Source organism: Sulfitobacter sp. SK012 (assembly GCF_003352085.1).
Classification (GTDB): Bacteria; Pseudomonadota; Alphaproteobacteria; order Rhodobacterales; family Rhodobacteraceae; genus Sulfitobacter.
The window spans coordinates 4,582,421-4,639,351 of the sequence record NZ_CP025804.1 but is presented as its reverse complement, the minus strand read 5'-3'; the positions used below and the strand labels follow the sequence as shown (position 1 = coordinate 4,639,351).

General features: G+C 53.7%; 56 protein-coding genes, 2 tRNA genes and 1 pseudogene (2 of these 59 only partly in view). 27 read left to right on the top strand and 32 right to left on the bottom strand.

Annotation, left to right across the window (positions count from 1 at the left end; all coding sequences use genetic code 11):
* The 11 genes in view from C1J03_RS22580 to C1J03_RS22530 are tightly spaced (at most 13 nt apart) and all read left to right on the top strand, a layout consistent with a single transcriptional unit that may run on beyond the window.
* Positions 1–170 carry the final stretch of a carbohydrate ABC transporter permease gene (locus C1J03_RS22580; RefSeq protein ID WP_114888630.1) on the top strand. It extends 688 nt beyond the left edge of the window, so only the last 170 of its 858 coding nucleotides appear in the window; the start codon falls outside the window, past its left edge; it ends in the stop codon at positions 168–170.
* A gap of 3 nt (positions 171–173) precedes the next feature.
* Complete coding sequence (locus tag C1J03_RS22575) at positions 174–1,268, top strand: ABC transporter ATP-binding protein (protein WP_114888629.1); 1,095 nt, start codon at positions 174–176, stop codon at positions 1,266–1,268.
* Positions 1,268–2,383, top strand: a complete 1,116-nt coding sequence (locus tag C1J03_RS22570; protein ID WP_114888628.1) for a mandelate racemase/muconate lactonizing enzyme family protein — start codon at positions 1,268–1,270, stop codon at positions 2,381–2,383. Before C1J03_RS22575 ends, C1J03_RS22570 begins: the two co-directional genes overlap by 1 nt.
* A complete protein-coding gene (locus C1J03_RS22565; RefSeq protein WP_114888627.1) occupies positions 2,383–2,712 on the top strand; it encodes an L-rhamnose mutarotase in 330 nt (109 codons plus the stop codon). The genes C1J03_RS22570 and C1J03_RS22565 overlap by 1 nt, the downstream gene beginning before the upstream one ends.
* On the top strand, positions 2,705–3,355 hold the full coding sequence (locus C1J03_RS22560) for an RraA family protein (RefSeq protein WP_114888626.1): 651 nt from the start codon (positions 2,705–2,707) through the stop codon (positions 3,353–3,355). Before C1J03_RS22565 ends, C1J03_RS22560 begins: the two co-directional genes overlap by 8 nt.
* A gap of 3 nt (positions 3,356–3,358) precedes the next feature.
* Positions 3,359–4,471 carry an enolase C-terminal domain-like protein gene (locus C1J03_RS22555; protein WP_114888625.1) on the top strand — a complete coding sequence of 371 codons (1,113 nt, stop codon included), beginning with the start codon at positions 3,359–3,361 and terminating at the stop codon, positions 4,469–4,471.
* Positions 4,472–4,474: 3 nt separating this feature from the next.
* Positions 4,475–4,777 (top strand): UxaA family hydrolase, encoded by a 303-nt coding sequence (locus C1J03_RS22550; protein ID WP_114888624.1) that lies wholly within the window; start codon positions 4,475–4,477, stop codon positions 4,775–4,777.
* Positions 4,774–5,964: a UxaA family hydrolase gene (locus C1J03_RS22545; RefSeq protein WP_216825882.1), complete on the top strand. Its 1,191-nt coding sequence runs from the start codon at positions 4,774–4,776 to the stop codon at positions 5,962–5,964. The genes C1J03_RS22550 and C1J03_RS22545 overlap by 4 nt, the downstream gene beginning before the upstream one ends.
* Before the next feature lie 13 nt (positions 5,965–5,977).
* A complete protein-coding gene (locus C1J03_RS22540) occupies positions 5,978–6,715 on the top strand; it encodes an SDR family oxidoreductase (RefSeq protein WP_114888622.1) in 738 nt (245 codons plus the stop codon).
* 11 nt (positions 6,716–6,726) lie between these two features.
* Positions 6,727–7,575: a fumarylacetoacetate hydrolase family protein gene (locus C1J03_RS22535; RefSeq protein WP_114888621.1), complete on the top strand. Its 849-nt coding sequence runs from the start codon at positions 6,727–6,729 to the stop codon at positions 7,573–7,575.
* 10 nt (positions 7,576–7,585) lie between these two features.
* Positions 7,586–8,434 carry an amidohydrolase family protein gene (locus tag C1J03_RS22530; RefSeq protein ID WP_114888620.1) on the top strand — a complete coding sequence of 283 codons (849 nt, stop codon included), beginning with the start codon at positions 7,586–7,588 and terminating at the stop codon, positions 8,432–8,434.
* 235 nt (positions 8,435–8,669) lie between these two features.
* Here the strand turns inward: C1J03_RS22530 and C1J03_RS22525 are convergent, their stop codons facing one another.
* A complete protein-coding gene (locus C1J03_RS22525) occupies positions 8,670–9,485 on the bottom strand; it encodes a siderophore-interacting protein (RefSeq protein WP_114888619.1) in 816 nt (271 codons plus the stop codon).
* A 113-nt stretch (positions 9,486–9,598) separates the two neighbouring features.
* Positions 9,599–10,474, bottom strand: coding sequence for an MBL fold metallo-hydrolase (locus tag C1J03_RS22520; RefSeq protein ID WP_114888618.1), 876 nt, complete (start codon positions 10,472–10,474; stop codon positions 9,599–9,601).
* Between the two features lie 98 nt (positions 10,475–10,572).
* Here C1J03_RS22520 and C1J03_RS22515 point away from each other — a divergent pair, with 98 nt between their 5' ends.
* The 4 genes from C1J03_RS22515 (at position 10,573) to C1J03_RS22500 (ending at position 15,275) form a co-directional block, all read left to right on the top strand.
* Complete coding sequence (locus tag C1J03_RS22515; protein WP_368073934.1) at positions 10,573–11,478, top strand: LysR family transcriptional regulator; 906 nt, start codon at positions 10,573–10,575, stop codon at positions 11,476–11,478.
* A gap of 408 nt (positions 11,479–11,886) precedes the next feature.
* Positions 11,887–12,993, top strand: coding sequence for an alcohol dehydrogenase family protein (locus tag C1J03_RS22510; protein WP_254694135.1), 1,107 nt, complete (start codon positions 11,887–11,889; stop codon positions 12,991–12,993).
* 483 nt (positions 12,994–13,476) lie between these two features.
* The gene (locus C1J03_RS22505; protein ID WP_254694134.1) at positions 13,477–14,742 is read left to right on the top strand and encodes a multicopper oxidase family protein; all 1,266 of its coding nucleotides are present in this window, start codon (positions 13,477–13,479) and stop codon (positions 14,740–14,742) included.
* 8 nt (positions 14,743–14,750) lie between these two features.
* The gene (locus C1J03_RS22500) at positions 14,751–15,275 is read left to right on the top strand and encodes a plastocyanin/azurin family copper-binding protein (protein WP_114888616.1); all 525 of its coding nucleotides are present in this window, start codon (positions 14,751–14,753) and stop codon (positions 15,273–15,275) included.
* Positions 15,276–15,430: 155 nt separating this feature from the next.
* Here the strand turns inward: C1J03_RS22500 and C1J03_RS22495 are convergent, their stop codons facing one another.
* From C1J03_RS22495 to C1J03_RS22480, 4 genes are all read right to left on the bottom strand, one after another.
* Positions 15,431–15,808, bottom strand: coding sequence for a DUF1761 domain-containing protein (locus C1J03_RS22495; protein ID WP_114888615.1), 378 nt, complete (start codon positions 15,806–15,808; stop codon positions 15,431–15,433).
* A gap of 12 nt (positions 15,809–15,820) precedes the next feature.
* A complete protein-coding gene (locus tag C1J03_RS22490; RefSeq protein ID WP_114888614.1) occupies positions 15,821–16,246 on the bottom strand; it encodes an SRPBCC family protein in 426 nt (141 codons plus the stop codon).
* Positions 16,239–16,586: an ArsR/SmtB family transcription factor gene (locus C1J03_RS22485; protein WP_174234487.1), complete on the bottom strand. Its 348-nt coding sequence runs from the start codon at positions 16,584–16,586 to the stop codon at positions 16,239–16,241. Before C1J03_RS22485 ends, C1J03_RS22490 begins: the two co-directional genes overlap by 8 nt.
* Before the next feature lie 358 nt (positions 16,587–16,944).
* Positions 16,945–17,388, bottom strand: a complete 444-nt coding sequence (locus tag C1J03_RS22480; protein WP_162798641.1) for a MarR family winged helix-turn-helix transcriptional regulator — start codon at positions 17,386–17,388, stop codon at positions 16,945–16,947.
* 86 nt (positions 17,389–17,474) lie between these two features.
* Between C1J03_RS22480 and C1J03_RS22475 the strand changes: the two genes are divergently transcribed.
* The 5 genes from C1J03_RS22475 to C1J03_RS22455 all read left to right on the top strand — a co-directional run bounded on the left by C1J03_RS22475 (position 17,475) and on the right by C1J03_RS22455 (position 20,829).
* Positions 17,475–17,843 (top strand): hypothetical protein, encoded by a 369-nt coding sequence (locus C1J03_RS22475; RefSeq protein ID WP_114888612.1) that lies wholly within the window; start codon positions 17,475–17,477, stop codon positions 17,841–17,843.
* Positions 17,844–17,873: 30 nt separating this feature from the next.
* Positions 17,874–18,878: an AraC family transcriptional regulator gene (locus C1J03_RS22470; protein ID WP_114888611.1), complete on the top strand. Its 1,005-nt coding sequence runs from the start codon at positions 17,874–17,876 to the stop codon at positions 18,876–18,878.
* A 106-nt stretch (positions 18,879–18,984) separates the two neighbouring features.
* A complete protein-coding gene (locus tag C1J03_RS22465) occupies positions 18,985–19,812 on the top strand; it encodes an NmrA family NAD(P)-binding protein (RefSeq protein ID WP_114888610.1) in 828 nt (275 codons plus the stop codon).
* A gap of 35 nt (positions 19,813–19,847) precedes the next feature.
* Entirely contained in the window at positions 19,848–20,267 is a 420-nt protein-coding gene (locus tag C1J03_RS22460) for a DUF4345 domain-containing protein (protein ID WP_114888609.1), read from the top strand.
* A gap of 67 nt (positions 20,268–20,334) precedes the next feature.
* A complete protein-coding gene (locus C1J03_RS22455; protein ID WP_114888608.1) occupies positions 20,335–20,829 on the top strand; it encodes an anthrone oxygenase family protein in 495 nt (164 codons plus the stop codon).
* A gap of 179 nt (positions 20,830–21,008) precedes the next feature.
* On the opposite strand, the gene C1J03_RS22450 is transcribed toward C1J03_RS22455, so the two are convergent.
* The 4 genes from C1J03_RS22450 to dapF all read right to left on the bottom strand — a co-directional run bounded on the left by C1J03_RS22450 (position 21,009) and on the right by dapF (position 25,577).
* A complete protein-coding gene (locus C1J03_RS22450; RefSeq protein WP_162798640.1) occupies positions 21,009–21,926 on the bottom strand; it encodes an aminoglycoside phosphotransferase family protein in 918 nt (305 codons plus the stop codon).
* Between the two features lie 847 nt (positions 21,927–22,773).
* Positions 22,774–23,382 carry a Crp/Fnr family transcriptional regulator gene (locus C1J03_RS22445; RefSeq protein WP_114888606.1) on the bottom strand — a complete coding sequence of 203 codons (609 nt, stop codon included), beginning with the start codon at positions 23,380–23,382 and terminating at the stop codon, positions 22,774–22,776.
* 102 nt (positions 23,383–23,484) lie between these two features.
* Entirely contained in the window at positions 23,485–24,738 is a 1,254-nt protein-coding gene (mtaB, locus tag C1J03_RS22440) for a tRNA (N(6)-L-threonylcarbamoyladenosine(37)-C(2))-methylthiotransferase MtaB (RefSeq protein ID WP_114888605.1), read from the bottom strand.
* On the bottom strand, positions 24,735–25,577 hold the full coding sequence (gene dapF / locus C1J03_RS22435; protein ID WP_114888604.1) for a diaminopimelate epimerase: 843 nt from the start codon (positions 25,575–25,577) through the stop codon (positions 24,735–24,737). Before dapF ends, mtaB begins: the two co-directional genes overlap by 4 nt.
* 98 nt (positions 25,578–25,675) lie before the next feature.
* Between dapF and C1J03_RS22430 the strand changes: the two genes are divergently transcribed.
* Positions 25,676–25,751, top strand: a tRNA-Lys gene (locus C1J03_RS22430).
* A 366-nt stretch (positions 25,752–26,117) separates the two neighbouring features.
* Here C1J03_RS22430 and C1J03_RS22425 read toward each other — a convergent pair.
* A complete protein-coding gene (locus C1J03_RS22425) occupies positions 26,118–26,438 on the bottom strand; it encodes a hypothetical protein (protein WP_114888603.1) in 321 nt (106 codons plus the stop codon).
* Positions 26,439–26,506: 68 nt separating this feature from the next.
* On the opposite strand from C1J03_RS22425, the pseudogene C1J03_RS22420 reads away from it, so the two are divergent.
* A pseudogene (locus C1J03_RS22420) lies at positions 26,507–26,704 on the top strand (transposase domain-containing protein); the annotation flags it as partial.
* Positions 26,705–26,958: 254 nt separating this feature from the next.
* Here C1J03_RS22420 and C1J03_RS22415 read toward each other — a convergent pair.
* The 5 genes from C1J03_RS22415 to C1J03_RS22400 all read right to left on the bottom strand — a co-directional run bounded on the left by C1J03_RS22415 (position 26,959) and on the right by C1J03_RS22400 (position 33,270).
* Complete coding sequence (locus C1J03_RS22415; RefSeq protein ID WP_162798639.1) at positions 26,959–28,008, bottom strand: hypothetical protein; 1,050 nt, start codon at positions 28,006–28,008, stop codon at positions 26,959–26,961.
* A gap of 148 nt (positions 28,009–28,156) precedes the next feature.
* Positions 28,157–29,305, bottom strand: coding sequence for an MBOAT family O-acyltransferase (locus tag C1J03_RS22410; RefSeq protein WP_114888601.1), 1,149 nt, complete (start codon positions 29,303–29,305; stop codon positions 28,157–28,159).
* Positions 29,306–29,319: 14 nt separating this feature from the next.
* Complete coding sequence (locus C1J03_RS25505; RefSeq protein ID WP_162798638.1) at positions 29,320–29,463, bottom strand: hypothetical protein; 144 nt, start codon at positions 29,461–29,463, stop codon at positions 29,320–29,322.
* Positions 29,450–31,225 (bottom strand): AMP-binding protein, encoded by a 1,776-nt coding sequence (locus C1J03_RS22405; protein ID WP_254694292.1) that lies wholly within the window; start codon positions 31,223–31,225, stop codon positions 29,450–29,452. The genes C1J03_RS25505 and C1J03_RS22405 overlap by 14 nt, the downstream gene beginning before the upstream one ends.
* A 110-nt stretch (positions 31,226–31,335) precedes the next feature.
* Positions 31,336–33,270: a class I adenylate-forming enzyme family protein gene (locus tag C1J03_RS22400; RefSeq protein WP_114888599.1), complete on the bottom strand. Its 1,935-nt coding sequence runs from the start codon at positions 33,268–33,270 to the stop codon at positions 31,336–31,338.
* 317 nt (positions 33,271–33,587) lie between these two features.
* On the opposite strand from C1J03_RS22400, the gene C1J03_RS22395 reads away from it, so the two are divergent.
* Entirely contained in the window at positions 33,588–34,025 is a 438-nt protein-coding gene (locus tag C1J03_RS22395) for a hypothetical protein (protein WP_162798637.1), read from the top strand.
* A 228-nt stretch (positions 34,026–34,253) separates the two neighbouring features.
* Here C1J03_RS22395 and C1J03_RS22390 read toward each other — a convergent pair whose 3' ends face one another.
* Together C1J03_RS22390 and C1J03_RS22385 are read right to left on the bottom strand one after the other, a co-directional pair.
* A complete protein-coding gene (locus C1J03_RS22390) occupies positions 34,254–34,808 on the bottom strand; it encodes a hypothetical protein (protein WP_114888597.1) in 555 nt (184 codons plus the stop codon).
* Complete coding sequence (locus C1J03_RS22385; protein ID WP_162798636.1) at positions 34,795–36,108, bottom strand: tyrosine-type recombinase/integrase; 1,314 nt, start codon at positions 36,106–36,108, stop codon at positions 34,795–34,797. The genes C1J03_RS22390 and C1J03_RS22385 overlap by 14 nt, the downstream gene beginning before the upstream one ends.
* 116 nt (positions 36,109–36,224) lie before the next feature.
* On the opposite strand from C1J03_RS22385, the gene C1J03_RS25500 reads away from it, so the two are divergent.
* Positions 36,225–36,295 (top strand) — tRNA-Lys (locus tag C1J03_RS25500).
* A gap of 225 nt (positions 36,296–36,520) precedes the next feature.
* On the opposite strand, the gene C1J03_RS22380 is transcribed toward C1J03_RS25500, so the two are convergent.
* Positions 36,521–37,015: a DUF2306 domain-containing protein gene (locus C1J03_RS22380; protein ID WP_114888595.1), complete on the bottom strand. Its 495-nt coding sequence runs from the start codon at positions 37,013–37,015 to the stop codon at positions 36,521–36,523.
* 102 nt (positions 37,016–37,117) lie between these two features.
* On the opposite strand from C1J03_RS22380, the gene C1J03_RS22375 reads away from it, so the two are divergent.
* Positions 37,118–37,894: a LytTR family DNA-binding domain-containing protein gene (locus C1J03_RS22375; protein ID WP_162798635.1), complete on the top strand. Its 777-nt coding sequence runs from the start codon at positions 37,118–37,120 to the stop codon at positions 37,892–37,894.
* Positions 37,895–37,914: 20 nt separating this feature from the next.
* On the opposite strand, the gene C1J03_RS22370 is transcribed toward C1J03_RS22375, so the two are convergent.
* Positions 37,915–38,541: a LysE family translocator gene (locus C1J03_RS22370; protein ID WP_114888593.1), complete on the bottom strand. Its 627-nt coding sequence runs from the start codon at positions 38,539–38,541 to the stop codon at positions 37,915–37,917.
* Positions 38,542–38,801: 260 nt separating this feature from the next.
* Here C1J03_RS22370 and C1J03_RS22365 point away from each other — a divergent pair, with 260 nt between their 5' ends.
* A complete protein-coding gene (locus C1J03_RS22365) occupies positions 38,802–40,418 on the top strand; it encodes an alpha-glucosidase (RefSeq protein WP_114888592.1) in 1,617 nt (538 codons plus the stop codon).
* Positions 40,419–40,542: 124 nt separating this feature from the next.
* Here the strand turns inward: C1J03_RS22365 and C1J03_RS22360 are convergent, their stop codons facing one another.
* Positions 40,543–40,761: a hypothetical protein gene (locus C1J03_RS22360; RefSeq protein ID WP_254694133.1), complete on the bottom strand. Its 219-nt coding sequence runs from the start codon at positions 40,759–40,761 to the stop codon at positions 40,543–40,545.
* 205 nt (positions 40,762–40,966) lie between these two features.
* Positions 40,967–42,172, bottom strand: a complete 1,206-nt coding sequence (locus C1J03_RS22355) for an MFS transporter (protein ID WP_114888590.1) — start codon at positions 42,170–42,172, stop codon at positions 40,967–40,969.
* Between the two features lie 95 nt (positions 42,173–42,267).
* Between C1J03_RS22355 and C1J03_RS22350 the strand changes: the two genes are divergently transcribed.
* Positions 42,268–43,215, top strand: coding sequence for a GlxA family transcriptional regulator (locus C1J03_RS22350; protein WP_114888589.1), 948 nt, complete (start codon positions 42,268–42,270; stop codon positions 43,213–43,215).
* Between the two features lie 67 nt (positions 43,216–43,282).
* Here the strand turns inward: C1J03_RS22350 and C1J03_RS22345 are convergent, their stop codons facing one another.
* From C1J03_RS22345 to C1J03_RS22305, 10 genes are all read right to left on the bottom strand, one after another.
* Positions 43,283–45,676, bottom strand: coding sequence for a glycogen/starch/alpha-glucan phosphorylase (locus C1J03_RS22345; RefSeq protein ID WP_114888588.1), 2,394 nt, complete (start codon positions 45,674–45,676; stop codon positions 43,283–43,285).
* Positions 45,660–45,878 carry a hypothetical protein gene (locus C1J03_RS26215; protein ID WP_441351146.1) on the bottom strand — a complete coding sequence of 73 codons (219 nt, stop codon included), beginning with the start codon at positions 45,876–45,878 and terminating at the stop codon, positions 45,660–45,662. The genes C1J03_RS22345 and C1J03_RS26215 overlap by 17 nt, the downstream gene beginning before the upstream one ends.
* Positions 45,879–45,907: 29 nt before the next feature.
* Entirely contained in the window at positions 45,908–47,539 is a 1,632-nt protein-coding gene (locus tag C1J03_RS22340) for an alpha-D-glucose phosphate-specific phosphoglucomutase (RefSeq protein ID WP_114888587.1), read from the bottom strand.
* Positions 47,540–47,558: 19 nt separating this feature from the next.
* Positions 47,559–49,646 carry a glycogen debranching protein GlgX gene (glgX, locus tag C1J03_RS22335; RefSeq protein WP_114888586.1) on the bottom strand — a complete coding sequence of 696 codons (2,088 nt, stop codon included), beginning with the start codon at positions 49,644–49,646 and terminating at the stop codon, positions 47,559–47,561.
* Positions 49,643–51,073: a glycogen synthase GlgA gene (gene glgA / locus C1J03_RS22330; RefSeq protein WP_114888585.1), complete on the bottom strand. Its 1,431-nt coding sequence runs from the start codon at positions 51,071–51,073 to the stop codon at positions 49,643–49,645. Before glgA ends, glgX begins: the two co-directional genes overlap by 4 nt.
* Entirely contained in the window at positions 51,070–52,326 is a 1,257-nt protein-coding gene (glgC, locus tag C1J03_RS22325; RefSeq protein ID WP_114888584.1) for a glucose-1-phosphate adenylyltransferase, read from the bottom strand. Before glgC ends, glgA begins: the two co-directional genes overlap by 4 nt.
* 33 nt (positions 52,327–52,359) lie before the next feature.
* Positions 52,360–54,564, bottom strand: a complete 2,205-nt coding sequence (glgB, locus tag C1J03_RS22320) for a 1,4-alpha-glucan branching protein GlgB (RefSeq protein ID WP_114888583.1) — start codon at positions 54,562–54,564, stop codon at positions 52,360–52,362.
* A 160-nt stretch (positions 54,565–54,724) separates the two neighbouring features.
* Complete coding sequence (locus C1J03_RS22315; protein ID WP_114888582.1) at positions 54,725–55,840, bottom strand: aminotransferase class V-fold PLP-dependent enzyme; 1,116 nt, start codon at positions 55,838–55,840, stop codon at positions 54,725–54,727.
* A gap of 164 nt (positions 55,841–56,004) precedes the next feature.
* The gene (locus C1J03_RS22310) at positions 56,005–56,799 is read right to left on the bottom strand and encodes an ATP-binding cassette domain-containing protein (RefSeq protein WP_114888581.1); all 795 of its coding nucleotides are present in this window, start codon (positions 56,797–56,799) and stop codon (positions 56,005–56,007) included.
* A protein-coding gene (locus C1J03_RS22305) for an ABC transporter ATP-binding protein (RefSeq protein WP_254694132.1) crosses the window boundary here: on the bottom strand, positions 56,796–56,931 show its end. Its footprint extends 659 nt past the window's final position; only the last 136 of its 795 coding nucleotides appear in the window; its start codon lies beyond the right edge, outside the window; it ends in the stop codon at positions 56,796–56,798. The genes C1J03_RS22310 and C1J03_RS22305 overlap by 4 nt, the downstream gene beginning before the upstream one ends.

Here is a 56,931-nt window from a genome sequence, read left to right as displayed (position 1 = left end):
ACAGCAAAACGCTGCCTGTGGGACTGATGGACTTCACCGCACAGTTCACGATTGACTGGGCCGGCATGTCAGCGATGGCGGTGATTATCATCGTACCTGCGCTGATCCTGACGTTCCTCGTGCAAAAACACCTCATCGCGGGTCTCACGTTTGGTGGGGTCAAAGGATAGAATATGGCTGAGATTAAGCTTCACAATGTCATCAAACGTTACGGCAAGACCGAGGTTGTGCACGGCATCAACCTTGATATCGCCCACAATGAATTTGTCGTGCTGGTGGGTCCTTCGGGATGTGGGAAATCAACGACTTTGCGGATGATTGCCGGGTTGGAAGATATCTCGGACGGGACGGTGTCAATCGGCCCTGACGTGGTCAATGATCTGCCGCCGCGCAAGCGCAATATCTCGATGGTCTTCCAGAACTACGCGCTTTATCCGCATATGTCGGTCCGCGAAAACCTAGGCTTCGGGCTAAAAATTGCTAAGCAGGACGAGGCGACGATCTTAAAGCGCGTTGACGAAGCTGCCGAGATTTTGGGCCTTGATGAGTTGATGGAACGCACACCTGCTGAACTCTCTGGAGGGCAACGCCAGCGTGTTGCAATGGGCCGTGCCATTGTACGCCATCCGCAAGCGTTCTTGTTTGATGAACCGCTGTCTAACCTTGATGCCAAGTTGCGCGTCCAGATGCGCACGGAGATCAAAAAGCTGCATCAAAAGGTGAAAACCACAGTTGTCTACGTCACGCACGATCAGGTCGAAGCGATGACGCTTGCTGACCGAATAGTCGTAATGAAAGACGGGCATATCGAACAGGTTGGCACACCGATGGATGTATTCAATCATCCAGTTAATACCTTTGTCGCCAGCTTTATCGGTTCGCCCCCGATGAATCTTGTGCCGGCGACGATCAAGTCCGGTCAAATCGTCTTCGCGGATGAACGGTCTCTGCCCGTTCCCGCTCGTTTGGCGGACCTTGTCAGCGATGGCCAAGAGGTTGTCTTTGGTTTGCGTCCCGATGACCTCACCCCTGTTGGGCACGGCATTGCTGAGAGTGGCGATAGTGCCAAAGTTACCTTGCCTATTATTTTGTCTGAACCGCTCGGCACGGAAACGATCCTTTATACGACCCTTGCCGGACAAGAGGCGCAGGGAAAGATGTTTGGACCTCGCAATGTAGCTCCCGGCGAGGTGCTGGAATTTGATGTTGCTATGGACAAGGCGCATTTGTTTGATGCCGGCACCGGCAAGTCAGTGCGGACTGACTGATGGCAACGATTGTCCAAGCTGATGTGTTGATGGTTGATCTGACCCCAAAAGTCATGCGCACTGATGCAATCCAATCCTTTGTATCTCAAGAAACGCCGATTGTGCGTTTGACAGATGCGGATGGACGGGTCGGCACTGGCTATAGCTATACTATCGGGTCGGGTGGCCCTGCGATTATCAGCTTGTTGCGCGAAACGTTGCTGCCCGCAGTAATCGGGCGCGAAGCCGAAGAGATCGAGGGCATTTGGCGCGATCTTTTGCTAACAACGCATGCGACTGCGGTTGGAGCGATTACGTCGCTGGCGCTTGCGGCGATTGATACGGCGCTGTGGGATTTGCGCTGTGTGCGGGCCGGTTTGCCTTTGTGGCGTCTTGCCGGCGGCGCAAAGCCAGAAGTCCCACTCTATTCGACCGAAGGCGGCTGGTTGCACATCGACACCGATGCGCTTGTTGCGGATGCGTTGGCGATGCAAGCACAAGGTTTTGCGGGCTCCAAGATCAAAATCGGTAAGCCTACATTGGCCGCTGATCGTGCACGCTTGCGGGCGGTCCGGGACGCGGTTGGCGACGACTATGAAATTCTTGTGGATGCCAATCAGTCGTTCACATTGTCTGAGGCCCGCCGCCGCGCTGACATGATGGCCGAATTTGACATCGGTTGGTTCGAGGAACCCATGCCAGCGGATGACATCGGCGCGCATGTCCAGTTAAATACAGTCTCGCCCGTGCCAATTGCGGTGGGCGAAAGCATGTACTCACTCTCACAGTTCAAAGACTATTTGGCATCCAATGCCTGCACCATTGTGCAGGCTGATGTCGCTCGTGTTGGGGGCATCACACCTTGGCTTAAGATTGCGCATATGGCCGAGGCGTTTAATGTCACCATTTGCCCGCATTTCTTGATGGAATTGCACGTGAGCCTGACTTGCGCGGTGCCGAATGCGCCCATGCTTGAATATATTCCGCAGCTAGATGAGATCACGACCGCCCCACTCAAAATTATTGGTGGTCGTGCCATCGCCCCTTCTGTCGCGGGTTTGGGAATTGCATGGGATTGGGACGCTATCGATGCCCGTTCAGTTGCGGGTCTGAGCGCAAAAATCGGAGGATCTTAATGGAACGTATGGCAATGGTAATCGGGATAAAACCAGAGAGCATTCCCGCCTACAAAAAGCTTCACGCTGAAACCTGGCCAGAGATCTTGGTACAGATCACGGCCTGCAATATTCGCAATTATTCAATTCATCTGCGTGAACCCGAAAACTTGCTGTTTGGGTACTGGGAATATCACGGGGCAGATTTTGCAGCTGATGCCGCAGCAATGGCAGTTGATCCAAAAACCCAAGAATGGTGGGACATATGTATGCCCATGCAAGACCCACTAAAGACCCGTGCCGAGGGCGAATGGTGGGCAATGATGGAAGAGGTTTTTTATCATGAGTGATCCACGGATTCTGACGTTCAAAAAATGCTACACTGGCGTTGTGCATGACGTTATGCGCGCGATGGGGTTGCGTAATTTTACACTACCTCCTCGGATTAGTCCGCTGCAGCCGGAAATGACGCTGTGCGGCCCTGCTTTCACGATTGAGGGTCGGCTGGACGAAGCCGCAGACCCGCACGAGACGCTTTTGGCTTGGACGGGTTTGCTATCCAAGTGCCCTGCAGACCATATTTGGACAGCACAACCGCACACCCATAGCCTTGCCCAAATGGGCGAACTGTCGGCAGAGACATTGCACCGCAAAGGTGTGCTGGGGTGCGTGTTGGATGGCGGCTTGCGCGACAGTCATTTCCTGCTGGATCTGGGGTTCCCCAGCTGGCGCACACATCACACGCCCAAAGACATCGTTGGGCAATGGCTGCCGACAGCGACCGAAATTGACATAAATATCGAAGATGTCCTCATTCGACCCGGTGACTGGCTGCATGGGGACCGTGACGGCATGGTGCGCATACCGATCGGTCTGCTTGATGAAATCATCGAAAAATCAACCGCAGCGATGCAGACCGAAAACAAGGTCCGCAATGCAATTCTTGACGGGATGGACCCGCAAGAAGCTTATTTGAAATGGGGGAAGTTCTAACCGATGAAGATCACGGCCCTCGATATCCGGTGCTGTCGCTATGACGGAGCCGTCATTGCCGGCGCTGAAATGCGTGACGGGCAAAAGATCGCGGGCCTTGAGTTTTTGGTTTACACGCTGCGCACGGATGACGGGCAGGCAGCGTCGATGTTTGGGTTTGCAGGGCGATCATCTTTGGGTGCAGGACATCTTGCTGCGGCCTCATTACGGCCGTTTGTTATGGGACGTCACGCGCTTGACCGCGAAGCGATGTGGCACGATTGGCGGGTTGCCGACCGGTGGTGGCATCACTTGCCGATCTACGCCTATGGCCCCGTTGATTGCTGTTTGTGGATTCTGGCGGCCCAAGACGCAAAGCAACCTTTGTGGCGCTACATCGGCGGCATGCATGCGCAGGTTCCAGTTTATGCGTCGTCTTTGGTTCTGGCGGACGCTACAGCCTATGCAAAAGAAGCCGTAGCTGTTCGCGACGCAGGCATGAAGGCCTATAAAATTCATCCGCCCGGGCGGGATTTAGAAGAGGATATCGCGATCCACGCAGCAGTGCGTGACGCGGTTGGCCCAGATTTTAAGCTGATGTCAGATCCGGTTGCACCCTATACGCTCGAACAAGCGACACGCTTTGGGCGTGCGTTGGAAGCATTGGGATATGCATGGTTGGAAGAACCCATGCCAGATGAGAATTTCTCGGCCATGCGTGAATTGACACGGGTTCTGGATATCCCGGTCGTTGGGACAGAAGTCCTGGCCAAGCACCCTTATTCCGTAGCCGAGTGCATTGCCGGGCGTGTCACCGATGCGGTGCGCGCAGATGTTTCTTGGTCAGGCGGGATCACAGGAGCGCTGAAAACTGCGCGGCTCGCCGAGGCATTTCATATGAATTGCGAATTGCACACGACCATTTTCCATCCTCTTGAGATGGTGAACCTGCATCTGTGTGCAGCGGTTAAAAACAACAGTTATTTTGAGGTGCTGTGGCCGATGGAGACATTCGATTTCGGACTTACTTCGGCCCTGCCCATTCAAAACGGGATTGCGACTTTGCCCCAAACGGCGGGGCTAGGGGTTGAGCTGGATTGGGATTTTATCGACAACTGCACAATAGCGGAGCTTTGAGGTATGACTGATAATCGTCTAATTATTTTAGCACCTCAGGACACTATTGCGGTCGCCCGCTGTGCCATTGCCCAAGACGAGACCCTCACTATTTGCGGCGATGAGATCGTTCTGAAAACCGCAGTCAGCATGGGTCACAAGCTGGCGCTTTGCCCTATGAATGTGGGAGACAGAGTTTTGAAATATGGGGTCTCGATTGGCTCTGCGACGCAACCAATCGCAATTGGCGACCATGTGCATTTGCACAATATGAAAAGCGATTACACGCCAACCTATGCGCTGTCCGAAGAAGGTGAAGTAATATGAGCATGCAAGGGTATCTGCGCAGTGATGGGCGCAAAGGCATTCGGAATGTCGTGGCCGTCGCATACCTAGTGGAGTGCGCGCATCATGTCGCACGCGAGATCACTCTAGTTGACCGCGAAAACGCCCATGTCATCGGTTTTCCGGGCTGTTTCCCGAATGAATACGCCCAAAAGATCATGGAAAAGCTTTGCACACATCCCAATGTCGGTGCTGTTTTATTGGTCTCGTTGGGCTGCGAAAGCTTTAACCGGGTCCAGCTTGAAAAAGTGGTTCGCGACAGTGGCCGGATGGTCGAAACGCTGGTTATTCAAAGAACGGGCGGGACGCGCAGTGCGATTGCCCAAGGTAAGGAATTTGTAATCAACGCGATTTCTGCCTTGTCTGATACACCACGCGTTCCGATGGACGTGTCGGACCTTGTCATCGGGACTGTATGTGGCGGATCAGATGGCACAAGCGGCATTTCTGGCAACCCGGCCACGGGGCGGGCCTTTGATAAACTTGTCGAGCAGGGAGCAACCTGTATCTTTGAGGAAACCGGCGAATTGATCGGCTGCGAAGACATCATGTCGAGCCGTGCAGCAACGCCAGAATTGGCCGTTGAATTGCGCGCATCTGTTGAAAAGGCTGCCATGTACTATGCCGAATTGGGATACGGCAGCTTTGCGTCCGGCAACGCAGATGGTGGTCTGACCACGATCGAAGAAAAATCGATGGGTGCCTATGCCAAATCTGGCGCGTCGCCAATATCGGGTTTGATTAAGCCGGGGGATATTCCGCCCAAAGGCGGGTTATATCTTATGGACGTTGTACCAGACGGGCCAGTCAAGTTCGGCTTTCCCAACATCTCCGACAATGCCGAGATCGTCGAGATGATGGCTTCTGGGGCGCATATGACGATCTTTGTCACCGGGCGTGGATCCGTCGTAGGGTCGGCCATTTCACCGGTTATTAAGGTCGCGGCGAACCCAGAAATGTACGAGCGTCTGCATGAGGACATGGACATCAACGCAGGACAAATCATCTCGGGGGAGGCATCACTCGATACCATCGGCAACGAGATTTTTGACCTCACACAATTGGTTGCTGCAGGCCAACGGACGAAATCAGAGGAACTCGGGCACCAGGAATTCATCCTGACCTACAAAAGCTTTGACCCCATCGGGCCGGCATGTTTGCCAGTTTAGAAAAGGAAACAAAATGGGACGACTAACAGGAAAAACATGCCTTGTGACGGCGGCTGGCCAAGGGATCGGGCGGGCTTCGGCGCTGGCGATGCAAGCCGAAGGGGCCACTGTGATTGCAACTGACATCAATGAGGATGCATTGTCAGAATTGGGATCCTTAGGGCTGCAAACAATGACCTTGGATGTCATGGATCCTGCTTCGATCAAGAGGGCGGTTGAGGTAACAGGGCCGGTGGATGTGTTGTTTAACTGCGCGGGCTTTGTCGCAAACGGTACCATCCTTGAATGCGATGAAGACCAATGGGCCTTTTCAACGGGCCTAAACGTCACTGCAATGTACCGCATGTGCCGGGCCTATTTGCCGATGATGATAACCAGCAATGGAGGATCAATCATCAATATGTCCTCCGCAGCGTCGTCGATTATCGCGGCCCCCAACAGGTTCGCATATGGCACGACAAAAGCGGCTGTGATCGGAATGACGAAGTCCATCGCTGCCGATTTTATTACGCAAGGCGTGCGGTGTAACGCGATCTGTCCGGGTACGGTTGAAAGCCCATCGCTGGAGCAACGCTTGCGCGACACGGGCGACTATGATGCTGCGCTCGCCGCCTTCATTTCACGTCAGCCGATTGGGCGGATTGGTAAGCCTGACGAGATCGCAGCTTTGGTCGTTTATCTTGCGTCTGATGAAAGTGCCTACACCACTGGTCAAGCCCACGTCATCGACGGCGGCTGGTCGAATACATAAGGAAGAACGAAATGAAACTACTTCGATTTGGCCCTGCTGGCGCAGAGAAACCTGGCATTCTTGATGTAGATGGTGTGATCCGCGATCTATCGGGTGTTGTGCCTGACATTTCAGGCGGCGCGCTGTCGGCTGAGGGGCTCGCGGCGATTGCGCAAACGGACCTTGGCGCATTGCCTGCGGTGTCCGCGGAAACGCGTCTCGGGCCTTGTGTGGCTGGCACAGGCAAGTTCATCTGTATTGGATTAAACTACGCTGATCATGCTGCCGAAGCTGGGATGGATGTGCCAAGTGAGCCAGTAATGTTCATGAAGGCCACAAGTGCCATTTGCGGGCCAAATGATCCGATCATCATACCGCGCGGTTCTGAAAAGACCGATTGGGAAGTCGAGTTAGCTGTCATCATCGGAAAACGCGCGAAATACGTCAGCGAAGCGGACGCGATGGACTACGTCGCTGGCTATGCAGTCACAAATGATGTGTCAGAGCGCGCATTCCAACTTGAGCGCCAAGGCCAATGGACCAAGGGCAAGAGCTGTGACAATTACGGCCAGATTGGCCCGTGGTTGGTGACCAAAGACGAGGTCGCCGACCCGCAAAACCTGTCAATGTGGCTGACCGTGAATGGTAAACCCATGCAGGACGGGTCGACCAAAACGATGGTCTATGGTGTTGCGCATCTTGTCAGTTACTTGAGCCAATTCATGTCTTTGCACCCGGGTGATGTGATTTCGACCGGCACACCACCAGGCGTGGGGATGGGCCAAAAGCCTCAGCAATACCTGCGCCCTGGAGATGTTGTCGCCTTGGGGATCGAAGGGCTGGGGGCTCAAGAACAGAAAGCAATCGCTGATCCAGAATAGGAGAGTTCAAATGGTCAATTTAATCGATACGCACCAGCATCTCGTCTACCCAGATGTTGCAGGATACAGCTGGACGGCAGATATCCCTCCGTTGGCTAGCCAAGCGTTTCCGCTGTCCCGATATATTGAATTGACCGCGAGCCATAATGTGATCGGCACCCTTTTTATGGAAACGGGTGTCGATGACGCAGATTATAAGGCCGAAGCACGATACGTTGCCGATCTGGCCAAACAAGATGGCAGCGGGATTGTCGGTGTGATTGCCTCATGTCGGCCAGAGGATGACGCAGGTTTCACCGATTGGCTGGATGAATGTGATGATCTTGGGGTGGCCGGGTTCCGGCGCATCTTGCACGTCATGCCAGATGACCTTTCGACGACATCGACGTTCCGGCGTAACGTTCAGGCCTTGGGCAAGCGTGGAAAGACATTCGATCTGTGCATGCTGCCTAAGCAACTTAAGAACGGCGTGGCCCTTGCAGCCGCTTGCCCTGATACAACGATCGTCCTCAATCACTGCGGCGTTCCCGATATCGCAGGCGGGAAAATGGACTTATGGCGTGCTGATATGATGGCATTAGCCGCACTTCCGAATGTTTATTGCAAGCTGTCAGGACTGTTGGCTTATTGTGCGCCTGGACATGCAACCCAAGAAGTGATCCAGCCGTATTTTGACCACGCGCTTGCGGCGTTCGGTGCGAACCGGATGGTTTGGGGCAGTGATTGGCCGGTGGTCGAACTTGCGAATGGGTTGCCTGATTGGCTGGCGGTGACCCAGTCAATGTTAGGTGCCCTGAGTGATGATGAGGCCGCTGAAATTGGCTCAGAGACGGCGCGCAAGATATTTGGCCTTCACTAGTGACTTGAGCCGATTCCATTGCGGATGCATTAGAGCTGTTGATGACGCTCGCGTATCCTGTGCTCTGGGTATGATCCATTTCCACATTGTGCCGCCTAAACACACCGGGTCTTTACCGGGTGTCGACAATCTCCACGACCGTCCCTAAGGGCGATCGGCATTGGCAAGAGCGAACCAAGGCGCAATTCTTGACCGTTTGCCGTCTAGACCCATTCGTCGCAATGGGCGTCTGGTTCTATCCTTCGGACCGCTTGGCCGCCTGATGCTCGTCTTCGACCAGACCGATTTTCCAATACCCCGAGATGTAGGTATCGCTGCGGGGCAGTTGCTTTTCCCGATGCAGAAAAGCGCGCAAATTGCGGATCACAGAGGACTCTCCGGCAATACAAGTTTGCACCTGTCCTTCCGGCCAATCCATATTGCGGATAAAATCCTCTTGCTGTGTTGACGGCATTGAGGGGTTCGCATGTACCAGCCAATGCATTTCCACGCCTTCAGGCGCATCGATATCTTGGGTATCTTCAAGGGAATTGACTTCAAAAACAGCAACTCCTTTGGCGTTTCTTGGCATCGCCTCAAGCGTCGCCGCAGCAATGGGCAGGGCAGACGGGTCCGCTGCGACAAGAAACCAATCTGCATGAAAAGCCGTCACTTTTGGTTGGCTTGGACCCGCGAAACCCAAGAAATCCCCCGGCTTGGCATGCGTGGCCCACCGAGACGCCGGCCCATTGTCACCATGGGCAACAAAGTCGATATCCAATTCTTGAACATCGCTCCGGTAGTGCCGAACCGTGTAAGTCCGTTTGACTAGGCTTGAACCCTCAGACAAACGTTTCTCGAAATCGTCATGTGTCTCGTCTGGTTCCGGTAACAATAGTTTGCAATTACCACCCTCGCGGCCTTCGGGAAAACCCGACAGCTCTGGCCCAGCAAACGTGACGCGGATCATATTCGGTGTAAGAAATCGTGCAGATTTAACCCTAAGAAGACGAGGCATTTGCCGCCCGGTAACCTTGCGAACGACGTCCTTTACTCCGGTGGCGAGGCTCATACGAAACTCCATTTTTAATCCTGACTATAATTATAAGATATAAGGAGCAGGTGGACATGTGCAAGTCCAAGTGCCCGCCTTGCTTTGATTGCATGGCGGGAGGAAGTTGAGCATCAGCCGTTAGGAAACAGATAGGGCAGGAAGAAGTCGATAGCGCCAGGCACGCCCAAATCGGGAAAGGCCTCGATCATGCCAGCGCGAAACTCAGGGCCCGTTTTTGCAGTGCCAAGCAGTTCACTAGCTTTTGTCAAATACGCGGTGTTCTCTGCAAACATATCTTGGTTGCCGGGCAAACCATGTCCGGGCAGAACGATATTGTAGCTGTCATCTGCACTAAGTTCCGCGATGGCCGGGATCCACGTTTCTGGCTTGCCAGCAAGAAACATGTGCATGCTATTCATGGCTGTATCACCAACTGAAATGACACCGTGTTCGGGTAGGCGGGTGATCAACATCGGTTCGTGCTCTCCGCCTTGCAAAGCAGAGAATTCATAAGTCACGCCGTCGATAACCTCGGACCCTGCTTCAAGTGTCTCGGACGGAACGACAACGCTGTCAGGAATGATATCACCCATCATTTCGCGACGCGCCACGCGGGTTGCTTCGCCTGTTTCAGCAATCTCTTCGATGGTCGATGCCAAGGCATACAAAGGCACATCTGCAAAGGCAACAAGCCCAAGATAGTGATCCGGGTGGCCATGTGTCAGCAAAAGCCGGTCGATCGGCTTTCCCAACCCATCCGCATAGGCGCGGTAATCATTGGCAAACGGGGTGAACATCTGTCCGTCAATAAGCACCAAAGCGTTGTCACTCTCGATGATATACGTGCTCATCGCGAACATCTCTTGAGGCGCAGTATAGGAATGGATCTTGATTTCCCCAAGATCTTGAACCTGGACAACGGCTCCGGTTGGTCGGGCCTCGTCAGCGAAAGCGGCCGTCGTAAGCAGCAATGCAGCTGCCAAAATGTTAGGTATTTTCTTAAACATTGCGATCTCTCCATCATGTGGACGATTGCAAAATAGGTGCTTTTCGATAGTCACATAATATGTGATTATTAGATTTCATAATTTCATAAAGTAACGCAATCATACTTGAATTTTTACGCCCCCTCGCTGTGTTTTCGACTGTCGCGGAATGCGGCTCTTTTCGCGCGGCTGCTGAACGTCTTGGTCTTTCGGCATCGGTGGTCAGTCATCATGTCTCCAAATTGGAAGACCGGTTTGATGTTGCCTTGCTGTATCGCAGCACCCGCAAGCTTACGTTGACAGATGCAGGTGCCAAAGTTCTTGAACATGCCAAGCATATAACTGACGCAGGATTTGAAGCGGTGGAGGCTCTTCAGACGGATCAGCTTCGACCTCAGGGTAAACTACGAATAGCTACACCAGCCATTCTCGAACACGGCAACTTCATGAATGATGTCGCGGGCTTTCTTGAAAAGTACCCTGAAGTCGAACTGGACTTAAATTTCAGCGACCAGCACGTTGATATCATAAGTGAAGGTTATGATCTGGCTTTGCGCGCTGGCAAACTGGAAGATAGCTCCCTGATGGCGCGACGTCTGGCCTCAGCAGAAGACGTGTTATGCGCGTCACCTGCATATTTGGCCAAGGTGGGTCGCATCGAAACGCCCGGTGATCTGAATAAATTCAAACTGATAGGCGTCCCTTCAAAATCAGACGTCCTGAGTTTTAGACATCGGAACGACATGAAGAGAAAACAACAGGTCAAAGTGCAGACATCCATTCGCGTCAACACGGGTGACGCGGCCTTGTCATTGGCAATGCGGGGGGTTGGTATCGCGCGCGTGCCCCGTCTTTTGATCGAAACCCTGCCATATGGGACCTTAAATGATGTGCTTCCAGATTGGGCTTTGCCAGACTTTGAGGTCTATGCAGTTTGGCCCAGAAATGTAGGGAAGCGCTCGCTGACACGCCTGTTTGTCGACCACATTATGTCAGAGATTAGATCTGGCAAGATCTCCAAATAAGCTAAGCATGTGAACTGACACAGAAGCACGGTCCAACTCGTTTGAGTTGGTGGGCCCGACATTGTTGAGGGTCTTTGATATGCGATCGTTCCGCGTGGGGTCAAAGTCCGCTCGGTGCTCTGGTAAATGCTTTGGTAACGCCAGATCCGATAAAACGTACAGTGCGGTGAAGGTGCTTCACAAAGACCTTTTGAAGGAGGGGACCGTCATTCAGCGGTATTCGCGATCTGCCAACAATCATATCAACCAAGCACTAGAGACGGGTAAGTGCCTCAAGCGATTGACGTGCACCCTGATCGTATGTGGCTTGATCAATAGGCCTTCACCTTTCAGAATGTTGGTTTGGAATACCAAAATGACACCAACCGGTTGGTTTGAATGCGAGTCACGCAGAGGGAAACAGTTACAATGACGAACAACGCCGCCACGATCCCCGCAGAAATGATGGCTGTCGTCACTACGGGCAACGGTGGCTATGACAAGCTAGTCTATCGCGCTGTTCCGACGCCACAACCGGGGCCGGGCGAGGTGTTACTGCGGGTTCTTGCCGCCGGGGTGAACAACACTGAAATCAACACAAGGTTGGGATGGTATTCATCGTCGGTGACAGCGGACACTGCTGGCACCGCCAATGAATCGAAGGGGAGTAGTACGCAAACTACCGACGGCGGTTGGAACGCAACAACGCCGTTTCCTTTGATCCAAGGCACGGATTGTTGCGGGCGCGTTCTTGCACTTGGGGCGGGGGTTGATCCGAACAAACTGGGATCCCGCGTTCTAGTGCGAGCATGCATGCGTCCGCATGGTTTTGCGAAAATGGATAACATCTGGATGGCCTCCGACTTTGACGGCGCATTTGCAGAGTATTTGGTCGTGCCCGCTAGCGAGGTGTTTGCGGTCCAATGTGACTGGACTGACGAAGAACTAGCCACCATTCCCTGCGCGTATGGAACGGCTGAGAACATGCTACATCGTGCCAATGTATCGGATGGTGAGTGTGTCTTGATCGCAGGTGCTTCAGGCGGCGTTGGCTCCGCTGCCTTACAGCTGGCTAAACGGCGCGGGGCCAAAGTTGTCGCGATCACCAGTCCGGATAAAGTAGCCCAGTTGAAAGATCTTGGTGCGGATGTTGTTCTAAGCCGTGATGCCAATCTGGTGGACGTATTGGGATCACAAAGCGTGGATGTCGTCGTGGACAATGTGGCCGGACCGAAATTTCCTGAAATGTTGAAGGTACTCAAGCGCGGCGGCCGGCTTGTGTCCTCTGGCGCAATTGCAGGGCCCATCGTGAATCTGGATATGCGCGACATGTACCTTAAAGACATTCTTCTGATAGGATGTACCGCTTGGGACGAGCCCGTATTCCCAAATGTGATCTCATATATCGAACGCAACGAAATCCGACCGCTATTGGCTGCGTCATACCCTTTGAGCGAAATCGTTGCCGCTCAAGAAGCATTCATGACCAAGAAGCACCTTGGTAATATGGTTCTCGTTCCCCCATGTGAAAAATGATGCGTAACTGCTCGAGTTTTTCACAATATCGCTGATCCATCGCCACCGCTTGTTTTGCGGCCTACTTCAACTCTGGTCGAAGTGTCATTTTGAGCTGCGACGGCTGTTCTTGGGCGTGATCTGTCACAGCCAAGGATTGTGTGAGAATAGCCCCGAACGTCTGGTGTCCCGTTGTGTGTCCGTGGCTACTTGGTCTTATCTTGTAGGCCATTTAGAAGCTGGAGAGGTTTCGTCAGCTGGGTGGTTTTGGAGCTCTATGCGATCCAAATGCTTTTTGACTTTCGGTTTTCACGTGGGATACCAATACTTGATTAAAACTATCAGGTAAAATTCAACTTTGGAGTGCGTAGCCTGTTCGAGACAGAGCGGTTGTTCAAGCGCAGAGAGATATTAGCGGGAGCCGGCGGGCTCGCGCTAGCTGGGACGGCAGGTGCAAAGGCTCTTTTTGCAGAGCCAGATCGACACTTTCGTCTTCGATCGCGGATGACATCCTATGCGTTTGGCGAAGTCGTCACCCGCGGCCTCGTGAGATCAGAAGACAATGCACTTCCGCGAGTCCTTCGTTTGAGACAAGGCAAGCCTGCGATTATTGACTATACGAATGGGCTTGAGGATTACTCGACGATGCACTGGCATGGAATCCGGCTGCCAAATGCGATGGATGGATTCCCTTACTTGACGCAGTTTCCAATCGGCCAAAACGAAACTTTCAGGTACGAATTCACGCCTCCGGATGCAGGGACCTATTGGTACCACCCACATTGCATGACCATGTCACAAATGGCCTTGGGTCTGACCGGTATTCTGATTGTCGAAGAAGCAGATGATCTGTCATTTGACGCTGATATTCCGCTCAATCTTAAAGATTTCCGCCTTACCGAGGATAGATCAGTTCTACCATATTTTACCGCGCGCGGCGCGTGGCGGTACCTTAGGCAATGTACAAACAGCAAACTGGCAACGGTAGCCTGTTTGCGATGTGCCCGCTGGCGGACTGATCCGATTGCGCTTCGCGGGACAGATACCACCCGGGTGCATAAGCTCGTATTCCCAGATGTGCCGGGGCAAATCATTGCTTGGGACGGGCATCCTATTGAAGAAGCCATTCTCTGGCCAACAATTGAAGCACCGCTTTTGCTGGGGCCGGGGCAACGTGTCGACGTTGCCTTTGTCGCACCGGCAAGGGAAGGGCAGGAAGTTGTGTTCACAGGGCTTTTGGGTCGGACCCCGTTTGTTGTCGCCAAAATGCGGGCAATTGGCCAAGATCTCCAACGCGCAAAGGATGATTTGCAGCCATTGCCACGTAACTCCTTTGAGAAGCCAGACATCGAAGCAGCAATAATTCAGGAGATTGTCGTTGGGCGGACACCAAAGGGCGACGGCACAAATAACGGTCTTTGTGGGACGTTCGATTATATCTTCTGGTCGATCAACCGGAACCCATGGCCCGGCGACGCTGTCGAAGGCACGGGCCCAGTTCTTACCATGCACCAAGGCCAAAGCTATATTTTGCGGATGCGAAATGAGTCCCCCAATCTACACCCCATTCACTTGCATGGATTGGTCTTTAAGCCCATCCGTTCAAACTTGCGGCACATACCGGCCTATTTTACTGACACGCTGCTTCTGTTGAAGGACGAGATCGTCGATATCGCTGTGCTGGCCGACAACCCCGGTGACTGGGCGTTCCATTGCCATGTGATTGAGCATCAAAAAACGGGGCTGTCAGGTTATATCCGGGTCGTTTGATCCGCAGAATGTCTGTTGATATGTGGAAAATGACGCCCAATGTTACTCATCGCCCAAGTCTAAGGCTTATCGTTGCAGGCGCTTTTGCGCCGGGAGCATTGCCCGTGGTTTCCAATGCCCAGGTGACACATGAAATCAAAATGCTGAACGACGATCCATCGCAAGAATATCGTTACATGGTGTTCAGTTCAAAAGTCGTTGTGACAAACTCCGGCGACACCGTCATTCTTCGTGCAGCGAACCGTGGTCACATTACAGCTTCATCTTGGAATATGCTTCCTGAAGGGGTCACAGAATGGGCCGTTGGCATCGACAAAGAAGTTGCATTGACCCTCACCGTTCCTAGTTTTTACGGATATACCTGCATCCCGCACGCCGATCTAGGCATGGCGGGGCTAATTGTTGTCCGAGGCGAGGGAAGGAACAACAATTTGGAGCGTGCCCAGTCCACTCCTCAATTCGAAGATAGCATCGTGATCTGGCAGGAAAATTGGAAGGAAGTGGCGGCATTAAGTCTGGATGGGCGATCATAGGTCCATCCCCGAATCCAGACCGTTTTTGTCGATTGCAATCGCGGTCGCTTTGTTTGGCATACTTGACAGAATATCTGCAAACCATGGGTCGTTGGATTCCGTCCCCCACCCCCCCAAGCAGGCTTTTCTGCAAATTGCCGCACTGGTCCAAGTCGCTAGATCAACCCCTGAGCAAGGATCATCAAGGCACCCGAAGCCACAACGTAGCCCGCATCAATCACAGTCGCTTTGCCTGATTTTTGACTAAACAAATCCATGCCGGCAACGACAAAAGTCACCGCCAAAATGGCACCGACCGCAGTCATGATCGCTTGATTGGTTTCTGTAATTCCCACAACCAGTGCCAGCAGAGCTGTGCCGACAAACTGTATGACCATTGCCATGATCGGCGGGGACGCAGGAGGCTGTATGTTATGGCTTCCTGCTGCCCAACTTTTGCCGAACATCATTGGGCTAAACCAAATCATGCCAAGGCCGAATGCTGCGATGGTACCGACGACGATTGCCGTCCAATTCATAAGTGCGATGTCCATTGTTTTTCCAATCTATGCAGCAAGTGTTGCGTCGAGTGCGTCGAGGATACTGACCCAGCCGCCTTTGTGATTGTCACGGGCTTCAGCATCGCTAAAGCGCACATGCGTGAGCGTCACATGGGTCCCCTCGTCAGCCGGGGTAAAGGTTAATGTGACTGTGCTATCGTCAACGGAAAAGGGGCTCTCCCATGTAAAGACGATGCGATCATGCGGGCTGATTTCGCGGTATGTCCCGGCGTGCGGAATTTCGTTTTCCCCAGCGAGCATAACAATTTCAAACCGCCCCCCTTCCTTTGGCTCATTGGATGCTTTTGGCACAGACATACCAGCCGCAGGCATCATAAATTGGCGCAACATTTCTGGGTTTAGCCATGCGTTGAACACGTCTGCTGGGGGGGCATTGATCGTGCGTTCTACTGTCAAATTTAGATCATTCATCTTTGCTGTTTCCTTTTGTTATCAATGTGTCGAGTGCTTCTAATCTAAGGTCCCAGATTGAGCGCAGGTCGGCGAACCACCTGTCGATCTCCGAAAGCGGAGCCATTTGAACTTCGATGAGATGCTCACGCCAATCGGTGCGCCGAATGACCAAACCCGCGCGTTCCAACATTTTGATGTGCTTGGAGATCGAGTTGAGGCTCATTTCAAACTGCGCATGAATGTCCGTTACGCGCATGGGGCCATTCTGGGCCAATAGCGTCAGAATAGCGCGGCGGGTTGGATCACTTGCAGCCTTAAGTAGTTCGCTAAGCGCGTTTGTTTTGATTCGTTCACCCATATGGGTGAATAACAAAATGAAACGCCATCAGTCAACTGTTTGGTAGATTGCTGCGAGGGCGCGCAGTGGCCATTGGAGTTAACTACAGCGCTGGCAAAGTGTATTTTTGCCGACTTCGCCAAGCCATCGATAAATGTGGATAAGAGCATGCCAAGACGACTACAGCTATGATGGGGTTCCCCACCGACCCCTCATGCACTGTCCTGCTCGTCAGGGTTTTTCAGGCGCTCTTTTAAAGACATGTCGCTGACGAGGCGTAGGCGCATTTTCGGCAAATGCTTGAGACAGCCTTGTCGAGCCGGAATTCGCTGTTTATCCGGTCCAGCTTCGATTTTGAGACTTCAAATCATTGATATTATTACGGCTTATTGGGGTCGAAACCCAATAGTCCCTGAAGCTCGAGCAGTTTGTCTTCGCCAAACTCCCGTTGCAACAGCGTGTCTAGTTCCGAAAAATGTGCCCGCGCACGAGACATCATCCGTTCACCTTCTTCGGTAAAAACGATGATGCGCTGATTGCCCAATTTTTCGTCGGGCCGTGTTGCCAGCCAACCCGCTGTTTCTAACTCTCGCACTGTTTTATGTACGGCCTGACGCGAAATCCTAAGTGTCCGTGCCAACTCAGCAGCGAAATTCGCCCCGCAATCCAAAGAGCCAAGAAAGGTCAGTTGGTTGGCCTTCAGCCCTTCAAAGCCATCATTCAATAGCTTTGACAGCAACCAAGTGATCATACGTTCCCGGAAAATTTCAGTAGCCTGGGTGAGCGCAAGTGCATGACTTTCGAGCAAATCGAATCCTGCCACCGGAGATTTTCTTGTTAACTCAGTTGACATAAAAATACCTCTCCACTATTTGTAAACTAGGTTAACAAGATGAGAGGAACCCTACAATGCTAAAGCTAGTTTTGAGGGCCAACGCCGTTTCCTGCGCATTCTTCGGCGCGCTCTTTGCCTTTGCTGGTCCAGCAACAGCAAATTTCACGGGCAACCCGCCCGTATTGCTGGTGCAGGTTTTGGGCGCGGGGCTCTTGATCAATGCCTTGATGCTGGTCTGGAAGAGCCTGAGCGCAGACCCAGACAGATTGAGCATTCTTGCCTTTGCGCTTGGTGATGCGATTTGGGTTGTTGCGACGGCATTGCTGCTCATCACCGGAGTATGGATCACAACAGCTGGAGGGATCATTTGGGCAGTAGGGATAGCAACCTTTGTTGGCGCATGTGGTGCGATGCAGTGGAAGCTGGCTCCGAATTGGGGGTGACATGAACGTGCCCGTCTCTAAAATCTTGCCATGGGAATGATCACCTCTCTTTTTGCCCGCAAGATGGTAGATGCGGCAGGGCCGGGTATTGATAATCGCGCACTTCTTGGGTTGGCAGGTCTTGATTACGACGCGCCTTGGGACCCAAAGGTCATGATTCACGACACAGTCTATTATGACGTGTTGGAGGGCATAAATCAGCAAACCGACGTTACTGAGTTGCCGCTTCGAGGTGGCGCTTCGATGCGCTGTGACGATTATGGGGCCTTAGGCCTCGCGTGGAAGGCCGCGCCCACCCTGATGGGGTCATATTCTCGGGTGGAGCGCTATGCCCGTCTTTGGACCAATGTCGTTGAGTACGAACTGCGCCAAACGGATCATGGGACGCTTTTTATCCTGCACCGTTCAGGCCCACGGCGTCTTGGCATGCGGCTTTCCAATGAAGCGAACTTGGCCAGTGCCGTTTCACTCAGCCGTCAGGTTTGTCCGGTTCCGTTCGCGCCCGATGAAGTCCATTTCAGGCACGCGCCGCCCGCGACACTGCAATATCATGAGGCGTATTTCGACTGCCCGGTCCACTTCAACTCAGATTTCGATGCGCTTCTTGTTTCGTCCGAAGCACTCTCGCAAACCAACATCCTGGGTGACGAAGGGATCACCCGTTTCTTGCTTTCGCATCTTGATGTGGAATTGGACAAAATCGGCAAATCGGAAACTCTGGAAGGCAAAACCAAAGACGCCATTGCACGTTCTCTAAGCGAAGGGCCACCTCGGATGACCAATATTGCTCGTGGTCTTGGCATGAGTGCTAGATCCTTTCATCGCCGCCTGTCTGAACATGGCTTAAGCTTCCAGTCCTTGACGGTCGCAACCCGGAGAGAACTGGCAGAGGGCCTGTTGCGCGACGCGCGATATTCATTGGCAGAGGTCGCCTTCCTTACCGGTTTCTCCGAACAGAGTTCTTTCACACGGGCGTTCAAAAGGTGGGTCGGATACACGCCCGCCAGTTTCCGCAAGGATAACTCCAAAACTTAGCTGCCTTTTGGCGATGACGGTCAAAAGAATGGCATCCCCGGTCAATACTGCAATGAACTGCATCCCCTACACCTTGGTCATCACATTTTACCAAGGAGTATGACCAATGACCGACAAGCCAATTCTCGTTATCGGTGCCACCGGAAAAACCGGGTCCCGCGTTGCCGCTCGCCTGCAAGCCAAGGGATTGGCGGTGCGGCTCGGCTCTCGCCGCGCGGCCATCTCGTTTGACTGGGATGCGCCGAAAACTTGGGAGGCCGCACTTGACGGTGTCTCATCTGTTTATGTGACCTATTTCCCCGATCTGGCCTTTCCCGGCGCCGTCGAAAAGATCGAAGCGCTTTGCAAAATCGCTAAAGAAGCGGCGGTTAAGCGGCTTGTGCTATTGTCAGGCCGAGGCGAACACCACGCAGGCATAGCAGAAGACGTGGTCCGAAATTCCGGCATCGGCTTCACACTCATACGCGCGTCTTGGTTCGCACAGAACTTCAGCGAAGGTTACTTGCGCGATCCAATCCTTTCAGGCGTTCTCCCCATGCCCGGAGGACTGATCAAGGAACCCATCATTGATATCGACGATATTGCCGATGTCGCGGTTGCTGCCCTCACGCAGGATCATCATTTCGGTGAACTCTACGAAGTCACGGGCCCCTGCCTCCTAAGTTTTGCGGACATGGCCGATATTCTGTCGCAAGCGATTGGTCGAAAAATTCAACATGTTCCCATCACGTTCGAGGACTTCCACGCCAACGTGGTGCAATCGGGCGGTGATTTTGTTGCCGATGTCTTTACAGGAATTGCACGCGAAACACTGGATGGTCGAAACGCCAACCTTTGTGATGGTGTGCAACGTGCGCTTGGGCGTCCGCCTCGTGATTTTGCCGAATTTGCTGCAACAGCAGCACGGGCAAATAAATGGCCTCTTGCCGCCTGACCTCACCCCCAATCCCAAAACCGAAAGGACATCCAATGCCTGTCACGCGATTTCAAAAAGTAACCCTATGCATTTCAGGAGTAACGGCACTTGGGATCGGCCTCTCCATATTGGGGGTGCCGAACGCATTTTACGCAAGCTACGGCATCTCGCTTGGCAATGACGTCAACTTGCTAAGCGAACTGCGCGCACCGGCGGCAGGTCTTGTCGCACTCGGAGCCATAATGCTGGTTGGCATAGTGCGCGAGGCTTGGAGCCAGATTTCCATGGTTGCCGCACTGACCGTTTTCCTCGCCTTTCCAGTGGGCAGGATTATTGGGCTGATTGTTGATGGCGCGCCTTCGGGCGGTATCATCGGCGCACTGTGTATCGAGCTCCTGATTGCAACACTGTGCCTTGCCGCTTTCGGTCGCCGAGCGACTGTCACTGCCGATGCCTCATACACCCAAGCATAAAGGCTCGCTCCCTCAGCGGAGGCCTGATCCTCCCGTCACATCACCCAACTTTACTGGAGACTTCGTAATGTCCTCGTTCTTATTTGTGCTTATGCAAATTGCTACTCTCGCCTATGCTCTAATCGGTGGCGTCTTCCTCGCGTTTTCCGATTTCATCATGCGCTCACTTGCGATTACTGGCGGCCCGGCCACCATGCAGGTCATCAACCGCGAGGTCTTTCATTGGATTTTTATGGCCCTGTTTCTCGGCATGGCTGGTGTATCGCTCCTCATCGTCGGCTATGCGGCGATCTCTCTGAGCGGCCCTGGCAGCACCTTGATCTTGCTCTCGGGCATCATTTACCTAATCGGCTGTTTCGGCGTCACGGTGTTTTTCAATGTACCGATGAACGAGGCGCTTGCAGGTATGGAACCAGACGCAGAAGCAACCCTACAATACTGGATCGCGACCTACGGGCCGCGTTGGGCATTCTGGAATTCCATTCGCTCCATCGCCTGCGCAATATCCGCGGCCTTCCTCCTCTTCGGTCTCATGAGAGTCGTTCAAAGCCAACAGGGATAAGCGCAGGACTGTGAGTACTCTCTGGCCCCGGTGAGTAAATTCTACGCAACTCTACTGGGTACTGCGAGGTGCGACAAACCGGAGGGACGCCGCCACACACATTTTGCTGACTAGAGAGTATTGGACGTTGTCTGCATATAATTGCGCCCGGTCGCGTTTTGCGTCGAGAGCCAAGGCAGTCACTGTGTGCCGAATATGATCTGCGAAAGGTCCGTTGTTCGCTTTTCCAATACGGCATCCGCTGTTTGTTTTAACCTTTTTTGCCGCCCACGATTTGCTTTGGTTAAGCTGGTAGGTGCGTTGAGTAGCATCTTCGTAACTTCAAATAGCAACATTATGCCGAATTCCGGTTGCTCCGCAGGATCCAGACCGTAGCCGGCGGCAAAGGCTAATCGATCATCATTGCTTAAGATGCCAGCATCTTTGCTGCCGTTTCCTGTTGAACTTTGTACAAGCTCCAGCCGAAGCAAATAAGAGGCCACATCACCCATCTGCCACCCTTGGTGTGCAAACTCAAAATCGATTATTCCAACACTGGACTCATCAATAAGAATATTGCCGACATTGACATCACCATGAACGAATCCGAATCGAGCAGTCGATCCTCGCACCTGATTGTGGAGCTGTTCAAGGAGGCCAACAATACGAGAGTATTCATCCTTAAACGGCGTCTCCTTTGTCGTGTTTTTCAAGAATGTTATCCGCGTGCTCATATTGAATGGAGCAACCTCACCACCGGAGATATCGTGCAACAGCCCGAGGCATCGGCCAGTGTTTCGAACGAATTCTTCGCGTTCGATATGCGACAGTGGCTCTTGGTTGGAGAGGATACTGAGGCCCTGCACCTCACTGGCTAGGACGTAGCCTTGCTGGACAGAGAAATCGATAAGTCGGGGCGAATTTAAGTCTTGATGCCCGGTAAGACGAGCCTGTGCCAAGGTTAATGCATGAACCTCCTTCTTGATGCGTTCCGCAGCGCCCGGACCTGTCAGTCTCCTTGAATATGCCACGCATCCGTTGGCATCCTTAAACCTCATGACGGTATTTGGGTTGGCCTTCACAGTCGGATTTGAGATTTCAGTTGCGCGGATTGGCAAACAAGCGTTTCCTTTCTCAACCAGCAACCGCGACATTTCATTGGAAATATCGGCTGCTTCAAGACGAGGACTTGATTGAAGCGCTTTTAAAATTCTCCTAAACACAAAGAAATATTACAGGTTTTTCAGCATATTTTCCACATAGTAATCGCTTTGAATGGCCCGAGAATGAACTCGACCAAGCCGACGGTGAAACCTGCGCTGGGCAGCCCGAGTTTCTCATTTAGTTTTGGCAACCATGATCCAACACGACTCCTGTTCGTGGCTCGAACGATTTCTGTTTTTGAGCTGATCTTGTGGACAGGTTTGATAAAAGTCGTTTGCGGATTAACTTGACGCAAGGGCCAACTGCACCGCCAGTATTGGGGATATGAAAACACCCCGTCTGGCCGCATCAATTACTGGGCAACAAAATGCATGCGGAGCCACGTCAAGCATTTGAGAAACCCGAAAGCCCCGCGCGGATCGTGAATGCGGAAACCGAATCAAATGAATATGAATTGGGTGTGCTGAACGCCAAAAATGCTTGGGTTGAAGTTTGCAAAAAATTAACCCCTTCAGATTTCGGGAACTGAAGGGGCTATAAATATGCCAAAAACCGGAAGAGGTAAAACTTACAGAATCAAGGCAACTAAAAAAATTGGGCGAGGAGGCATGTACCTTTCGGTAAAACCCCGGTTCCGAATGGCTTAGCCACCTTTCCCGCGTACCTAACCCTAGGCCGTTCTATGTTGCGCCGGGATCCGCAATCAATACTGCGTTTGGTAGTGCCCGGCGCCAGTTAGAAGTAATGTACTGACATTCGCCTATCCGGGCCATGCTGTCTGTGATCGAGATCACATAGCTACTAACTTTCTACAATATCTGCGATTTTTTCTAAAGATGGCCGATCTCGTAGAAGCAGGCCGCCGCGGCTGAGGTCTATAAGACCATCCGCTTTCCATGTGGCCAAAGTCTTTGACACGGCCTCGCGACTTGCCCCGACAAACTCAGCCAAATCTGATTGAGACATGGCAAGTTTCTCCGTCTGAACCAGCCCAGCATCTGTCAAATGCAGAATCTTGCGTGCAAGCCGTGCAGGTAGTGGTAGGAAAACCTGCTCGCTGAGCTGTGATCCCATCCACCGCAGGCGCTTGCCGGCGAGCTGGATCATGTCGATGTGCAAACTGGGAGTTTCATGCAGTGCCTGCAGCACGTCAGCATTGCGGATGGCCATCACTGACGTAGGCTCAAGTGCAGTTAACGTTGCGGTGCGGGGGCCGGGATCAAACAGGCAGATCTCGCCAAAAACGGCACCTTGGTGCAGTACGTGGAGGCTCAATTTGCGGCCGTCGGAGGAAATCACGCTGACTTCTAGCGTGCCTGAGACCATCGCATAGAGAGTCTCGCCCTGTTCGCCTTCTTCAAAAAGAACCTCGCCCTTTTTTAGGTCTTTTTGAACGGCGAGCTCGGTCATCAGGTTACGCAACGCCGATGATGCGCTGTCTAGAAAGCCAGTATCGCTTAGGGTGCATTTTCCGGTCACGTGTTCAGTTACTTTCGCGTTTCTGGGCCGGGTTCATCCGATAAGGGAATCGGTCCCAGCAGATAGAATGGTTACTGGAACAATCTGACCTTCAACTTGCGGTTGGTCAAATGTCACAGGCGTGAATTGTTCCGTGCGTCCCATGGTTGGGCTCTCCATCAAGACGGCGTGCGTGCGTCCCACTTGATTGGAGAGATGTTTCTTGACCTGCGCAGCACCCGCTTCACGGAGCCTGGCTGCGCGCTCTTTGATCAGAGTGCCATTCACTTGTGGCATCCGTGCGGCAGGTGTGCCGGTACGAATCGAATACGGAAAGACATGAAGCCAGGTGAGGTCACAGTCTTCGATCAACGCGAGAGCATTTTCAAACATCGCATCAGTCTCGGTTGGAAATCCGGCGATGATATCCGCACCAAAGACCATGTCTGGACGCAGACGCTGCGCCTCTCGGGCGAAGCGGATCGCATCATCGCGCAAGTGGCGGCGCTTCATCCGCTTAAGAATCATATCGTCGCCATGTTGCAGCGACAGGTGAAGATGCGGCATCAGACGCGGCTCTGTTGCAATGGCCGCCAGTAGGTTTTCGTCCACCTCAATGCTGTCGATGGAACTGATGCGCAGCCTAGGTAGGTCAGGCACCAGTCGAAGGATGCGCATCACCAGATCGCCTAATTTCGGCTCAGCGGGCAAGTCCGCACCCCAACTTGTGAGGTCCACACCTGTCAGCACAACTTCGTTATAGCCCTTATCCACCAGCCGTTTGATTTGATCCACGACAACGCCAGCCGGTACTGAGCGGGAATTGCCGCGCCCAAAGGGGATGATGCAGAAGGTGCACCGATGGTCACAGCCGTTTTGAACCTGCACATAGGCGCGGCTGCGGGTGCCAAAGCCATCGATTAGATGTCCTGCCGTCTCAGTGACGGACATGATGTCATCAACCTGCACCGCTTCGGTTTCACCAATGAAATCTGCTGCGAGGCCCTTCCACGTGGCACCCTGCATCTTTTCGGTGTTGCCAATAACCGCGTCGACTTCTGGCATGGAAGTAAAAGTGGTTGGTTCGGTTTGCGCAGCGCAGCCGGTAACGATCAAGCGTGCGTTTGGATTGGCCTTTCGCAGCTTGCGAATATCTTGACGGGCTTTGCGCACGGCCTCCGCTGTGACGGCGCAGGTGTTGACCACTACGGCGTCTTGCAGTCCTGCATCCGCCGCAAGTTCCTTCATTGCTTCAAGCTCGTAGGCATTCAAGCGGCAGCCATGGTTCGAGAATACAGGCGCGCTCATGTCAGGCTCTTGATAAATTCGGACGTCAGTACGCCGGATGCCACGTGCATTGTCGTTCCGGTCATCCAAACTCCGTCATCGCGCCAGTCAATCGTCAACGTGCCACCATCAAGGTCGAGCCGCACTTTGCGGCCCGTCAAGCCACGCCGCGCCGCTGCGACGGCCACCGCACAGGAAGAGGAGCCTGAAGCCAACGTAACGCCTACGCCACGCTCCCATACGCGCATGCGTATGTGGTCAGTGCCGAAGATCTGCGCCACCTGTACGTTTGTGCGCTGCGGATAAAAGACGTGGTGCTCATGGACGGGTCCAAAAACTGCAAGGTCGATAGAATTCACATCATCAACGAAGAAGGTGCAATGCGGATTGCCCATACCTGTCGCAACAGGGCTGCCATCCATAGGAAGGGAAAGGGTATCCATCTCGCGTGATAACGGTATGTCCGCCCACGCCAGCTGCGGTAGGCCCATGTTGATAGATGTCAGGCCATCCCCCGCATCCACTGCAGCCAGATCGCCTCGTTCAGTTGTCAGGAGTAGGTTCGTCTGTCCGGTTTCGTCCATCAAGTGCCGTGCGATGCAGCGGGTTGCATTGCCACAGGCAGCCGAGGTCGATCCATCGGCATTGTAGAACGTGAGGTGCGCGTCACCTGTTCCGTTTGAAATTACAGCAAGCTGGTCAAAACCGATACCAAACTGGCGGTGAGCGATTCCTTTTACCAGTGCGGCCGGCAGCGGCACGTTTTGAGCACGCGCATCCACGACGACAAAGTCGTTTCCAAGCCCATGCATCTTCATAAAGGGCAATTCGGTAGGTGCTGCAGTGTCCATTGGGGGCATATAACGCTGCTTTGCAGCGTTATCCAGCGGTTGGACACGAATTAAGCACGTTAAGGGCTTGACCCCCCTGCGGCACCTTTCTAAGTAGACCGCCTAGTGGGCCTGTAGCTCAGTTGGTAGAGCAACTGACTTTTAATCAGTAGGTCTCCGGTTCGAACCCGGACGGGCTCACCAGTTTTAACTTAAAATACAGCTATTTAAGCTGTGGTAGCGATTCGCCATAGCTTTAGTGGCACCTCTGGGGGACATATGGGGGACAGGGCCGTTGGTTTCGGTCGGTGCAGCGGTACTAAAGGCCCCAGTCTTTCCTCACCTGACAATATAACAATACCTGACAAAACCCCCTCTGGGTCCGCAGCCTCGATTCTCATGCTGTAGTCAGAAAGCAGTCTGGTGGTTGGAAAGATGAAGCTATGCTCGCATGCCCTTCGCGGCGCAGTCGTTTCATCATCCACATAGGCTTATGCCGCATGGCCGTGGTAATGTCTCAAGAGCCCTCCGAACTAGCCACCACCAGGGGCGGCTCGGCTGGAAACGACCTCACATCAAACCACTGGAACCTTGTCCCATCGCATTCGCCTGATCCTCCATGACAATCTGTTGTGCACTAGACCTAATAGGGAACAACCCTGCACGAAACGCGCGCAAGTCGATCAGCCACCACGCATCAAGGCCGGTCTGGGCTGCGTTGGAATGCCCGTAGAACATCCAATCGCCATTGCCGTTCACAATCTTAGACAGCTCGGTCTGACGTCCAGATGCGACCGCTGACCGTATCGTGAACTGATGGGGGTTCCTCTGCGCATAGCCAGGACGGCGGATCCGCGCTGCAACCCGCATATCGCGAGCCTCTAGCATCATCAGGTCAGTTGCTTGCAGGTGGTCATGGGGTGTTATTGCCGAACAGATTGACCAGTACGCGCACGCGTGGGGAGTCCGCCGCCATAGCCTATACCCTGATCGAGACATGCAAGCTCAACCGCGTAAATCCAGAAGCTTGGCTTGCTTGGGTCCTGGAACGCATCCAAGACTACCCCGTCAATCGTATTGGCGAGTTGATGCCATGGCAGTATCAGGCCATCGTCGAGGAACAGAAAGCTGAGATCGAAGCAAAAAACGTCGCTTGATCAGATGCAGCGTTGATGCTTACGACATTCCGATGTGAGAGCGAGAATCTGATGTACAGCCTTACCGTCAGGCGGATTATTCCGGGCTGGTTGTGAAATAGTGAAATGGAAAGCGTTTGGTCATCCTGTAGTGGCAGGCAGTCGCCCTCCCCGCCTCAAGCCAGTTTCTTCCGGCAGTGCTCACCAGAGTTGTCTCGGTCCAGAAATTCGTCAAAAGCACACTCAAGCACCCATCGCTTCCACTTGAAACCAGCCTATTCGCAGATTGAACCCGGTTCTGGAAACGCATCGAGAATTCGATTCGTGATCAGGGCTGCAGCCAGATCCGCCCCTTTTGGGTTGTAATGCGCGCGACTGTAAAAATAGTTTCGGGTGGGTCGCACAGCCTTAAGCACGTCCGGGAAAACTGTGAATCCGTCACCAGAGTAAGTCTCTATAGTTTCGCTTTTCCACCTTTGATCAGCTTCATGCTCATCGCCCCTGGCTAACCCGTGGAAATGGAAATGGTGAATATCAGCGTCCTGCGAAAACCGAACGATCTTGTCCAAAGCAACGCGTTCGGCTTCTATGATCGATGCGATCTCCTGGTCCGACATCGCATTGCGGAACCGGTCTGATCTATCTGGTTCCAGCCGGTTCCGCGGAACCCAGTATTTCCAGTAGATGCGAAATTTTTTTACCAGTTCAAGCACTTCGTCAGGATCGCTGTGCGATCTATCCTGCGTTTCTAGCGCAGGATTCGCCTCTTGATCGAGGTCAATTGCTGCATTCTGCTTCCTTTCCCGGAAATTGGGGCCGGGATCAAGGATAATCACATGATCGATTGCGGCGTCAGCAAGAACATTTTCGAGCAACCAGGCAAGATCTGTCTGCTGATATCTTGGCCCGGAGACGGACACATAGTCGAACGTGCAAGTCCGGTTCTGGTCTGACAGCCGTTCTACGATCAGGGCAGGAAGCGTCTGATCCTGCTCTAAAGCCAGCCCCAAAACGGTGCTTGTTCCCAAAACGGCAACGCGCACGCGACCCGGAGGTTTCGGATTTTGCAGTTCAGGCCCTCGGAAGCCAATCGAATTGATTGATACATGTCCGTAAACGGTGTCCGGCCGCATCCGAAAGGTCGTTATCGCCGGTTCAGCCACGCCGACCTCAAGCCAGAAATCCCAGTGATCGCCTTCCGTGTCCCGCAACAGCCCATCGTCAACACCGAGCCTGATCGCGACCTCAACCAGCAGCAAAAGAAGAACCGGCACCAAAGCCAGAAACCCGACAAATGCCAGTTCGCGCGAACGTTCTGATGTCATAAATGCTGAAATCATAGGTTCAGATACCGGAAATTTGCAGGCGCTTCAAAAGCACATAGCAGAATGAGGCAGATAAGAACTGCCATCCAGAAACCAAAAAGCCATGTTCCCAAGACGGGCCCGAACCAGTGTTTGAAATATCCATACATCACAACCACCACAGAAATACTTTGTCAAAAATAACGAGAGTTTCCCGCAAGCCACCCGAGTAAATAATCACAAAACCAAACCAGACGAAATGGACCGTCAGCAATACAGAGAGTGCATACACAAACCCGACTAAGGGTTGTGGCACCGTCGGCATCCACCTCGCTTTGATCCCCTGCCAGTACTGCCAGATGACCAGACCAAGGCCATGATAAATACCCCAAATGATGTAGCGCGTAGAGATCTCGTGCCACATACCAATGACCAACATCGTTGAAATAGCACCAAGTGCTGGGTTTCGCGTAATGCTGACCACGGTTTCATAGATGTACTCACGGCACCATCTCGATAATGATATGTGCCAGCTGCGCCAGAAGCTGCTGATGTTTGGTTGAAGATAGGGCCAGTTAAAGTTCTCCAGTACGCGAAACCCTAGCATACGCGCAAATCCGATCGCGATGTCGGAATAGCCGGAAAACTGAAGATACACGTTCAGGCCGTTTTTTACGATCAGAAGATATGCCACCAGCGCACCGTCCTGGTCGGGATGCTCCAGGATCCATTCTCCAAAGAGACGCTCCACCAGAAAATTGCTTATCACAGCCAGCTTCACGTAGCCGTAGACGATCCGTTCGGCACCTTCCGACAACATGCGGGGATCAAAACGTTGCCTGGCCATGTCTTTCAGATAGTCATCTATCCGGTGGATCGGTCCGACAACCAGCGTTGGCAAGAAGAACAGATAGGAAATGAGCTCTCGCAGTGAACAGATCGGAACACGTCCTGTGTAACGCTCCATCATGAAGTGAACGCATCGGAACGTGTAGAAACTAAGGCCCAATGGTATCAGCACAGTCTGCAGCAGTGCAAGATCCCGGTTCACGACACCAATTTTGAAAAATATCAGTATCGCTACCATACTGGACACGACCGCTGCCAAGGCTGCGGTTGGCACACTCTCTCTGTTCCCTGCAATGTGGCACATCAATGCGAATATGCACAGCAGCGCTGCTGAAAGGGGGTCGTAGACAAGCAGAAATACGAGCGAGACCAAGGCTAGCACAAGCAGCCGCACAGGCCCTGGCGACAGCCAGTAAACAAGGACTGTTCCCCACAACCATAAAATCCAGCTCAGAGTAACAAACGCCATGACTGCATTCTGTCTTATACGATGAGGAAGTAGGTCAGCGTTAACGCTGTGATGGATGCCAAGATGCCAAAAACAAGGAACCACGCCAGAGCGGGTGCAGGTTCTTGGTGTTTGGTCAGAAACGTACGGCTTTCAGATTTAATGCTACGACGTGCCATTTTGTTCTTCCAGTATCTGCGCGAGCTCTTTCAGCGACCTGATATTCAGAAACGCACGAGGCGGGATCGTCACGCCATATGCGCGCTCAGCCTCAAGAATTAGCTGAACATGCGCAAAGCTGTCCCAGCCGACGGCTGATTTCGCGGTAGAATTCAAGGTCAGGTCTTTTGGCTCACAATTGAAAACTTTGGACGCAATTCTAATAACGTCTTTTGCAACCTCGTTCGACCGGCCCTCGCCTGTCATCTCAGGCGCCCGGGCAATATCTCGCAGTTTTCTGACAATCGCCTTGCCAGACAGAGTGCGAGGAATCTCGTTCAGAAGCAGAACGGTGCGCGGCACTTTATGACGCGCAAGATTGTCTCTGCAAAACCCGACAATCTCTTCTCTGGCCCTAGCCTTATCATCATGTTCAGTGTCGAGCGCGACAGCGGCGACAACTTTTTCGCCGAATGTCGGATCGTCAATACCGAAGACTGCAGCATCCGTCACCCAGGGCAATTTCATGATGACATCTGAGACATCCGCAGGATTGATGTTGATCCCTCCGGAGATGATTATGCCGCTTTCCCTTCCGGTGATGGAGACAAAACCATCCTGGTCCAGCCTTGCCAGATCTCCCGTGCGGAACCAACCATCCGAGAACGCATTACTCGTTGCATCCGGATTATTGCGGTAGCCTTTTGCGACGATGTCACCTCGTATCCATAGTTCACCTTCGTCCCCAAGGGCAACTTCCTCTCCTTGTGAAGTCATCACTCTTATTTCGCAACCGACCGGCTTGCCGGCCGTACCCAGACGATAGGTGCCGTCCTGCGGTCCGCAGTACGACGCCTCACAGACGGTTTCGGAAAGACCATAGGCGTTGCACACTCTTACCGAAAAGCGATCTTCGAAGTTTTTCCAGACTGGCAAACCAAGCCGGTCTCCGCTCGAGCGAAGCATCCGAAAATCCGGTGTATCAAAAGCGTCATCAAACGACTCGGGTAAGCTGAGGATCAGATTGAGCAAGGTCGGCACAACGAAGAAGTGTGTGATACGGTCCCGGTATACAGATAGCAGCATGCTCTCCAGCTTGTCGAACTCTAAAACAGATGGCCGGTAAAGGGTGGCGCCGACAAACAACACATGCAGGGGTCCGTGCAGAATGCCGTCCGTAAAATGTAGTGGCAGCGGGTTAAGCAGGCGTGTTTCAGCCGTAAACTGATAAACCTCACGGAATGCATCGAGCTGCGCTTTGATGTTTTTGTGGCTTAGTTCGACAACCTTTGGATTGCTTGTAGTGCCGGATGTCATCAACATCATAGCTGTGCGATCCGGATCGACAGGGATCGCCATTTCCAGCGGTTCGGCGGCATCAATATGGGCTTCGTAATCCGATTTGGGCGCAGACTTACGGCCGCTCCCAAGCAGTTTGCCGACAAAACTGGTTTTGTCCGGCTTGGCGGCGTCAACGACAATTCTGGTCACGTTTTCCGGCAAAGGGTGATCGTCATCAATGTCACGGTCAATAAAGACATGCGCGACATTGCTTGCCCGCAGTGCATGTGCACGTTCGGAAGGTGTAAGCTCGGGGTTGATATTTATTACTGGAACACCAACGCGCAGCGCAGCAACAAACAGGCACGCCATTTCAGTTGCGGAACGTGTGATAATGCCCATTCCGCGGTCCGGATCGCAGGTCTCAAACAGAACACGCGAAAGTTTTTTGACGCGCTTATCAAACTGGCCGTAACTGAACGCGACACCATCAACCACCATGAAAGGTTTCTTGGTGTCAGCAGCGGTGAGGCTGTCCTCAATCCATCCATTTGGGTATGCTGTGGGAGAAATCTGTCCGCCCATATTAAACTGGTTCATAACTAAAAATCCTACACAGATGAGTTTCGCTCGTCCATCGTCGCGGCTGCGTTTTCATGTGAAACCGGGTTTAACTTCTCTTCGCACAAAGACTTCAGTCTGTTTTTATCGGGCTTATTTTGTGCCGCACGGGGGAAAGTATCCATAATCAATAGAATCCGCGGTGTTTTGAGGTGCCCCAGAACCTCCTGTACGCGCTGACGCAGCCTGAACTCAAGGCCTGTCTGGTCCTGTCCTTTGCCGGGAATAATTGCACCGGCGATACACTCGAGACCCTTTTCATCTTTCACAGAGAATACACTGGCTTCCAGAACACGGTCATCTGCGTGCAGGATATTCTCGATCTCGATGGGCATCACGATCTGTCCATCCGGCGCCTTCATCAGGTCCGAACTACGCCCTGCAATCTTTACTTTGCCAGTGGCAGTATAAGAGGCAAGATCACCGGTTCTATACCACATCTCATGCGCAGATAGGCGCTGTGGGTTATCATGCAGTGAATGGGGCGACGGGCCTTCGGGCATGACATACCCGTCCATCAGGCCCAGGGAGACCACCAACAGGTGGCCAATCTGGTCGATCCCGCAGATATCACCGTTGTCGTCAACCACGCGCACAAGTGCTTCATTCTCAAAGCCGCCGCCTGCCGTGATCACATCGAGATCAGTCGTTCGGGCCGACAGTGAGCCGCCGTATTCGCGACTACCAAAATGCTCCGCAATTTCGACTCGGGAAAGGGCGCGCAAATCGCGCACAAGCGTTTCACCAAACGGTGCAGCCGTTGAGCACAGGTTACTGAGGCCGTTCAGGAAAGGCGTGGCAAACCGTTCGCCACCTTCAATAACAGAGCGCAGTGCGGACGGACCAATCATCGCACAGGTTACCCGGCATTCGCTGCAGTCCATTGCGTAGTCAAGCGGAGATCCGCGCGAAGACGGTCGCGGGATCATTACTCGCGCGCGCTTCAGTAAAGGCACGCCCGTAAGAAGAGCGGTTGAATACCCCCCAACAAAATCGCTCACGGAGCTGAAGATATCGGTATCGGAAAAGCTCCCCATCCGGGAAGAGCGGTCATTGGCAAACCAGAACGCCTGATGCGACAGGAGCACTGATTTGGGTGTACCGGTCGACCCGCTGGTAGACGATATCAGGCACAGGTCTGCCGGATCCACCTCAGCGGGCGCGCGATCCTGTGCCGATGGCGCTGGGGCCGCACTGATCCAGGTCAGAAATGCATCGTCATCTGCCCCGGGGTCGTCACCCGGAAGCGCTATCAGTCGGTACACAGCATTGGCAGAAGCCAGATCCTCTGTGCGGGCGGAGAAAACAATCTTCGCCGGTGTCCGCTCAAGCTGCGACAGAACAACGCCCGGCGCGGCATTGCTGTCCATACGGATCAGAGGGGCACCATGCATCCATGCCGCCAGAGTGATCAGGTAAGTCTCAAGGCTGAGTGTGCTGTCAGCCCCAATGATATCACCCTTGCCAACCCCGGCATTGCGCAGCGCTGACCGGATGCGGGCGGTGGCATCGAGCACTTCGCCAGCGGTGATCGTGTCACCGCGTGCGTCAACAATAAACGGATCATCTGCCGGGCGGTTGTTCAGGGCCTCCCAAACAAGGCAAGACATCGTCCGTTTCGCCCAAGGCTCTGAAGGCCTGGGGCCTTTGCCGTGCCTGAACTCCAGCCGGAATGCAGGTATGTCATCCGCCCCACACCTCAGCTTGCGCGCCAGGCCATCCACAATCTGGCTCAGATCCTCCAAGGTTTGTCCGGTAAATTGCTGCAATCGGGACATCGGAAGACCGCTGGAGCGCCAGAACATTACCGCCTGTTCATTCGGTGACAACTCAACGGCGTGACCGGCAGGTGTTTCGACAATGCCAGTCCGGGAATCGTAGAGCAGTGCTGCGGTTTTTGAAGATGTGTAATCGTAGCCGCTCATGCAGAAATACTGGTGGAGACTTCAGTCTCGCGCCCAGCTGCGACAGCCTCATCAGCAAACCACATCACGTGGCCCTCAACGAAGCGACTTTCCATTAGGCATCCACTCTGAAGCCGAAAGACCTTTGTGAACCAAAAAATATCTAAATCTCCTAAATCAAAACTCATAACGTCAAAGGCGCTAGATTCGGGCCTGTCGGCCAAAAACTAACTAACTGTAAGTGGCATACTCCGTAAAATTGGCAATTTTATGTTGCCACAGGCGGACTTGTTCATTCATCTCTTTGCAGAGTTTAACGCTCAATGACAGGTTTTTGTGTGAACACTGATAAACAGATCATCCTTTTCGGCGTTAAAAGTCCACTTGCCGTTGACTATCAGGAAACAATAGAACGCGCTGGCCTGAAACTGACTACGGCCATATCTGTCGGATCAACAGTCAGGCTTTTGAACCGAGAAAAATTGAAGCCACTCGCTGAATGCAAAAACGGCATTCGCCCGGGGCGCTTTATAGCCTGTGCCTTTGTACCATCGAACCGAAGGAAACTGAGTCAGATCGCAAGGGAAAACCGTTATGTGGAATACCCTGGACTGATCGACCCAACTGCTGTCGTTTCCCGTAGCAGCCGGATTGGAGTCGGCACTTACCTGAATGCTGGTGTTGTGCTGGGCGGGCAATCCATAATTTCGGAGCATGTTTTCATAAATCGTGCGTCCAGCGTTGGCCATCACTATTCAGGATACTTTAATTCATGAAGACTTCGATTCCAGGGTCGCTCTAGCGTGTTGAGAGCGAGAGAAATTAGTCGCCAAGACAGGCCATCTTGTTGACCCGCCCCGACTGGTTCTCCAGGTCTTCAAAGTGATATCGGTACCGCTTAACCGTTTGCTCGTTGCGGTCGAGTTAATCGCTCAGCCCGAAATGCTTGGATAGAGCGTGCCATGATCGAACGTACTCATGCTATTCCAACGGACCGCGCGCCGCTAAAGAGCGCTCATGCGTGTGAACGCGACTTCGATCCTTGCCAGAATTGCCGTTGGGGTTTTGCAGTCATATCTGAGTGCTGCCGCCGATAGTTCACGTTTTCGTTCGCGTTCAGGTGTTAGCTGTCGTGACAGCATCGACCAATTCTTCAACTTTCTGGATGTTACACCCGCAGGACACACCTTAGCGACTTTTTCGCATGCCTCTTTTTGCGTTTCCCCGTGGTCCTCTTTCAGCACGAGGACTGCCGCGACCGCCTGCATCAGCGGGAACTCTTCGCTAAATGATGTTTGGTTGCCAGTGTTACCGTTCATCGAAGCGCCTTTTTCCGCATCTATTGTGCGACTGAACAAGCGGAGCAGAGGCGCATCCAGCTCTTCGGTGGCGATCTCTGGTGTAAGACCACGCAGGAACTCGATTGCATAATTGAGCGCCGAGGCTTCCTGCTCTGCCTCGGACGCGCCGTCCAACTCTCGGAGGTCTTCCAGCAAGATCTGCACCCGAAAACCCAAACGCTTCAGCGTCTCGTTCGCATCTTCTTCAACCTTCCGCACTGACAGTCTCCTTTACCCACGCCTCATATGCGTTTTGAATTTCTACCCGCCGGCCAAAGCGGTCATCATGGTCATAGCGTTCCTCAAGGTCGCTGCGTTTGTGACCCACCATTAGTTCTGCCATGTCCGTGGGCACTTCCATTTCACTCAGTCGTGTTCGATAGGCACGGCGTAGCGTATGCAGGGCCACATCGCCTCGGCCGCAGCTTGTCTCCATCGCCGCCTTGATCGGCTTCAACCTCGCGCCGCTGGTTTGGCTGTCCAACACACCGCCAACTTTATTCGGAAATACCAAATCCGTTACGCCGCCGACGGTCTGCGCCTTCAGGATGGACAGGCTCAATGGGCCAAGGGGCACGTCCATCGGTTCGCCGTTCTTTCGCGTCTCGGCGCGCGCGTGCCAGATGCCTTTCTCAAGGTCTAAGTCACACCACTCCAACTTCGCCAGTTCGATACTGCGCTGGCCTGTCAGCAACAGCACGCGCAGGAAGTCCCTATACATATCTGTGTGGGCGCTCTCGGTAGCCGCCCAGAACGCCCGAAACTCGACCGCATCGCGCAAGTTGGGTTGCTTCCCCTTTGAGCGCGCAACCTTCTCTGCGCGCGTGCCCTTGGGTTTTCGATATCCCGCCATGACGGAGTAGGGCAGGTGCTTCACGGGCCCTGCCGCGTAGTTCAGCATCCCTGTTATCGCGCGCCGCAGCGCATCTGCGCTTGGGATGCCGACCGTCCTTTCAGCATGGGTAATGGCGTTGAGGTAGTCCAGTTGTTCCAAGGTCTTCGCATCGCGAACCTTCAATTTATCAAGCCAACGGTTCAGCGTGCCGATCGTATCTTTCCAGCGCACAACACCACGCTGCTGAAGGTTCTCTTCGTATGCGGCAATGAGGCCAGCCAACGTAAGGGTTTCATCCGCTGACCGTCGCCGTGGGTCAGCACCATGCCGCAACTGCTGCATTATCCGTGCCGCTGCATCCCGGGCATCGTTTAATTTGAGGTCACCCACTGCAGCCAACCGGATATCAACCCGCTTGGCTGCACGACCTTTGCCTATCCTTCCGCGCACGTAATAGCTTTTGGCGGCGGTGGCAGATGCTTCGACCGCAACGTATAGACCTTTGGTTTCGGTATCTGCGACCCAGCGCCGACCTTGGGCTCTTCCTTCCAGCTTACGCACGCGCTCGGCAGTCAGCTTCATCTTGTTCGCAGTTAACGCCGCCGCCTCAACAGATATCTTCTCAGAGGCCCGGCTCACTCCCTGTTGGGCACGCTTGTCTGCAAGTGATGCCACATTGCTCATAGTTGAAACTCCTTCCATCACACACCTATCACACACCAAAATACGCAGCAATGCGTAAAGGCACGTAGAGTTTTTCCGCATAGTCCATATTTATAAGGTATTTACGTACGCCTTGCGGGTGGTGAGTATCCACGCCAACTCTCTTTTAATCAGTAGGTCTCCGGTTCGAACCCGGACGGGCTCACCACTTTTAACTTAAAATGCGGCTATTTATCTAATTTTCGTTCTCAAAACGCCCGCCTGCTGAGTCGGGCGGTCGTTTAGCATTTTATACAAATGCATCCTTCAGTACTACTTAAGTCGTTGATTGTATTTTAGCCCGCCCACGCCGCTGTGACGACCATTCAACGATTTTGTAGCGCCAGAGCCTTGAATGGAAGCCAAGGGTCGACGGACTTCTACATCGAAACAATCAGGCAATGCTGCTGGAACGCCTTCGAAACCGAACCAGCCCATCGGCGATGATAAGCGTCAATCCAACACCAAGCACCCAAAGGCCAGCATCAGGCGAATCTGGAAACACAGCACGATTCGATGCCCTCCCTGGCAAGAAGTTGAACAGCCCCGCTATGACCAAACCCCTCCAGTACAAATTCTGGAACACTTGGCGATGCGCATCAACTCGTCCTGCAAAAGCGTGCCGTAGCCCTTCCCAAACCGACCAAAGCGCAAAAACAGACAAGGCGTGAATCGGACTGAACGGACCAATCATCGCAAATTCTGTAATCCAAAAGGATGAAACCGCGACGACCATCATCGAAAGCACCCAGATATAGCCACCCGTTTTGTGGAGCCGGTCGCGCCTATTTCGCAAGATCACGAAGGGCCCAAGCAGCAAAGCTATCATAGCGGCGGCGGCGTGCAGTTGGATGTAAACGGGTGCGTCGAAGAAGGGGGCAAGGGTCATTGGGCATCTCCAAAGGGTTGGTAAAAGGAGTGGAGTGCCCTACCGTTTGCATTGGCGCACATGCGCTTCAACGGTGGTTTCGTAAAGGGTTGGGTTCGCTTCGTGAATGAGAGACATCTGCAATCCGCGCTTCGTGAATGGCGCGCTCTGTTCAGCGCTCCCGGGGTGTATATTGTGCTGTGTGGGGTCGCTGCATTGCTTGCGATATTGGGGCCATTTGGCACTGACGAACGGCTCTCATTGGTTGAGCGGTTGATCTATTGGCTGGTTATGGCAGCGGGAACTTATTCTATCGGTTTCGTCATAAATACTTGGCTGGCAAACATGATTGGTACAGCTTTGCCAAAGTTAGCTCGCATTGGGGTGGTCAGCGTCGCTACCGGTGCCGGCATTGCCCCATTCATAACCTTGCAAAACTACATCAGCTTCGGCTATTGGCCGTCCGCTGCAGAATGGTCAGTACTTTTGGTGCAGTTCTTTGTGATTTCGTTGATTGTGACGGTGATCTTCCAAACGGTATCCGGGCAAATGGATTTCAATGCGGGTGACGTCCAGATCAGACCACCAACTTTGCTGGGCCGGCTTCCATTCGACAAACGCGGTGATTTGGTCGCGCTGTCGTCGGAAGATCATTACACACTGATCCAGACCACCAAGGGAGAAAGTCTGGTCCTGATCCGCCTCACAGATGCGATCAAAGAGGCTGAGCCAACCAAGGGCATTCGGGTCCACCGGTCGCATTGGGTGGCCCTTGATCAAGTATCCGCCGCCCGGCGCGAGGGTGCACGGGCGTTCTTGATGCTCAGTACTGGAAACGAGATACCCGTAAGCCGGTCATTGATGACCGAGGCAAAACAGGCCGGGCTGCTCTTGCGTTAACTTGCCTGTAGACCGACCAACTACGCCCGTTTGAACGTCGCCGTTGCCACGCCCATCGCGATCAATGCCAGCCCGCCAAAACGGGAGAACCCAGCCAACACGGAAGGGCGCGAAATCTTTGTGCGCAGCTTGTCTGCCAAGAGCGCGTAGGCCAAAGCATTGAGTGCAGCGAGACCAACAAACGTTGCGATCAGGATGAAAAACTGCGGCAAAAGCGGGCTCTCAACTGCAAGAAACTGCGGGACAAAGGCAATGAAAAACACAATGGATTTGGGGTTGAGGGCGGTTACTGCCGTTGCATGTCCGAAAACATTTGCCGCTGTGGTTTGTGCAACGTCTTCGACCGCTCCTAGAGTCGCTGTCGGCGCGCTCCGAAACAGTTTCACTCCGAGGAAAACAAGGTAGGCAGCACCCACCCACTTCAATACCGTGAACAGCGTGGCAGAGGCGAGAACCAAAGCGCCCAGCCCAGCCAGCGATGCCGACATCGCAATGAGATCACCCAATGCGACCCCCGCGACGGTGGCGAGCGCAACTCGTTTTCCTTGGCTGATCGCATAACTAAGCACCAGCAAGACAGTCGGCCCGGGAATAAGAAGAAGAGCGATTGATGCCGCCACAAACGCCAGCCAAACTTGAATTTCCATAGCGAATATACTCCTAAGATTTGAGTAAATCAGCCATACGACATGCTGGGAGTAAAGCGCAAAATACCGATCGAAATTTACAGAATTTTCGGGAGGCCGTTGAGTTGGGAGGGCAGGCCCGTTGCAAATCTCAGCGAGCCGCTCGTGATCATTTTGGACTCAACATCCGATCGGATTCAGTTTTTTGTTTCTACAAACCAAGCCGACCCTTTCCACCAGCCTCATCACTGTTAGGGTCGATCCCTAACAGGAGTTTTAAAATGCACGAATGGTGGCGCAGCGCTGTAATCTATCAGGTCTACCCGCGTTCCTATCAGGACGATAACGGCGACGGCGTTGGGGATCTATCGGGCATCACGCGTCGCTTGCCGCATATTGCAGAGCTAGGCGTGGATTGCATTTGGCTGTCCCCGATCTTTGCCTCTCCGCAAGCGGACATGGGATACGATGTGTCCGACTATGTTGCCGTCGATCCTTTGTTTGGTGACATGGGTGATTTTGACGCTCTGATCACAGCCGCTCATGAACAGGGTCTCAAGGTCATTGTCGACCAAGTGCTGTCGCACACTTCCGAGCAACATGAGTGGTTCAAACAATCCCGGACAAGTCGCGATAATGACAAGGCTGATTGGTATGTTTGGGCTGATCCGCTGCCGGATGGGTCCCCGCCAACAAACTGGCACAGCCATTTTGGCGGCCCAGCATGGGAGTTTGATCCCCAGCGCGGGCAGTATTATTTGCACAATTTTCTCGGCTCACAACCAGACCTGAACTTTCACAACCCGGGTGTGATTGATGCGATCTTAGAAACCTGCAAATTTTGGTTAGACCGCGGCTTGGACGGCTTTCGGCTCGATACAGTGAACTACTATTTCCACGATCAAAAACTGCGATCCAATCCGCCCGCGCAGGCAAAACCACAAGTCATGGCGACTGACCTCTACGGTATGCAGAACAATATCTACAACAAGACACGCCCAGAGAACCTTGCGTTTCTTGAACGGTTGCGCGCACTGACTGATCAGTATCCTGACATCATGATGGTCGGCGAAGTTGGTGAGATGGGTCACCGATCGATTGAGATTATGGGCGAATACACTAAAGGCACAGCGCGGCTGCACATGGCTTACAGTTTTGCGATGCTGGGCCCTGATTTTAACGCAGAGCACTTTCGCAATTGCATCGAGGGGTTTCAGCGCGGCGCGCCAGATGGCCATCCCTACTGGTCTTTCAGCAACCACGATGTTCCGCGTCACGTAAGCCGCTGGGCTGAGGATGCGGTATCGAACGACGCGATGGCGCGGTTGACTTGCGCGATGTTGATGGCGTTTGAGGGCACCATCGGGATCTACCAAGGCGAAGAGCTTGGGCAACTAGAAACCGAAATGACATTTGAAGAATTGACTGACCCACCTGCGATCCGGTTTTGGCCTGCTGTGAAAGGCCGTGATGGCTGCCGTACGCCGATGGTTTGGGAAAAGGACGCACCGAATGCTGGGTTCAGCACGGGCACGCCTTGGTTGCCGGTAAAGCCACCACAAGCGGCCCACGCTGTCGACCAGCAAGGACCGGATGGTATTTTTGCGTTCTACAAAGCAATGATCACGTGGCGCAAAGCAAGCCCAGCCCTCAGCCATGGTAAAACCACGTTTATCTCACTGCCCGAACCCCTGTTGGCCTTTACCCGTTCCGCGCCAGAAGAGACGCTGACGTGCATGTTCAACCTTTCGCCAAATACGCAGGTTTTGACGATAGCAGGGTCCGCAAAAATCGCGCGTGCGGCACATGCCGAATTAGACGGGCAGACTCTTACGTTATTGGGGAACGGCTTTGTTTATCTGTCACATACAGGGGATATTGGCTTGGTAGCAGACTAGGGTCGCAGCCTTAGAAATTGTAAGCTGCCAATGTCAAAATGGCCGACATTGGTACCTGTCGTTCCCAAAGCCATCATTCACAGCCTGGTGTGACGAATTTCAGTGCCAGTTGGAGGCTGTTTGATCATTGCTTCAGCTGATCAGGAAGCCAGTGAACCGCAGCTGTCGCTTTGGTAAGTGCCGCGTCAGCATCTGCAAAAACCTGATCACCAAAGTGGCCTATGCTATACCAGCCGCTCGAGTCCTCGGGATCCCGGCGAAATTCGTCAAACCCGTAAGTCCCATCAGGGCGCAGAAAAACGTCTACACAGGTGTATTCACCATCCAAGTTTATCGATCGCATGACTTTGTTCTTATGTGCCAATGGATGCGCTCCACAGATTTTTCTTGTGTCTATTCAAACGAAGAAAGTAGGGCAAACTACCACGTTCAATTGCTTACCCTCCCAGGGTCAATCTGGGCTCAAGTTAGCCGACCGACGGCTTCGGACAGGTCTTCGCCCAACAGCACTGCTGGCAACGCCGCTTGATTTGCACCCATGTGTAGTTTCACAATTCTGACCTACCCTCAAAGGAACTCTGACGCTTCGCAAGCATCATTGAGCCAAGGGCAATTGTAAGGACGACCGCAGCCACGATGGCGAGAGGTGCCCAACCAAATCCTGCAATGATCGTGCCCGCTGCAAATGCGCATACTGTCGAGACCAACGCGATGATGGTGTCATTGACGCCCTGAACGACAGATTTCTCGTCCGCAGATACCACATTTGCCAACATTGTTGTCGCGCCGATGAACCCAAAGTTCCATCCGACACCAAGCAAAATGAGCGCTCCGTAGAAATGTGCCGAAGACAGCCCCGTGGCTGCAGAGATCGCCGCCATGACCAGCAATGCCAACCCAATCATCGAAATATGCCATGTGCCGAAACGTTTGATTAGAAAGCCCGTAAAAAAGCTGGGCGCAAACATCGCCACAACATGCCAGCGGATCACATCACCCGCAGCCGCTTCTGAAAATCCGCATCCAATCATCGCGAGCGGGGTAGGTACCATCAAAAACACCATGATCCCCTGCGACACTGCGCCGATGCCAACTGCCGTCCGAACCGGACGTTGTTTGAGAACTGCGAGGGCCGCAAACCTGCCACCGGAGCGATGTTGCGGCGAAGGTTTGGGTGTAGGAATGTGCACGAATGCCAAGGGCGAAAGCCCGATCAGCGATACGGCACCAATCGCGGCATAAGCCCCTGCCAAGGGGATGGGGCTAAGCGCGTCTTTGGCCAGAATGAACACTTGTGGGCCCACGAACGCGGCAATCAACCCAGATGTGAGCATCAAGGAAATAGCTACGGGCTGCCATTCTGGGCTCACCACTTCGGCTGCAGCAAACCGGAAATATTGGAAACAAGACAAGGCCGCGCCGAGGGCAAGGTGAGCCACACACAAAAGGATAAAGCTGTCTGACATCATGGCCCATGTGCCGATCAATGCCCCTAGGAGTGCGAGGGCCCCGCCAATCAAAAAGCCAGCTTTCCGACCAAGTCGCCCCATCAACAATGAAAACGGGGCTGCGGCAAACAATCCGGCGAGCGTTTGAACCGAGGCTGGTATCGTCGCAAGCGCTGCTGTTGGTGCAAGCATTAGGCCCGCGAGCCCGCCTAGAATAATCAGCATAGGCATCGCGGAACCTAAAACCGTATTGGCGGCAAGCAGGCCCAAGAAGTTACCGTTACGGGCGAAAGTCGAAACAGGCATGATTGGGTTCCATTGCAAGACGTTTGCTATGGCTATGTACCAGCGATCCGATTTGTCTTATATGTCAATATGGCATCAAAATTGGACAAACCTCTATGATACGCACAGTTGACGTTTTGCTATTCGATGATGTGAATATGCTAGACGTATCAGGCCCGGTTCAGGCGTTTGAAGCGGCGCTTGTCGAAAGTCGCAAGCAGTATGTGATGCGCTATGTGTCGCCCGATGGAAATCCCGTACGCGCGACCTGCGGGTTGCGGTTGATTGCTGACAAACAACTTTCAAAGCGATCTGATAGCGACGATCTTTTGATCCCCGGTGGCGATGGGGTCGATGCCCTAATCCAGAACTTGGCAGTACGCGATGTCATCCAGCGCCGCGCCGCGCGTGAGGGGACTGGCCGCCTAATATCGATTTGCTCCGGAGCGCTCGTTCTGGCGGCTGCAGGTGTTTTGGACGGACGCTCTGCGACAACACATTGGTCACGTTCGACAGACACCCGTAAATACGAAAAAGTCCTTTGGGATCTAGATCGGATCAGCACATCAGATACGCGTATTTTTACATCAGCCGGTGTGACGACAGGGATTGACCTAGCATTGGCGATTATCAGGTCCGATTGTGGTGCGGAAGTTGCTCTGGCCGCCGCACGCGAGCTGGTTGTCCAGCTGCGCCGCACAGGAGGCCAAAGCCAATATGCCATCCACTTGGCTGGTCAATTTACAGATGACGACACCCTAACGCAGTTGATCGAAAAGGTCGTGTCGCAGCCGCATTTAGATTGGTCGTTGGATGCATTAGCAACAACAGCGGGAATGAACTCACGCACCCTTTCCCGGCATTTCAAACGAGACCTACACGAGACACCGGCCCAATTCGTGGAAAGGATACGTGTCGATCACGCCAGAGGCCTGTTGTCAGAAAACCTACCTCTGAAAAAAGTCGCTAAGGATAGCGGCTTTGGCGATTTACAGCGCATGCGGCGCGCATTTCAACGCCGGTTCGGCATCCATATCCGCGACTATATAAGCGCATTTGGGTAAAGGATCTGTTCAGTCTCAAATCCCAAAGGTTGGTTAGTTTTGAGCCAGTTTGCCTAAAACCAAAACCTTAGGCCAAACTTTTGGCTCCCCAGATGTCTGCCATATAGCCCTTGATCGTGCGGTCAGACGAAAAGAACCCTGATCCCGCGATGTTGCGGAGTGCCAGCATGTTCCAGTGGTCCGCATCCGCATAGGCACGGTCTACGTCCGCTTGAGCCGCCTGATAGCTGTCGAAATCTGACGTGACGAGAAACGGATCGTGTTTCCAAGTCGCATCCACCAGCCCAAGGTAGCGTCCCGTGTCTGCGGGGCTAAAGCGCCCTTCGACCAGCATCTGCAAAATTTCCTGTAAAGGCTGGCTGGCAAGGATTGCGCGGCGCGCGTGATCATCTACACAATACCGCTCCTGTACTTCTTGGGCGGTCATCCCAAACAAAAAGAAGTTATCGGCCCCCACATGTTCGCGGATTTCCACATTGGCCCCGTCAAGCGTGCCAATGGTCAGCGCACCGTTCATGGTGAACTTCATGTTGCCCGTGCCGGATGCTTCTTTCCCTGCCGTGGAAATCTGCTCTGACAAATCCGCCGCAGGGATCAGCCGCTGAGCCATCGAGACATTATAGTTGGCGGGATAAACAACCTTCAAAAGGTCACCCGTCACCGGATCATTGTTAATTGTATCCGCCACATCGTTGATGAGGTGAATAATTTCCTTGGCGACAAAATACCCGGGCGCGGCTTTACCTCCGAAAATCTTGACGCGCGGCGTCCAGCTTGCACCGGGATCAGCGCGGATTGCAGACCAGCGCGCGATGGTTTCAAACACGTTCAGCAGCTGTCGCTTGTATTCGTGCATCCGTTTGACCTGAACATCGAACATTGCATCAGGGTTTAGCGTGATACCCTGTTGATCTTTCACCCAATTGGCAAAGGCGATTTTGTTCTGGCGCTTGGCCACGCCGAAGGCGTCACGAACGCTCCGGTCGCCTTCGTACTTGCTAAGCTCTGATAAACGGTCGAGGTCGTTCTCCCATCCGGATCCAATCGTTTCTGTCAGCAGGCGCGACAGCGCCGGGTTCGACAGGCGCAGCCAACGTCGCGGTGTAACACCGTTGGTCTGGTTGATGATGCGACCCGGATACACAGCATCCAGATCGGCAAAGACCGTTTCGCGCATCAACTGCGAATGCAGCGCAGATACCCCATTCACATGCGAGGCCATGACAAAAGCCAATGTGCCCATATGGACCCGGTCGTGGTGGATGACGCACAGCTCTGGACCGCATCCCGTCGCCTTTTGGTGTTCTGCATCGATCCGTTCAATGATCTGCATGTGGCGGGGCAGGATACGGCCCATGAGCCATGTGGACCATGCCTCCAAGGCCTCCGGCAGCAATGTGTGGTTGGTATAGTTCAGACAACCCTGAGCGAGGGTTTTTGCCTCATCCCACTCCAGCCCGTGTTCGTCCATCAACAACCGCATAAGCTCTGGTCCCGCCAGCGCTGGATGCGTGTCGTTCATCTGGATCGCAACTTTTTGCGACAACAGCCCAAGATCATCGTATTCAGAAAGAAAGCGGCGCAGAATGTCTTGCAGCGCGGCAGACGTCAGGAAGAACTCCTGTTTTAGGCGCAACTCTTTGCCGCTGTCTGTTGCATCCTCTGGATACAAAACCCTGCTTAGGGTGCGTGCCAATGCCTCGGGTGCAGCAGCGGCTGTATGATCCCCAGAATTAAAGCGATCCAGATCGAACAAATCAGTCGGATGCGCCCCCCAAAGGCGGAGCGTGTTCGCCCATTTTCCCTGCCAACCGACAACAGGCATGTCATAGGCCCGTGCATAAACGGATTCGCCGGGTTTCCAAATCGGTTTACCATCAATCAAACCAACGCTCCCTTTGAAGGGGATCGTATAGCGCGCTTCGGGGCGTTCAAATTCCCAAGGGTGCGGCTGGTTCAGCCAATCCTCAGGACGCTCAATTTGGCGCCCACTCTCGAATGTTTGCTTGAACAGCCCGTGTTCGTAACGGATGCCATAGCCGTATGCAGGGCACGCGAGCGTCGACATGCTCTCAAGAAAACAAGCCGCCAATCGGCCCAGGCCGCCATTGCCCAAAGCGGCATCGGGTTCGTCCTCGATCACATCGTCAAGAGCGATACCTTCGGCCTCCAGAACCTCATGCATCGTGTCGCGCAAGTTCAGGTTAACCATCGCGTCTTCAAGAATTCGGCCGATCAGAAATTCCATGGACAAGTAGTAAACTCGTTTGCCTTGCGCCTCGTACGTCTTGCGCGTGGCGGCGAACCACGGCTCGACGATCAGGTCGCGAACGGAATAACTGACGGCCATACGCCAATCATAAATGCTGGCATGCGATTTATCCTTCCCCAGAGTGAAGGTCAGATGCTGCATAATGCGCGCACGCAACGCCTCTGCGGACAGATCATTCATAGCGTTCATAACGTTCATGTGCCTCGGGTTGGGTCAACCAGACGCGCCCAAGGGGCGGCAAGGTGAATGTATCGTCGTTTAAATCCAATGCGCCATCTGACATTGCACCGTGAAAATCCGCTACGCCCAATTCGCGCAACCAATGACTTGGCAGGTTTTGCCAGTCTTCGGTGAAATTGAAAAGGCACAGTAGCGTTTCAGCAGGTGCAATCTGTTAAAGTGCAACGAATGATCTAGTGTTTAGGTGATGACGTCGGGTTTGGACCTACCTGTTTGCGTTACTAAATCCGACAGGTGCATCGCTGCTTTGCATACGTCAGCCAAGGCATCTTGCGGCAGCAGGTCGAGCTTTTCAGCGTCCTTTTCCAGCTGCTCTAGATAGATGCGGATTGTCGCCCCTTCGGTACCCGTACCAGAAAGGCGCAAAACGGCACGAGCGCCTGCCTTGAACACAATGCGCAGACCTTGGCCAGTAGACCGCGAGCCATCAACTGGATCGTCGTAAGCGAACTCGTCCGCCGCTTCGACCGTTAAGCCATAAACAGTCGTTCCAATCAGCGAAGGCAATTTGGCGCGCAGCCCATCCATCACCGCATTGGCCTTATCGCTATCGACGTTTTCATAGTCATGGCGCGAATAGTAACAACGGCCATAGGTAGACCAAAGGTCAGCCATGATTTCTGCCACGGATTGCTGCGTCTCAGCTAAAATGTTCAGCCATAAAAGGAGCGCCCAAAGCCCGTCTTTCTCGCGCACGTGATCTGATCCCGCGCCGGCACTTTCTTCACCACATAGCGTCACCTTCCCGGCATCGAGCAAGTTGCCAAAGAACTTCCAACCGGTGGGGGTTTCAAAGCACGAAATGCCCAAAACGTCAGCGACACGGTCCACAGCACGCGACGTCGGCATGGAGCGCGCAACGCCAGCCAGTCCACCTTTGTATCCCGGCGCCAGATGCGCCTTGGCTGCGAGTACGGCCAGACCGTCAGATGGGGTCACATAGATCCCGCGCCCCAAGATCATGATGCGGTCACCGTCGCCATCCGAAGCCGCGCCAAAATCTGGGGCGACAGGCCCATGCATTTTGTCCATCAGGTCTTTGGCCCAGATCGGGTTGGGATCAGGATGGCCGCCACCAAAATCCGGGCTGGGCACACCATTTACGACAGTCCCTTTTGCGGCCCCTAACATTCCCTCAAGAATTGCGTGCGCATAGGGGCCGGTGACCGCATGCATCGCGTCAAACCGCACTGTAAAACCATCAGCAAAGAGCGCGCGAATTTTATCAAAGTCGAACAAGCTCTTCATTAGGGTCGCATAATCCGTGACGGGATCGGCAATCTCGATCTCCATCCCTTCAATTTTCGAGGTGCCGATCACGTCCAAATCTATGTCAGATGCGGCTGCAATTTTATAATCCGTAAGCTTTTTGGTGATGGCAAAAATCTTGTCTGTCATTGTCTCGGTCGCAGGGCCGCCGTTCTCGCCATTGTACTTAAGACCAAAATCAGCCTCTGGCCCGCCAGGGTTATGGCTAGCCGATAAGATCAACCCGCCGTCCGCTCCACGTTGCCGGATCAGATTGGACGTCGCGGGCGTAGACAAAAGACCGCCCTGACCAACGATGCATTTGGCCGCACCATTGGCCGCCGCCATTCGCAAGATCACCTGAATAGCACGGTCATTGAAATACCGTCCGTCACCCCCGACCACGAGTGTTTTTCCCTCAACTCCGCCGATCCCGTCGAACGTCGACTGAACATAATTTTCAAGATAATGCGGTCGCATAAAAACAGCGGTTTTTTTGCGCAGCCCACTGGTGCCAGGCTTCTGACCCTCGATGGGATTTGTGCGAACCATTTGAATAGGCATGTCGTATTCTCCTCCGCTATTATTCCGCGTGCTGCTTCTCTTTTGAAAACACCACCACCGCATCCGCAGCCACATGAAGGCCAGGAGTTACCGCAATCGCGTCTTCTTGACTCGTATCGAAACGGCGCACCCAAACTTCCCCCGCTGGAACTTTAGGCGGTGTAATCTCAACAGCGGTGCCGCGGTTCAGGGCGATCAGCAATGCGCCCTCCCGTTCCACGTATTCGGGTGTTCCAGACACCATGCGCATCTCAGCCACCAGCGTCATTAGGTCTGGGTCATCCCAATCTGATTGGCGCATGGCGTCGCCGTTGACCTGCCGCCAGAACAAATCCGGCTCTCCGTCGATCAGCCGCTGACGCGAATGCAAAAACCGCCGTTGTCTCAATATGGGGTGCATCTTTCGAAACGCGATCGCCTGTTGGCAGAAGGTGAAAAACGGATCACCCTCTTCGGGCCAATCCACCCAGCCGATTTCGTTGTCCTGACAATACGCATTGTTGTTGCCGCCTTGCGAATTGCCCACTTCATCCCCTGCGAGGATCATGGGCGTGCCTTGAGACAGCATGAGCGTCGCCATCAGATTTCGTTTACGCCGAATGCGGGCCTTAACAATTGCGGGATCGTCCGTCGGTCCTTCGATCCCCATATTGTCAGAGTGGTTTTCTGAGTGGCCATCGCGGTTGTCTTCGCCATTGGCCGCGTTGTGCTTGGTTGAATAACTGACCGTATCATGCAGCGTGAAGCCGTCATGCGCTGTCAGAAAATTCAACGAAGACGTGGCCGAGCGCCCGTCATGATCAAAGAACTGCGCAGAGCCAGCAAAGCGCGCCGCCATGGCTGACACTTTGCCACGATCACCCCGCCAAAACTGGCGCGTGTTATCGCGAAACTTGTCGTTCCATTCCGCAAAAGGCGCTGGATAGGCACCCAGCTGATATCCACCGGGGCCAATATCCCAAGGCTCTGCGATCAGTTTTACGCGGTTCAGCACCGGATCTTGGCCGATGGCGCGAAAGAATGGCCCGTCTCGGTCAAAGCCATCACGCGTCCGCCCCAAGGTTGTGCAAAGATCAAACCGGAAGCCGTCCACATGCATCACCTCAACCCAATAACGCAGGCTGTCCATCACGAGGCGCAGCACAAACGGGTTTTCGAAATCAAGCGTGTTCCCGCAGCCTGAATCGTCAACGTAGTAGCGCGGATCATCTGACAGCCGGTAATAGCTGGCGTTGTCGAGCCCCCGAAAACTGAGGGTCGGACCCATTTCGGACCCTTCGGCGGTGTGATTGTAGACAACGTCCAAAATCACCTCGATACCAGCAGAATGAAACCGGGCGACCATCTGCTGAAACTCAGCAATGTCATTTCCTTGCATGTACCGCGGATCAGGGGCAAAGAACCCGTAGGTCATATAGCCCCAGTAATTTTTCAGGCCGCGATCAATCAAAAACTTGTCGGCCACGAACGCCTGTACCGGCAGCAATTCAATCGCCGTGACCCCCAGTTTGTTGAGGTGTTCCAGGATCGGATCGGACGCAATTGCCAGATAGCTACCAGCGTTTTCGATGTCTGAGCGGCCCGCGGTCAGCCCTTTGACGTGAGCCTCGTAGATGATGGTATTCTCTAGGGCGTGATTGGGTCGATTGCCGTCTCCCCAACTGAATGCAGGGTCCACCACGACCGAACGCGGCATGTAGGGCGCGCTGTCGGTTTTGTCGAAACTCAGGTCTTGGTCTTTGTGATCGGTCTTGTATCCAAACAGGGCGTTATTCCAAACGGGTTGCCCCGTCAGGCGTTTTGCGTAGGGATCAATCAGGAGTTTATAGGGGTTAAACCGGTGGCCCTCTTCGGGCTTGTAGGGGCCATCCATTCGAAAGCCGTATTGCTGCCCCGGCCGCATGCCGGGGATATACCCGTGCCAAATATGGCCCTCGCGTTCAGGCAACGTCACCACTTGGTTTTCGACGCCATCTTCATCGAAAAGACACAAGATGACCCTGGTGGCATTGCGCGAAAACACGGCGAAATTTACACCGTCACCATCAAAATGCGCGCCAAGAGGATGCGGAAGACCAGGCCTAATCGGAAAGGCGTCGATGCTCATGCGGCCACGCTTGATAGGGACGCATAAAGCGCGTGATACTTAGCTGCTGAAGCGTCCCACCCGACCTGTTGTTTCATAGCATTGCGCTGCATCGTGGCCCAAGTTTTGGGGTCACTGTAAAGCTTTGACAAACGCACAAAACTCTGCCCCAAAGCGGCGGCGGTAATCGGGTGAAATTGCAGACCCGTCGCCACGCCACTAGACAACGCAACAGGAGACGCGTTGATGACGGTGTCGGCCAATCCGCCTGTCAGCGCCACAAGCGGCAAGGTGCCATAGCGCAATCCATAAAGCTGGGTCAGCCCGCAGGGTTCAAACCGAGAAGGCACAAGGATCGCATCGCCGCCGGCCATCATTAGATGCGACAGGGCTTCATCATAGCCGATCTTGACCGATACGTTCTCGTTCTGCGCAGCAGCCTCCAGCAAAGCTACTTCAAGTAGGGGATCACCGGACCCTAACAGCGCTAATTGGCCCCCTCGATGCAACAGCTCAGGTAGGGCGGCAATCAGCAGATCAATACCCTTTTGCTCGCTCAAGCGGGATACCAGCACGCAAAGCGGCCCATCCGATTGTCCCAAGCCAAAAACCTTCTGCAGTGCTTTCTTGTTCGCGGCTTTGCCTTTGGTTGTTTTATACGGCGTGACATTGGGGTCTGTCGCAGGATTCCAAACGTCCTCGTCGATTCCGTTTACGATGCCAACAAGGTCTGGATTGCGATGCCGCAGTACACCGTCCATGCCCATGCCAAACTCTGGTGTCAGCAACTCATGTGCATAGGTTTGGGACACCGTGGTGATCTTTGCAGCTCCCATCAAACCGGATTTCAACGCGGAAATTTGACCCCAGAATTCAAAGTGATCTGCACTAAAACGGCTTGGATCAAGGCCTAAAGCAACTAGCCGATCAGCCCCTACATTGCCATGAAACGCGATGTTGTGGACCGTAAAAACAAACGGAACATCTGTGCCGGTAGCCTGCATATATTCCGGTGTCAGGCCTGCCTGCCAATCATGGCCGTGAACAATGTCAGGTTGCCATCCAGCCACACCATCCGCGGCGATCATCGCTGCGACATAGGACAGTGCTGCAAACCTCTCTGCGTTATCCGGCCAATCGTGGCCTGTCGCATCAACGTAGATCCCGCCATCCCGGTCATAAAGATGCGGCGCGTCCAAAATGAGCAGATCAAGCCCCGCAACCATGCAGGCCAACACAGATGCCGGCCCACCAAAGAGATCGTCGAACTTCTGGACCACTTTTGTTTTGCTAAGCTTGCCCATCACCATGCGGTATCCGGGCAGCAAGGTCCGAACCTCATCGCCAAAGACCGACAATGCACCAGGCAGCGCGCCAGCAACATCAGCCAATCCCCCCGTCTTAATCAGAGGGGCGCATTCAGACACGACAAAGAGGATCTTGGTCATAAAGAGGCAGCTCGCTTGTTCAACATATCCTGTGTGATCAATGTCGTTCCACGCTCCGTTACCCGAAACCACTTGCCGTCTTCGGTTGGGTCTTCTCCTACCACCAAGCCTTCAGGAATGATCACGCTTCCATCAATCACCACCTGCCGCAATCGTGCGGAGCGGTTTATCGTCACATTCGGCAAGACCACCGCATGATCCAACACCGCATAGGAATTGGTGTGCACATTGGTAAACAGGCAAGAATTACGCACTTCGGTGCCCGAAATGATACATCCGCCTGACACCATGCTTGAAATTGCCATACCGCGTCTGTCGCGTTCATCATGGATGAATTTTGCTGGCGGCACGCTTTCGTTGTAGGTCCAGATCGGCCAATCGCGATCCCACAAGTCCAGTTCCGGCGTGAAATTGGTCAGATCAATATGCGCCTGCCAAAACGCATCGACCGTGCCCACGTCCTTCCAATAAGCCGGAGCACCCTCTTCGCGCACGCAGCTTTCATCGAACCGGTGCGCCATGGCTTTGCCGTTCTTCACAATATCTGGAATCAGATCATTGCCAAAGTCATTCGTTGAATTTGTGTCTTCGGCGTCCCTGAGCAAAAGTTCACGCAGGAACTTCCAGTCAAAAACGTAGATACCCATCGATGCCAGAGCCAGATTTGGATCTTCGGGCGTGCCAGGCGGATCGGCTGGTTTCTCCAGAAAACTGGTGATCCGGCCTTCTTTGTCAGTGTCCATCACACCAAAAGCCGTCGCTTCCATGCGTGGCACTGTCAGGCACCCAACCGTCACATCTGCACTGGTTTCCACATGCTGGCGCAGCATGATTTCATAGTCCATTTTATAGATGTGATCGCCCGCCAGAACGACGACATAATCAATGCCGTAGCTGTCGACGATATCGATGTTCTGGGTGACGGCGTCTGCTGTACCCTTGTACCAACTCTCGGTTCCACCGCGTTGCGAGGCAGGCAGCACATCGAGGAACTCGTTGCGTTCGGCCCCAAAGAAATTCCAACCACGCTGCACGTGGCGGATCAGGCTGTGGGCTTTGTATTGCGTGGCAATCGCCATTTTACGGATGCCGGAATTCATCGCGTTAGACAGTGCAAAATCGATGATGCGGGCCTTGCCGCCAAACGGCACGGCGGGTTTCACGCGCCTGTCTGTTAGTTCTTTCAGACGGCTCCCTCGCCCACCGGCCAGTACGAAAACCATGGACCTTTGCGTTAAGCGCTTTGTCTTCATGTTGTTCTCTCCATCCCTGAGTTATTCAAAATTCTATCGACTATGGCGCAATACAACCACCGACAATGGTGGCAGGGTGAGTGTCACAGAGTGCGCATGGCCGTCTGCAGGAGTATTTATGGCAGTAACACCACCCATATTGCCACGGTTCCCGCCGCCGTAAATGTCAGCGTCGGTATTCAAGATTTCTTCCCAAAGGCCTGCCTTGGGGACGCCGATAACAAAGCCATCGCGCTCTACGGGCGTGAAGTTACACATGACCACAACTGGCGCGTCCTTTGGGCCCGCTGTGCGGACAAAGCCCATCGTCGCCTGTGCCGGGTCATTGTGCAGCCATGCAAAACCGTCGGGGCTACAATCGCTCGCGTAGAGCGCCGGGGTGTCACGGTATAGCGTGTTGAGGTCTTGAACCAACCGCTGAACCCCTTTGTGAGGGGGCTGATCTGCCGCCGCCCAGTTCAATTCGCTATTGTGGTTCCATTCCTCAGGCTGGGCGAATTCACAGCCCATAAAGAGCAGCTTTTTGCCGGGATGTGTCCACATGAACCCGTAATAGGCACGCAGGTTTGCAAATTTTTCCCACATCGTTCCCGGCATCTTTTCAAGCATCGAGCCTTTGCCATGGACAACTTCATCATGGCTAATCGGCAAAATGAAGTTCTCAGAGAAGGCGTAATCAATGCCAAAAGTCATCTGGTTGTGATGGTATTGCCGGTAAATCGGGTCTTGCTGCATGTAGGACAACGTGTCGTTCATCCAGCCCATGTTCCACTTGTACCCAAATCCAAGCCCGCCAGTGTGAACAGGCTGTGACACTGCCGGGAACGACGTACTTTCTTCGGCCACAGTCATGACCGATGCGTCAGCCCCATAAACGGCGATGTTCATCTCTTGCAAGAATTCAATGGCCTCGTAGTTTTCCCGGCCGCCGTCTTTGTTGGGAACCCATTCGCCGTCATTGCGCGAATAATCTCGATACAACATCGAGGCCACTGCATCTACGCGCAGTCCATCAAGGTGATATTCCTCCATCCAATAAAGCGCATTGGACACGAGGTAGTTTTTCACCTCTCGCCGCCCGTAATTGTAGATCAGGGTGTTCCAATCCTGATGAAACCCCTCGCGCGGATCGCTATGTTCATAAAGCGCTGTCCCATCAAACTGCGCGAGGCCATGTTCATCGGTTGGAAAATGTCCCGGCACCCAATCCAACAAGACGCCTATTTCCGCGTCATGGGCCGCCTCAACAAAATCGCGAAACTCGTGGGGGGGGCCAAAACGAATAGTGGGCGCGTAAATTCCAACGGGCTGATACCCCCAAGATCCGTCGAACGGGAACTCGGAAATAGGCATTAGCTCAATATGGCTAAAGCCCATGAATTTGACATACGCCACGAGGTCCTGCGCCAGCTCTTTGTAACTTAGGGGCCTGCCACCATCGTCATGCCGCCGCCGCCACGACCCAAGGTGAACCTCGTAGATCGAAATTGGGCTGCTGCGTTCCGCACGCACAGCGCGGGACTTCATCCACGCTTCATCTTTCCAGCCATAACCGTTGATGTCGCGCACGATCGATGCTTTTTCAGGCGGATGTTGTGACCCAAATCCAACGGGATCAGCCTTGAGGCCAATGGCCCCATCCGCTGCCGTGATCTGATATTTATAAAGCGCGCCTTCTCCGATACCGGGCAAGAACACCTCCCAAACACCGGTTTCTCCTGCGGGACGCATCGGTTGGCGGCGCCCATCCCACCCGTTGAATTCACCGACAACACTAACGCGCTGCGCATTTGGTGCCCAGACTGCAAAATGGGTGCCCTTGATGCCTTGATGCGTGACGACATGAGCTCCAAGAACGCGCCAAAGCTCTTTATGAGTGCCTTCCCCGACCAAATATTTGTCCAAATCACTCAACATCGGATCAAAGGCAAAGGGATCCTTGGCAGCATGCTCAGCCCCATCGGCATAGCGCATCGTTAGTGAATAGGCCTTGCCCGCAACGGGGCCACCAAACACATCGCCGTCCAGTCGCGGCACCGGAGTTTGCTTACCAGCGACTGTCGCGGTAACCGCCTCCGCACCGGGTTGATAGGTCACGATCCATCGTCGGTTTCCGCTTTTGCGTGGTCCAAGGACGTCGAAGGGCGCAGGATGCGAGCCGTTGTTCAGCGCTGCCACATCATCGTGAGAGAGATACTCTGGAAGAGGCCCTCCTAGCTTGCGGTCAGGCTCGCCCATAGCAGATGAATCCTTTGCTCGATTTTCGTGGTGCCCTGCAAGTATTTCAGAGAACACGTCAATTTGAAACACGTGCCGGCAGAGAAGGTCAACTTAGACCTGTATCAGTAGGGGGCGCTGCGTCTGAATGTGCCCGACTAAGTTGCAGTTTCGGGCCAACTTAAACAGCAGTGGCTAACCCTGCGAAAAGCCGATCTACGTGATCAAAATTCGTCACTATTCCGGGTGATAGGCGGAGAATTTGGCCACGCGCGTCCACATGAACGCCTTTCGCACGCAAGCTGTCCACCAATGCACCGCTTGCAACCGTATCCGCCAACTTAAGCATGATCGATCCGCCGCGATGCGCTGCATCTCGTGGGCTTGCAAGGGTCAGCCCCATCGCATCAGCGCGTTCAATAATCGCTTTGGTTAGGGTTCGGTTATGGGCCAGCAACCCCTCCTGCTGTGCGTGCCAACGCATGGCAGGAACAGAGCCTATGCAGGCCAAAACTGAGGGAGTTCCGTGCTCAAACCGCCGCGCATCGGGTGCATAAGAAAAAGCGTCGAGGTCCCAGGAGAACGGATTGTCCTGACTGAACCAACCACGCAGCTCGGGCGTGCATTGATCTATCAATTCCTCGCGCACTTGGATGATTCCAGCGCCCGGCGTGCCACACAGCCATTTCAGCGTGGTTGATACGACAAAATCTGCCGGCACTTCTTGCAGTGAAAACGGGACAATTCCAATGCCCTGCGTAAGGTCCACGCCCACAAGCGACCCCATCGCGCGACCCTGCGCCAGCAGCGCATTCAAGTCACATCGATGAGAAGATGTGGACGTCACCATCGTCAGCAAAGCAAGGCCAACATCTGGGCCCCAAGCGGCAATCATGTCTTCGTCGCGTACCCAGAACTCACGTGTCCGGATCGGCACAGTATGCAGGGTAAACCCCATGCGTGCCGCCAGCCCATTCAGCAAGAAATGCAGCGAGGGAAAGCAATCTGCAGCGATCAACACCTTTTTGCCCCGCAAGCGCCCTTCCGGCAATCCGCCGATGATGGAATAAAGCGCGGTCGTGACGTTTTCGGCCGAGGTTAACGTACCATCCGGCGCATTGATCAGGTCTGACCAAAGCGACAAGAACTCAGCGCGTGCAGTCAAAGCGCGCGGCCATTGTGCGTCATCTACGGCTCCCCAAAGGTCCGAAAATTCCGCAAAGGCAGCCGCCATATCCGCCAATTTTTCCGGATACTGGCCAATGGAGTGATAGAGAAAGTAGGCAGGATCAGTCATGGGCCCTCATATCGAATTGTCCTTAACGAAATAGTTAGCGTAGTTCGGGGCCCAAAGCTTGACCAATCCAGTGACGCCTGTTGGGTAAGGAAGTATTGCTAGAAGCCAGAAACACGATGCGATTTGCGATGTGTCGGGCCAAAAAGATTGGTCGTCCATCGCATCTAGTCCCAAGGTTGGTCAGCGTCGGGCAAGGGGATCGCCGCAAGCAGGCCCTTAGTATAATCCGCTTGGGGTGCCGCAAACAGCGTCTTTGTCTTTGCCTGCTCCACAATAACCCCGTCATGAAGCACGATTACGTCCGTGCAAAGCCGGCGAATAACCGAGAGATCGTGACTGATGAAAGCGACGGTCAGGCCCAAATCTGACACGAGGTCACCGAGTAGGTTCAGTACCTGTGCTTGGCTGGACACATCCAGACCCGATACAATTTCATCGGCGAGAATAAAGTCGGGGCGCAGCGCAATCGCGCGCGCAATGCCAACACGCTGACGTTGGCCCCCAGACAGTTCATGTGGATAGCGCTCAGCAAAGCTATGCGGCAGGCCCACCATCTCCAACGCTTCGGCCACGCGTGCGCGCACTTTATCCAAGCCATGCAGCTTAAGCGGGCCCGCGATGATCCCGCCCACACGGCGGCGGGGATTGAGTGATGACATTGGGTCCTGAAAAATCATCTGGAAACGCCGTCTTAGGGGCCGCAGGCTTTCCTCAGGCAGATGCGTGATGTCGGTGCCATCAAAAGACACTTGGCCGCGCGTAGGCTCTAACAAGCGCAACATAGCACGACCCAGCGTGGATTTACCCGAACCTGACCCACCGACAATCCCGGTTACGGATCCGGCCGGGATATCAAAGCTCAGCCCTTTGAGGATCTCGATGCGAGGGGCGGGGCCCAACAATGGTTTTCTAGCCCGATCGGGCAAAGACAGATGAAGATCGCGTACTTCATACATCATGATCTGACCTCTGCCTCCACGGCGTCGATGATGGCTTGAGGGACGGGGGTTAAGCTGCTTTCGGGATTTGTATGGGTTGGTGTGGCTGCAAGTAGAGCGGCAGAATAGGGATGCTTGGGCGCGGCAAAGAAG

What these genes read in the sequence shown, in the direction of transcription:
- C1J03_RS22575 (WP_114888629.1), top strand. Translation starts at nt 174, where the DNA reads ATGGCTGAGATTAAGCTTCACAATGTCATCAAACGTTACGGCAAGACC.
- C1J03_RS22570 (WP_114888628.1), top strand. Translation starts at nt 1,268, where the DNA reads ATGGCAACGATTGTCCAAGCTGATGTGTTGATGGTTGATCTGACCCCA.
- C1J03_RS22565 (WP_114888627.1), top strand. Translation starts at nt 2,383, where the DNA reads ATGGAACGTATGGCAATGGTAATCGGGATAAAACCAGAGAGCATTCCC.
- C1J03_RS22560 (WP_114888626.1), top strand. Translation starts at nt 2,705, where the DNA reads ATGAGTGATCCACGGATTCTGACGTTCAAAAAATGCTACACTGGCGTT.
- C1J03_RS22555 (WP_114888625.1), top strand. Translation starts at nt 3,359, where the DNA reads ATGAAGATCACGGCCCTCGATATCCGGTGCTGTCGCTATGACGGAGCC.
- C1J03_RS22550 (WP_114888624.1), top strand. Translation starts at nt 4,475, where the DNA reads ATGACTGATAATCGTCTAATTATTTTAGCACCTCAGGACACTATTGCG.
- C1J03_RS22545 (WP_216825882.1), top strand. Translation starts at nt 4,774, where the DNA reads ATGAGCATGCAAGGGTATCTGCGCAGTGATGGGCGCAAAGGCATTCGG.
- C1J03_RS22540 (WP_114888622.1), top strand. Translation starts at nt 5,978, where the DNA reads ATGGGACGACTAACAGGAAAAACATGCCTTGTGACGGCGGCTGGCCAA.
- C1J03_RS22535 (WP_114888621.1), top strand. Translation starts at nt 6,727, where the DNA reads ATGAAACTACTTCGATTTGGCCCTGCTGGCGCAGAGAAACCTGGCATT.
- C1J03_RS22530 (WP_114888620.1), top strand. Translation starts at nt 7,586, where the DNA reads ATGGTCAATTTAATCGATACGCACCAGCATCTCGTCTACCCAGATGTT.
- C1J03_RS22525 (WP_114888619.1), bottom strand. Translation starts at nt 9,485, where the DNA reads ATGAGCCTCGCCACCGGAGTAAAGGACGTCGTTCGCAAGGTTACCGGG.
- C1J03_RS22520 (WP_114888618.1), bottom strand. Translation starts at nt 10,474, where the DNA reads ATGTTTAAGAAAATACCTAACATTTTGGCAGCTGCATTGCTGCTTACG.
- C1J03_RS22510 (WP_254694135.1), top strand. Translation starts at nt 11,887, where the DNA reads ATGACGAACAACGCCGCCACGATCCCCGCAGAAATGATGGCTGTCGTC.
- C1J03_RS22505 (WP_254694134.1), top strand. Translation starts at nt 13,477, where the DNA reads ATGACATCCTATGCGTTTGGCGAAGTCGTCACCCGCGGCCTCGTGAGA.
- C1J03_RS22500 (WP_114888616.1), top strand. Translation starts at nt 14,751, where the DNA reads ATGTCTGTTGATATGTGGAAAATGACGCCCAATGTTACTCATCGCCCA.
- C1J03_RS22495 (WP_114888615.1), bottom strand. Translation starts at nt 15,808, where the DNA reads ATGGACATCGCACTTATGAATTGGACGGCAATCGTCGTCGGTACCATC.
- C1J03_RS22490 (WP_114888614.1), bottom strand. Translation starts at nt 16,246, where the DNA reads ATGAATGATCTAAATTTGACAGTAGAACGCACGATCAATGCCCCCCCA.
- C1J03_RS22485 (WP_174234487.1), bottom strand. Translation starts at nt 16,586, where the DNA reads ATGGGTGAACGAATCAAAACAAACGCGCTTAGCGAACTACTTAAGGCT.
- C1J03_RS22475 (WP_114888612.1), top strand. Translation starts at nt 17,475, where the DNA reads ATGCTAAAGCTAGTTTTGAGGGCCAACGCCGTTTCCTGCGCATTCTTC.
- C1J03_RS22470 (WP_114888611.1), top strand. Translation starts at nt 17,874, where the DNA reads ATGGGAATGATCACCTCTCTTTTTGCCCGCAAGATGGTAGATGCGGCA.
- C1J03_RS22465 (WP_114888610.1), top strand. Translation starts at nt 18,985, where the DNA reads ATGACCGACAAGCCAATTCTCGTTATCGGTGCCACCGGAAAAACCGGG.
- C1J03_RS22460 (WP_114888609.1), top strand. Translation starts at nt 19,848, where the DNA reads ATGCCTGTCACGCGATTTCAAAAAGTAACCCTATGCATTTCAGGAGTA.
- C1J03_RS22455 (WP_114888608.1), top strand. Translation starts at nt 20,335, where the DNA reads ATGTCCTCGTTCTTATTTGTGCTTATGCAAATTGCTACTCTCGCCTAT.
- C1J03_RS22445 (WP_114888606.1), bottom strand. Translation starts at nt 23,382, where the DNA reads ATGACCGAGCTCGCCGTTCAAAAAGACCTAAAAAAGGGCGAGGTTCTT.
- mtaB (WP_114888605.1), bottom strand. Translation starts at nt 24,738, where the DNA reads ATGAGCGCGCCTGTATTCTCGAACCATGGCTGCCGCTTGAATGCCTAC.
- dapF (WP_114888604.1), bottom strand. Translation starts at nt 25,577, where the DNA reads ATGCCCCCAATGGACACTGCAGCACCTACCGAATTGCCCTTTATGAAG.
- C1J03_RS22425 (WP_114888603.1), bottom strand. Translation starts at nt 26,438, where the DNA reads ATGATGCTAGAGGCTCGCGATATGCGGGTTGCAGCGCGGATCCGCCGT.
- C1J03_RS22415 (WP_162798639.1), bottom strand. Translation starts at nt 28,008, where the DNA reads ATGACATCAGAACGTTCGCGCGAACTGGCATTTGTCGGGTTTCTGGCT.
- C1J03_RS22410 (WP_114888601.1), bottom strand. Translation starts at nt 29,305, where the DNA reads ATGGCGTTTGTTACTCTGAGCTGGATTTTATGGTTGTGGGGAACAGTC.
- C1J03_RS25505 (WP_162798638.1), bottom strand. Translation starts at nt 29,463, where the DNA reads ATGGCACGTCGTAGCATTAAATCTGAAAGCCGTACGTTTCTGACCAAA.
- C1J03_RS22405 (WP_254694292.1), bottom strand. Translation starts at nt 31,225, where the DNA reads ATGGTGGTTGATGGTGTCGCGTTCAGTTACGGCCAGTTTGATAAGCGC.
- C1J03_RS22400 (WP_114888599.1), bottom strand. Translation starts at nt 33,270, where the DNA reads ATGAGCGGCTACGATTACACATCTTCAAAAACCGCAGCACTGCTCTAC.
- C1J03_RS22385 (WP_162798636.1), bottom strand. Translation starts at nt 36,108, where the DNA reads ATGAGCAATGTGGCATCACTTGCAGACAAGCGTGCCCAACAGGGAGTG.
- C1J03_RS22380 (WP_114888595.1), bottom strand. Translation starts at nt 37,015, where the DNA reads ATGACCCTTGCCCCCTTCTTCGACGCACCCGTTTACATCCAACTGCAC.
- C1J03_RS22370 (WP_114888593.1), bottom strand. Translation starts at nt 38,541, where the DNA reads ATGGAAATTCAAGTTTGGCTGGCGTTTGTGGCGGCATCAATCGCTCTT.
- C1J03_RS22365 (WP_114888592.1), top strand. Translation starts at nt 38,802, where the DNA reads ATGCACGAATGGTGGCGCAGCGCTGTAATCTATCAGGTCTACCCGCGT.
- C1J03_RS22360 (WP_254694133.1), bottom strand. Translation starts at nt 40,761, where the DNA reads ATGCGATCGATAAACTTGGATGGTGAATACACCTGTGTAGACGTTTTT.
- C1J03_RS22355 (WP_114888590.1), bottom strand. Translation starts at nt 42,172, where the DNA reads ATGCCTGTTTCGACTTTCGCCCGTAACGGTAACTTCTTGGGCCTGCTT.
- C1J03_RS22350 (WP_114888589.1), top strand. Translation starts at nt 42,268, where the DNA reads ATGATACGCACAGTTGACGTTTTGCTATTCGATGATGTGAATATGCTA.
- C1J03_RS22345 (WP_114888588.1), bottom strand. Translation starts at nt 45,676, where the DNA reads ATGAACGCTATGAATGATCTGTCCGCAGAGGCGTTGCGTGCGCGCATT.
- C1J03_RS22340 (WP_114888587.1), bottom strand. Translation starts at nt 47,539, where the DNA reads ATGCCTATTCAAATGGTTCGCACAAATCCCATCGAGGGTCAGAAGCCT.
- glgX (WP_114888586.1), bottom strand. Translation starts at nt 49,646, where the DNA reads ATGAGCATCGACGCCTTTCCGATTAGGCCTGGTCTTCCGCATCCTCTT.
- glgA (WP_114888585.1), bottom strand. Translation starts at nt 51,073, where the DNA reads ATGACCAAGATCCTCTTTGTCGTGTCTGAATGCGCCCCTCTGATTAAG.
- glgC (WP_114888584.1), bottom strand. Translation starts at nt 52,326, where the DNA reads ATGAAGACAAAGCGCTTAACGCAAAGGTCCATGGTTTTCGTACTGGCC.
- glgB (WP_114888583.1), bottom strand. Translation starts at nt 54,564, where the DNA reads ATGGGCGAGCCTGACCGCAAGCTAGGAGGGCCTCTTCCAGAGTATCTC.
- C1J03_RS22315 (WP_114888582.1), bottom strand. Translation starts at nt 55,840, where the DNA reads ATGACTGATCCTGCCTACTTTCTCTATCACTCCATTGGCCAGTATCCG.
- C1J03_RS22310 (WP_114888581.1), bottom strand. Translation starts at nt 56,799, where the DNA reads ATGATGTATGAAGTACGCGATCTTCATCTGTCTTTGCCCGATCGGGCT.